General features: G+C 63.8%; 39 protein-coding genes, 3 tRNA genes and 1 pseudogene. 22 read left to right on the forward strand and 21 right to left on the reverse strand.

Features of this window, described 5'->3' with window-relative positions:
• Positions 1–778, reverse strand: a pseudogene (locus tag CIC12_RS18340) (transcription-repair coupling factor); the annotation flags it as partial.
• A gap of 120 nt (positions 779–898) precedes the next feature.
• On the opposite strand from CIC12_RS18340, the gene ispD reads away from it, so the two are divergent.
• Both ispD and ispF read left to right on the forward strand, forming a co-directional pair.
• Positions 899–1612 carry a 2-C-methyl-D-erythritol 4-phosphate cytidylyltransferase gene (ispD, locus tag CIC12_RS18345; RefSeq protein ID WP_168665660.1) on the forward strand — a complete coding sequence of 238 codons (714 nt, stop codon included), beginning with the start codon at positions 899–901 and terminating at the stop codon, positions 1610–1612.
• A 42-nt stretch (positions 1613–1654) separates the two neighbouring features.
• Positions 1655–2134 carry a 2-C-methyl-D-erythritol 2,4-cyclodiphosphate synthase gene (ispF, locus tag CIC12_RS18350; RefSeq protein WP_168665662.1) on the forward strand — a complete coding sequence of 160 codons (480 nt, stop codon included), beginning with the start codon at positions 1655–1657 and terminating at the stop codon, positions 2132–2134.
• A 113-nt stretch (positions 2135–2247) separates the two neighbouring features.
• Here ispF and CIC12_RS18355 read toward each other — a convergent pair whose 3' ends face one another.
• The 4 genes from CIC12_RS18355 to ompR form a co-directional block, all read right to left on the reverse strand.
• The gene (locus tag CIC12_RS18355) at positions 2248–2781 is read right to left on the reverse strand and encodes a carboxymuconolactone decarboxylase family protein (RefSeq protein ID WP_168665664.1); all 534 of its coding nucleotides are present in this window, start codon (positions 2779–2781) and stop codon (positions 2248–2250) included.
• A 71-nt stretch (positions 2782–2852) separates the two neighbouring features.
• Positions 2853–3401, reverse strand: a complete 549-nt coding sequence (locus CIC12_RS18360) for a peroxiredoxin (protein WP_168665666.1) — start codon at positions 3399–3401, stop codon at positions 2853–2855.
• A gap of 185 nt (positions 3402–3586) precedes the next feature.
• On the reverse strand, positions 3587–4936 hold the full coding sequence (locus tag CIC12_RS18365) for an ATP-binding protein (RefSeq protein ID WP_121318282.1): 1350 nt from the start codon (positions 4934–4936) through the stop codon (positions 3587–3589).
• 44 nt (positions 4937–4980) lie between these two features.
• Positions 4981–5715 carry an osmolarity response regulator transcription factor OmpR gene (gene ompR / locus CIC12_RS18370; protein ID WP_006048917.1) on the reverse strand — a complete coding sequence of 245 codons (735 nt, stop codon included), beginning with the start codon at positions 5713–5715 and terminating at the stop codon, positions 4981–4983.
• A gap of 229 nt (positions 5716–5944) precedes the next feature.
• Here ompR and CIC12_RS33210 point away from each other — a divergent pair, with 229 nt between their 5' ends.
• Together CIC12_RS33210 and CIC12_RS18380 are read left to right on the forward strand one after the other, a co-directional pair.
• Entirely contained in the window at positions 5945–6274 is a 330-nt protein-coding gene (locus tag CIC12_RS33210) for a hypothetical protein (protein WP_168665668.1), read from the forward strand.
• A gap of 765 nt (positions 6275–7039) precedes the next feature.
• Complete coding sequence (locus CIC12_RS18380; protein WP_168665669.1) at positions 7040–8269, forward strand: DUF1501 domain-containing protein; 1230 nt, start codon at positions 7040–7042, stop codon at positions 8267–8269.
• 117 nt (positions 8270–8386) lie between these two features.
• On the opposite strand, the gene CIC12_RS18385 is transcribed toward CIC12_RS18380, so the two are convergent.
• A complete protein-coding gene (locus CIC12_RS18385) occupies positions 8387–9211 on the reverse strand; it encodes a squalene/phytoene synthase family protein (protein ID WP_168665723.1) in 825 nt (274 codons plus the stop codon).
• A gap of 220 nt (positions 9212–9431) precedes the next feature.
• On the opposite strand from CIC12_RS18385, the gene CIC12_RS18390 reads away from it, so the two are divergent.
• Positions 9432–9518: transfer RNA gene (locus CIC12_RS18390), tRNA-Leu, on the forward strand.
• A gap of 114 nt (positions 9519–9632) precedes the next feature.
• Here CIC12_RS18390 and CIC12_RS18395 read toward each other — a convergent pair.
• Entirely contained in the window at positions 9633–9920 is a 288-nt protein-coding gene (locus CIC12_RS18395; RefSeq protein ID WP_168665671.1) for a hypothetical protein, read from the reverse strand.
• 369 nt (positions 9921–10289) lie between these two features.
• On the opposite strand from CIC12_RS18395, the gene CIC12_RS18400 reads away from it, so the two are divergent.
• Entirely contained in the window at positions 10290–11768 is a 1479-nt protein-coding gene (locus CIC12_RS18400) for a DUF3999 domain-containing protein (RefSeq protein WP_168665673.1), read from the forward strand.
• 144 nt (positions 11769–11912) lie between these two features.
• Here CIC12_RS18400 and CIC12_RS18405 read toward each other — a convergent pair whose 3' ends face one another.
• Complete coding sequence (locus CIC12_RS18405; RefSeq protein WP_168665675.1) at positions 11913–12365, reverse strand: MarR family winged helix-turn-helix transcriptional regulator; 453 nt, start codon at positions 12363–12365, stop codon at positions 11913–11915.
• A 63-nt stretch (positions 12366–12428) separates the two neighbouring features.
• Positions 12429–13574 (reverse strand): glycerate kinase, encoded by a 1146-nt coding sequence (locus CIC12_RS18410; RefSeq protein WP_168665677.1) that lies wholly within the window; start codon positions 13572–13574, stop codon positions 12429–12431.
• Positions 13575–14190: 616 nt separating this feature from the next.
• Here CIC12_RS18410 and tig point away from each other — a divergent pair.
• From tig to CIC12_RS18450, 8 genes are all read left to right on the forward strand, one after another.
• Positions 14191–15537: a trigger factor gene (gene tig / locus CIC12_RS18415; protein WP_168665679.1), complete on the forward strand. Its 1347-nt coding sequence runs from the start codon at positions 14191–14193 to the stop codon at positions 15535–15537.
• Between the two features lie 186 nt (positions 15538–15723).
• Positions 15724–16377, forward strand: coding sequence for an ATP-dependent Clp endopeptidase proteolytic subunit ClpP (clpP, locus tag CIC12_RS18420; RefSeq protein ID WP_007182010.1), 654 nt, complete (start codon positions 15724–15726; stop codon positions 16375–16377).
• Positions 16378–16556: 179 nt separating this feature from the next.
• Positions 16557–17828 carry an ATP-dependent Clp protease ATP-binding subunit ClpX gene (gene clpX / locus CIC12_RS18425; protein ID WP_121318261.1) on the forward strand — a complete coding sequence of 424 codons (1272 nt, stop codon included), beginning with the start codon at positions 16557–16559 and terminating at the stop codon, positions 17826–17828.
• Between the two features lie 200 nt (positions 17829–18028).
• Positions 18029–20449 (forward strand): endopeptidase La, encoded by a 2421-nt coding sequence (gene lon / locus CIC12_RS18430; RefSeq protein ID WP_168665681.1) that lies wholly within the window; start codon positions 18029–18031, stop codon positions 20447–20449.
• Between the two features lie 340 nt (positions 20450–20789).
• Positions 20790–21062 (forward strand): HU family DNA-binding protein, encoded by a 273-nt coding sequence (locus CIC12_RS18435; RefSeq protein WP_168665683.1) that lies wholly within the window; start codon positions 20790–20792, stop codon positions 21060–21062.
• Positions 21063–21118: 56 nt separating this feature from the next.
• Positions 21119–21194: transfer RNA gene (locus CIC12_RS18440), tRNA-Val, on the forward strand.
• A 47-nt stretch (positions 21195–21241) separates the two neighbouring features.
• Positions 21242–21318: transfer RNA gene (locus tag CIC12_RS18445), tRNA-Asp, on the forward strand.
• 86 nt (positions 21319–21404) lie between these two features.
• Positions 21405–23342: a SurA N-terminal domain-containing protein gene (locus CIC12_RS18450; protein WP_168665685.1), complete on the forward strand. Its 1938-nt coding sequence runs from the start codon at positions 21405–21407 to the stop codon at positions 23340–23342.
• Positions 23343–23452: 110 nt separating this feature from the next.
• Here the strand turns inward: CIC12_RS18450 and CIC12_RS18455 are convergent, their stop codons facing one another.
• Both CIC12_RS18455 and CIC12_RS18460 read right to left on the reverse strand, forming a co-directional pair.
• Complete coding sequence (locus tag CIC12_RS18455) at positions 23453–23791, reverse strand: hypothetical protein (protein WP_168665687.1); 339 nt, start codon at positions 23789–23791, stop codon at positions 23453–23455.
• A 117-nt stretch (positions 23792–23908) separates the two neighbouring features.
• Positions 23909–24613: an arylesterase gene (locus CIC12_RS18460; protein ID WP_168665689.1), complete on the reverse strand. Its 705-nt coding sequence runs from the start codon at positions 24611–24613 to the stop codon at positions 23909–23911.
• Here CIC12_RS18460 and CIC12_RS18465 point away from each other — a divergent pair.
• The gene (locus CIC12_RS18465; RefSeq protein ID WP_168665692.1) at positions 24612–25298 is read left to right on the forward strand and encodes an ABC transporter ATP-binding protein; all 687 of its coding nucleotides are present in this window, start codon (positions 24612–24614) and stop codon (positions 25296–25298) included. The two genes, CIC12_RS18460 and CIC12_RS18465, sit on opposite strands and share 2 nt — an antisense overlap.
• Before the next feature lie 239 nt (positions 25299–25537).
• Here CIC12_RS18465 and pgi read toward each other — a convergent pair whose 3' ends face one another.
• The 3 genes from pgi to CIC12_RS18480 form a co-directional block, all read right to left on the reverse strand.
• The gene (gene pgi / locus CIC12_RS18470) at positions 25538–27160 is read right to left on the reverse strand and encodes a glucose-6-phosphate isomerase (RefSeq protein ID WP_168665694.1); all 1623 of its coding nucleotides are present in this window, start codon (positions 27158–27160) and stop codon (positions 25538–25540) included.
• Between the two features lie 285 nt (positions 27161–27445).
• Positions 27446–29038, reverse strand: coding sequence for an NAD(P)H-hydrate dehydratase (locus tag CIC12_RS18475; RefSeq protein ID WP_168665696.1), 1593 nt, complete (start codon positions 29036–29038; stop codon positions 27446–27448).
• A gap of 146 nt (positions 29039–29184) precedes the next feature.
• Entirely contained in the window at positions 29185–30483 is a 1299-nt protein-coding gene (locus CIC12_RS18480) for an FAD-dependent oxidoreductase (protein WP_168665698.1), read from the reverse strand.
• A 293-nt stretch (positions 30484–30776) separates the two neighbouring features.
• On the opposite strand from CIC12_RS18480, the gene purL reads away from it, so the two are divergent.
• A complete protein-coding gene (purL, locus tag CIC12_RS18485; RefSeq protein WP_168665700.1) occupies positions 30777–34859 on the forward strand; it encodes a phosphoribosylformylglycinamidine synthase in 4083 nt (1360 codons plus the stop codon).
• Positions 34860–34991: 132 nt separating this feature from the next.
• Here the strand turns inward: purL and CIC12_RS18490 are convergent, their stop codons facing one another.
• From CIC12_RS18490 to CIC12_RS18510, 5 genes are all read right to left on the reverse strand, one after another.
• Positions 34992–35771, reverse strand: coding sequence for a peptidylprolyl isomerase (locus CIC12_RS18490; RefSeq protein ID WP_168665702.1), 780 nt, complete (start codon positions 35769–35771; stop codon positions 34992–34994).
• A 9-nt stretch (positions 35772–35780) separates the two neighbouring features.
• Positions 35781–36095 carry a BolA family protein gene (locus tag CIC12_RS18495; RefSeq protein ID WP_168665704.1) on the reverse strand — a complete coding sequence of 105 codons (315 nt, stop codon included), beginning with the start codon at positions 36093–36095 and terminating at the stop codon, positions 35781–35783.
• A 1-nt stretch (position 36096) separates the two neighbouring features.
• Complete coding sequence (locus CIC12_RS18500; RefSeq protein WP_168665706.1) at positions 36097–36627, reverse strand: septation protein A; 531 nt, start codon at positions 36625–36627, stop codon at positions 36097–36099.
• A gap of 264 nt (positions 36628–36891) precedes the next feature.
• Positions 36892–37314, reverse strand: coding sequence for a peptide-methionine (R)-S-oxide reductase MsrB (gene msrB, locus CIC12_RS18505; protein ID WP_121318235.1), 423 nt, complete (start codon positions 37312–37314; stop codon positions 36892–36894).
• Positions 37315–37387: 73 nt separating this feature from the next.
• Positions 37388–38944, reverse strand: coding sequence for a protein adenylyltransferase SelO (locus CIC12_RS18510; RefSeq protein WP_168665708.1), 1557 nt, complete (start codon positions 38942–38944; stop codon positions 37388–37390).
• A gap of 196 nt (positions 38945–39140) precedes the next feature.
• On the opposite strand from CIC12_RS18510, the gene CIC12_RS18515 reads away from it, so the two are divergent.
• The 3 genes from CIC12_RS18515 (at position 39141) to CIC12_RS18525 (ending at position 44591) form a co-directional block, all read left to right on the forward strand.
• On the forward strand, positions 39141–40820 hold the full coding sequence (locus CIC12_RS18515) for a 3-(methylthio)propionyl-CoA ligase (RefSeq protein ID WP_168665710.1): 1680 nt from the start codon (positions 39141–39143) through the stop codon (positions 40818–40820).
• Positions 40821–40978: 158 nt separating this feature from the next.
• Positions 40979–43069, forward strand: a complete 2091-nt coding sequence (locus CIC12_RS18520; RefSeq protein ID WP_168665712.1) for a 3-hydroxyacyl-CoA dehydrogenase NAD-binding domain-containing protein — start codon at positions 40979–40981, stop codon at positions 43067–43069.
• 343 nt (positions 43070–43412) lie between these two features.
• Positions 43413–44591 (forward strand): acetyl-CoA C-acyltransferase, encoded by a 1179-nt coding sequence (locus CIC12_RS18525; protein ID WP_168665714.1) that lies wholly within the window; start codon positions 43413–43415, stop codon positions 44589–44591.
• A gap of 125 nt (positions 44592–44716) precedes the next feature.
• On the opposite strand, the gene CIC12_RS18530 is transcribed toward CIC12_RS18525, so the two are convergent.
• Both CIC12_RS18530 and CIC12_RS18535 read right to left on the reverse strand, forming a co-directional pair.
• Complete coding sequence (locus tag CIC12_RS18530; protein WP_168665716.1) at positions 44717–45238, reverse strand: LEA type 2 family protein; 522 nt, start codon at positions 45236–45238, stop codon at positions 44717–44719.
• Between the two features lie 68 nt (positions 45239–45306).
• On the reverse strand, positions 45307–45852 hold the full coding sequence (locus CIC12_RS18535; protein WP_342030549.1) for a hypothetical protein: 546 nt from the start codon (positions 45850–45852) through the stop codon (positions 45307–45309).
• A gap of 220 nt (positions 45853–46072) precedes the next feature.
• On the opposite strand from CIC12_RS18535, the gene CIC12_RS18540 reads away from it, so the two are divergent.
• From CIC12_RS18540 to CIC12_RS18550, 3 genes are all read left to right on the forward strand, one after another.
• Entirely contained in the window at positions 46073–46561 is a 489-nt protein-coding gene (locus CIC12_RS18540) for a PaaI family thioesterase (RefSeq protein ID WP_121318223.1), read from the forward strand.
• A gap of 129 nt (positions 46562–46690) precedes the next feature.
• The gene (locus CIC12_RS18545) at positions 46691–47689 is read left to right on the forward strand and encodes an NADP-dependent oxidoreductase (RefSeq protein ID WP_168665718.1); all 999 of its coding nucleotides are present in this window, start codon (positions 46691–46693) and stop codon (positions 47687–47689) included.
• A 103-nt stretch (positions 47690–47792) separates the two neighbouring features.
• Positions 47793–48525 (forward strand): SDR family NAD(P)-dependent oxidoreductase (locus CIC12_RS18550; protein WP_168665720.1); only part of this gene is annotated, 733 nt, incomplete at its 3' end.

Genomic DNA, 48525 nt, shown 5'->3' on the forward strand with positions numbered 1-48525 from the left:
TGCCGATGTCCTTATAGATCGACGCGCGGCTCGGATCACCCTCGAAGGTCTCGCGCCAGCGGCTGCGGAAAGCGGTGCGAGCGGCTTCGTCGAACGGGAATTCGCGGCCTGGCAGCAAGCGCACGTCCTTGACCGGATAGAGGCTGCGCTGCGTGTCCGGATCGAACGCGCGGATCGAGTCGACCTGGTCGTCGAACAGGTCGATCCGGTAAGGCAGCGGCGAGCCCATGGGATACAGATCGAGCAGCGAGCCGCGTACGCAGTACTCGCCGGGCCGCACGACCTGGCTCACGTGCTCGTAGCCGGCGAGCGTCAGTTGCGCCTTGAGTTTCGCTTCGTCGAGACGCTCGCCCTGCGAGAAGGAGAACGTATAGGCCGCAAGGAACGACGCGGGCGGCATCCGGTATAGCGCCGTGGTGGCGGGCACCAGCAGGATGTCGCAACGCCCTTCGCCGAGATCGTGCAGTGTGGCGAGGCGCTCGGAGACGAGGTCCTGATGCGGCGAAAAGGTATCGTAAGGCAGCGTCTCCCAGTCGGGCAGCAGACGCACCCGCGCGTCGGGCGCGAAAAAGCCGATTTCCTGCGACAGACGCTGTGCATCGACAGCGCTTTCGCACACGACCGCCAGCAGTGGCACCTTCTCGCGCCAGGCGAGATGGTAGCGGGCGATCAGCAGCGCGTCGGAGGAGCCGTGCGTGCCGTCGAAGACGAAACGCTGGCCGGCCTTGACGAGCGCGACGGGGGAGGAGGACTGCGATGATGCGGCGATATCTGGCATAGAAGAGAGAAAGCGGCCTCGGGCTCACACGGACGGCCAAGTTTACGCGCCTCGGGGCGTGGATGCGAAGCACCTATTATAAAATCCGTCCTTTACTTTGACCTCGCGGCATCCGCACTCGTGACTTCCCGTCTATTTGCCCTGATTCCGTGCGCAGGCACCGGCAGCCGTTCCGGCGCCGCGATGCCCAAACAATATCGCACTGTCGCCGGTCGCGACATGTTGCATTACTCACTCGCCGCGTTCGACGCGTGCAGCGAATTTGCGCAAACTCTGGTCGTGATTGCGCCCGACGACCAGCACTTCGACGCCCGCCGCTTCGGCGGCTTGCGCTTCGCGGTGCGCCGCTCGGGCGGCGCGTCACGCCAGGCGTCGGTGCTGAACGGCCTGCATGCGCTCGCCGAGTTCGGCGCGCGCGACGACGACTGGGTGCTGGTGCACGATGCGGCGCGCCCCGGCATCACGCCGGCGCTGATCCGCACGCTGACCGGCTCGCTGAAAAACGACCCGGTGGGCGGCATCATGGCGTTGCCGGTGGCCGATACGTTAAAACGGATCGACGCCGCGTCCGCCGATGGCCGCATCGCCCGCACTGAAGCGCGCGACGGCTTGTGGCAGGCGCAGACGCCGCAGATGTTCCGCATCGGGATGTTGCGTGAAGCGATCCTGCGCGCGCAGGCCGACGGTCACGACCTCACCGACGAAGCAAGCGCGATCGAATGGTTCGGACATGCGCCGAAGCTCGTGCAAGGCAGCTTGCGAAACTTCAAGGTGACTTATCCGGAAGATTTCGATCTGGCCGAGGCGATTCTGAGCCGGCCTGCGGCTTCGTGATGAATTTCAATTTTAGCTGGCGGACTTGAGGACTTGACGCATATGGATTTGAGAATTGGGCAAGGGTACGATGTGCACGCGCTGGTGCCGGGGCGTCCATTGATTATCGGCGGCGTGACGATTCCTTATGAGCGTGGGCTGCTCGGCCATTCGGATGCCGACGTTCTGCTGCATGCAATCACCGACGCGCTGTTCGGCGCTGCCGCGCTGGGCGATATCGGCCGCCATTTCTCCGACAGCGACGCGAAGTTCGACGGCGCGGACAGCCGCGTGCTGTTGCGCGAATGCGTCGCGCGCGTGAAGGCGGCGGGATTTGCGATTGCCAACGTGGATAGCAGCGTGGTCGCTCAGGCGCCGAAGCTGGCGCCTCATATCGAAGGCATGCGCGTGAACATCGCCGCCGATCTCGGCCTGCCCATCGAGCGGGTCAATGTCAAGGCGAAGACCAACGAGAAGCTCGGCTATCTCGGCAGAGGCGAGGGGATTGAAGCGCAAGCCGTGGCGCTGCTGGTCAAGAGCTGAATCGGGTGAACGGCCTTCGCGCAGGCAGGCGGCCGGACGAACGAAGGCTACGCAGACCCTCCGGTTACATGATGCGCGGGTGGCCCATGGCCGCGCAGCGCGCGCTCAACCCGCTATTCGCCCTCTGCGCCCCCGGCGGCAATGCACTGCGCAGCCGCGTTGATCACCGCCGCAATTCGGCCTACGTCGCGCAATTGCGTGGAACTCATGCCCTCGGCGACCAGCGTATCGAAGTGCGACTTCACGCAAAAATGGCATTTGCCGATGATCGACGCCGCCAACGCGTACATCTCGAAACGCCGCTTGTCCACGCCGCCATGCGACGCGTAAGCGTTCATCCGTAACTGCGCCGGTTGCGATTTGATATCCGCGCTCTCCGTCATCTCGACGTACGGGTACCAGACGTTGTTCATGCCCATCAGCGCGGCGGCCGTCAGCGCGCCTTGGGTTTCTTCCGGCGACAACACGCCGGCATGGCGAATCGCGTCGACGATCACCGTGCTTCTGGCGGCAAATGCCGCCGCCAGCGCGACGCCGACCGCGTCGTTGCCTTCGAGCGACGAGCGGGCAATCGTCCCGTCGAGGTTCAGCCGGATGTCCTTCGCGTAGTCGGGCACGCGTGCCTTGATCGAAGCCAGGAATTCCATCGCATCTCCTATCGGATTGTCGATAAAAACCCGCTGCCTCTTCGAGGCTGGCGGGTTTTTGACGGCACGGCTTAAAGCGTTGCACCGCCGACTGCGCGATTGCAAGGACACAGTTCGTCCGTTTGCAGGCCGTCGAGAAGACGCAGCACTTCTTCCGGATTGCGGCCGACGTTCAGGTTGTTCACTGACACGTGCTGGATCGTATTGTCCGGATCGACGATGAACGTGGCGCGCAGCGCGACGCCGGCTTCCTTGTCGCGCACGCCGAGCTGGTCGATCAGTTCGCCCTTCACGTCGCCGAACGAATAGTGGTTCAGCTTGCTCAGGTCCTTGTGTTCGCGGCGCCATGCCAGTTTCACGAATTCGTTGTCGACGCTGCCACCCATCAACACTGCATCACGCTCTTCGAAATCGCCGGCGAATTTGCCGAACTCGACGATCTCCGTCGGACACACGAACGTGAAATCTTTCGGGTAAAAATAGATGATTTTCCACTTGCCCGGGAACGACTGCTCCGTGATTTCTTCGAACGCCGACGCGCCGTTTTCTTCATGGTGATTGAAGCCCGGCTTGGCGGCGGTGACGGTGAACGCTTCGATTTTATCGCCAACGGTTTTCATGCGAGTGCTCCTTCGTGGGTTGGAAAAAAACAGCATGTCGAGGCTAGCAACTCGTTGCAACGAGCGCGTTATACCGTCCCACTATATTTCTATAAAAATATGGGCCTAATAGTTTTTTCTACCGATCTGGATAGTTATTATTCAACGCGTCGACAGCGTTGCAGAGAAGACCGCGCCCGTTCCGTTCAGACGCCTTTGGCGAGCGGAAACTCGATCGTGACTTCGAGGCCGGGCCCGGGCGTGCGATTGCGTAAGCGCAGCGCACCGCGATAGCGGCCCACGAGGCGCTGAACGATCGCCATGCCGAGGCCCGTGCCGTTGGCCTGGGTGCGCGCCGAATTCACCCGGTAGAACGGCCGGGTGACAAGCGCCAACTGGTCTTCCGGAATGCCGGGGCCTTCGTCGACCACCGACAGTTCGACCCGCGAATGCGACACCCGCGTCTCCAGAATCACGTGCGGGACGCCGTCGCCGTCGCTCAGGCCGTATTTGCGCGCGTTCTCCAGCAGATTGCCGACCACGCGCCGCATGTCGGTTTCATCGGCCTCGATCACCGCCGAGGGCGCGAGCCGCGTGATCAGGCGCATGCTGTCCTCGCTCTGCATGCGCGCAGCCAGTTCGCTGGCGATCACGGACAGGTCGACCGGCTCCGGCACGCGCTGCACCGGGCGCGCGTAATCGAGGAAGCGGCCGATGATCATGTCCATCTGCTCGATGTCGTCGACCATCGCGTCTTTCGTGCTCTGGTCCGAGGGGCTCATTTCGGTTTCGAGCCGCAGCCGCGCGAGCGGCGTGCGCAGATCGTGTGAGATGCCCGCGAGCATCAGCGCGCGATCGGCTTCGAGCTGTTCGAGGTCCTGCACCATCTGGTTGAAACTGCGGTTGGTTTCGGCGGCCACGCCCATGCCGCGCTCGGGCAGCGGCTCAGGCGACTGACCCGAGCCGACTTTACGCGCGGCCATCGCGAGCCGGGCGAACGGCCGGTTCACCAGACTCGTGATGAAGGCCGCGCCGAACAGCGACAGCGCCAGCGCGAACACGCCCCAGCCGGCCCATTGCAGACCGGTCGCGTTGTCGAGCTGATCGCGGTCGAGCGCGACCCAGTAGTCGTCGTCGTCGATCTTGAAGCTGATCCACACGCCGTTGATGTCGTTCACGCTTTGCGCGATGACGGTGTCGTCGCCGAGGCGGCCCCGGATGTCGTGTTCGATCAGGCGGTTCAGCGATTCGTCGGGCTGGAGTTTGTATTTGTCGGTAGCTTCGCGCGGGTACACGCGCACCCCTTCATTGCTTTCCAGATCCTGCAGCAGCGCGCGCCGCAGATCGGGATCGGAATAGAGGAGTGCGGTGCGCGTGAGCTTGACGATCGCGACGAGCTGCAACGCCACGCGCTGTGCGCGCGGCTCGCGTTCGATCACGCGGAAGCTCTGGAACCACGCGGCGAGACTGACTGCGATCAACAGTGCGATCAACAGAAAGGTCCGCCAGAAAAGGCCGCCGAACGCGAGCGTCAGGAGGCGCCGGTCGATCCGCATGGGCCCTTCTTATCTGAAATCAGAGGCAGGAAACTGAAACAAATTCAGGCCGCACCGTCGGGAATGAAGACGTAGCCCAGACCCCAGACGGTCTGAATGAAACGCGGGCTGCCCGGATCGGGTTCGATCAGCTTGCGCAGACGTGAGATCTGCACGTCGAGGCTGCGGTCGAAGACTTCGTATTCACGGCCGCGCGCGAGTTCCATCAGCTTTTCACGCGACAGCGGCTGGCGCGGATGACGCGCGAACACCTTGAGCACCGAGAACTCGCCCGTGGTCAGGGGAATTTCCTGTCCGGCCTTGGTGAGCGTGCGGGTGGCGAGATTCAGCGCGAACTCGCCGAACTCGAACACTTCGGTCGTTTCGGACGGCGCGCCCGGCAATTCCGAGGGCGACTGGCGGCGCAGCACCGCGTGAATGCGCGCGACCAGTTCGCGCGGATTGAACGGCTTGGGCAGGTAGTCGTCAGCGCCCATTTCAAGGCCGACGATACGATCGACGTCTTCACCCTTGGCCGTCAGCATGATGATCGGCGTACGGTCGTTGCTGCCGCGCAGGCGGCGGCAGATCGACAGGCCGTCTTCGCCGGGCAGCATCAGATCGAGCACCAGCAGATCGAAGCGCTCACGCACCCAGAGCTTGTTCATCGACGGCGCATTCTCGGCGACGTAGACATTGAAGCCCTGTTCGCCGAGATAGCGGCGCAGCAGATCGCGCAGACGAGGATCGTCATCGACGACGAGGATTTTCGAAGGGTTTTTGGTTTCCATGGTCGGCATCTTAGCGCGATTAGAAAGTGGCGCGCGGTTGCATCGTTTACGGGGTTACAGTCAGTTACAAAATTTACCCGCACTGTGGCACGACGTAAAGCTCGGGCAGGTAGACTCCTTTACTCAATGCGGCTGTTCGGTGGATACTTCACTCGACCACAACTCTCGCACCCGGCTCGTTACCGGGGTCTGTATACGCATTTGAGGTAGCCGGTTGCCGCGCCACGAAGGGAACAACATGAAGGGAGGGGTTTGGCCGAATGTGCGCCTGAGCGTCATTGCACTGGCGGTTGCCGGTACGCTTGCAGGCTCACTGGGACCAACGCTCGCCCATGCCCAGCCTTCCGCCGACAGAGCTGCGAGTGAGCACGCGCCCCGGCCCGGCAACTCGCGGACCAGCCGCCGCAATAGCCCGAATGCCGATCGCCCCGCATCAGACATCATGTTGCGCACTGCAGTTCCCCCCGATCTTGATCAGCGTCGTCGCGATGGCCACATGACACCCGACGAACGGCGCCTGTTGCGCCAGCACATCGAAGATGCTGTGCGCGAACTCTACAAGCGGTAGCTTTTTGCGTGCCCGCTCGTGGCACTTAGGTCGCGCAGCTTCGCCGCGTGAAAAATTCTCGTCGTGCTTCCCATCGATCAATGCGCGTCTCCTCGGCTGTTGAACGCAGTGGAGCGATCTGCATGCGCCTGCGCGACAACGTTCTTTGTGTTCGTCAACCGGGATGACTGCTGAAGCTTCGCCGGGCGGGGAGTAGTCGCGAGCGCCGAGGATCAGCATGTCGAATGGCAGCGTGCACGTGCGCCGCATTACGAAACATTACGCGCAGCCTGTGTGTGGGAGCCGACGAACACACTGTGGATGCTGCTCTCAAATAGCCGTTTCACGCTGAGTGTCGGGGAAAGCCCGCCTGCATAGCTGAGCAGGCTATTGTGCCGGGATGCCGAGGCGGCTCGATGACACCCGCCCATTCGCAGCGCAAGCTCAAGTAGGGACTTCGCCCGTAGCGTCAGGCTCATCGGATTGTCGATACTCGAAGTTCGCGGGCGAACAAGGGGTCGTCCACGATGCAGAAACAGCCGTCGTTGGAACGCATATAGCGAGAACCGGTCAAGGTGGCGTACGCTTCGATGTCGCGAGCCTCGCTCGCGTCTTGCATCACTACGCCCATAGCGAAATCGGGGTTGCAGATTCAACCGTCGCTGCAGCGCATGGTCTTGCCGCTCACGCGAGTCGGCGCGATCCCGACCCGTTCGACCGCGCGTGCCTCGCTCGACACGTCGACGTTGACACGATCTGCGCCATACCGATAGAACGAGGGTAACAATGAAACGACGCAGCTTTCTGTCGATCGGCGCAGCCACCGGCGCGACGCTCTGGATGCCGCGTTCGTTCGGCGCGCAGGCGATGGCGGCTGGCATGTCCCCAAGCCGAGGGTACGACAACCTCCTGATTCTGATCGAGCTGAAAGGCGGCAACGATGGATTGAACACCGTGATTCCGTTTGCCGATCCCACCTATTACGCGCTGCGCAGAAATATCGGTATCAAGCGCGAGCAGGCGATTCAACTCGACGAGCATACCGCGCTGCATCCATCGTTGCGGCCGCTGCTTCCGCTTTGGCGCAGCCGGCAGTTGGCCATCGTGCAGGGCGTCGGCTATGCGCAGCCGAACGTCTCGCATTTCCGATCGACCGAAATCTGGGACACCGCGTCGCGCTCCGACCAGTATCTGCGCGACGGCTGGTTGACACGCGCCTTCGCGCAGACGCCGGTGCCCGCCGGCTTTGCCGCCGATGGCGTCGTGATCGGCAGCGCCGAAATGGGACCGCTCGCGCACGGCGCACGTGCGCTCTCTCTGGACAATCCGGCACAGTTCGTCGACATGACGTGGCCCACGACGCTGGCATCCCCGCAGACGCGTCTTCACAACAATGTCGGCAGCAGCATCCCGAACGCCGCCGATCGCGCCCGCCCCACGCAGCGTCATGCGCAATTGAAGACGGTGTTTCCCGGCGGCGCATTCGGTAGTTCGATCAGAGCGGCGATGCAAATGTTCGCCACTCGCGATGCGCCGAAGGACCTCCCTTTTGCGAACACCGCGCGCGGCTTGACCAGAAGCAGCCCGGGCGTCGCCGTCATCCGCCTGACGCTGAGTGGTTTCGATACGCACCAGAACCAACCGGTTCAGCAGACCGCGTTGCTCAGGCAACTGGGGGAAGGGGTGTCCGCGATGAAATCGGCGCTCGTCGAACTCGACCGCTGGGACAGCACGCTGGTGATGAGTTATGCCGAGTTCGGACGTCGTCCGCGAGAGAATGAGAGCAGGGGCACCGAGCACGGCACCGTCGCACCGCATTTCGTGATGGGCGGACGTGTGCGGGGCGGCTTGTACGGCATGCCGCCCACCCTCGCGCGGCTTGATGGCAACGGCAATATGCCGCTGGGCGTCGATTTTCGGCAACTCTATGCAACCGTCCTGGGACCCTGGTGGGGGCTCGATGCATCGGCGATTTTGCAGCAGCGGTTCGAGCCGTTGCCGCTATTGAACGTTTGATGGTGAATTGAGCGCGATGGCGATGCTTTCGATGACTGATCGCCTCAGCAGCCAGTTGCGCGAAGCGAAGCCAAAACAGCACCGGGCAGCGCACCGTGCTGCGTCGGCCCGTCGCTTCTATTTCGCACGCCACGCGATCCACAGTTTGCGGATCGGCGTCAACGCGATGCGTTGATGCAGAACGTGATAGCCGTCGCGTTCGATTTCATCCAGCAGGGCCGACGCCAGCGCCGCCAACGCAAGCAGCGTGCGCTGCGCGCGGCGCTCGTGCGCGGGCACCGCGGCGAGCGCCGTTTGCAGCGCGGTGCGCGCGCGGCCGGTTTCGAAACGCATCAGCTCGGTGAACGCGTCGGTGTATTTCCGGTTGATCAGATCGGCTGCGGTGACGTTGAAGCGCTGCATTTCGTCGATCGGAACATAGATGCGGCCGTGCCGCGCGTCATTGCCCGTTTCGGCGACCAACTGCGCGAGCGTGAGCGCCTCGCCGAGAGGCGCCGCCCAAGCCGGTGCCTGCGCGGCGTCCTTCGCCGTCGCGCGTGCCACCAGCGACGCAAAGGTGCCCCCGACGCTTTGCATATAGCGTTGCAGATTCGGATAGTCGAGGTAACGCGCCTGGTCGAGATCGATTTCGAAGCCGGCGAGCAACGCCTGCAGCGCCGGATATTCCCCTTTCACGTCGGGAAGATAGGCGGCCAGCGCCTTGGAAACCGGGTGCGAGGGCGAGCCCGAAGCCAGCGCGGCGATCTCTTTTTGCCACCATGCGAGCTTCGTGCGGCCGATGGTCGGATCGCTGGTTTCCTTGACCGTTTCCTCGAACTCGCGGCGCAATGCGAACAGCGCCGTCAGCAATGGCTGGCTTGCTGTGGGCGCCTGCCGAAGCGCATAGTAAGTGCTCGATCCGGGGGGCGCCGCTTTCTGCTGGCAATATTCGTCGAAATTCACGGGATGGGGCATGTGGGGAAGGGCAGGCGAAGAAGGGCACGGCGTGCCTGCGTCAAGCCGGAAATTCTAGCATCGGCGCCGCTTCCACAGACACTGGACAGATGCAGACAAGCGCGAATCAATCGGTTAGAATCTCGCGCTTACGCTTTCGGGCGCGTGTTCCTGGCGCGGCCGCGAGCAGGCAGGACATCGGGCAGGACGCTTGGCGGCGTGCCCGGCTGCGAGGGTGGCGAAATTGGTAGACGCACCAGGTTTAGGTCCTGACGCCCGCAAGGGTGTAGGGGTTCGAGTCCCCTCCCTCGCACCATTTATCTGTAGCGAAAAACCCCGTTAAGTCGTTGGACTGACGGGGTTTTTTGTTTTTGGCGTAACTCTGCTGTGTGTTGCTGTGTGTATCGGGCAAGGCCTGCCCGCCATCGCCTCAGGCGCCCGGCGTGTCCGATTGCGCCTGTGCGCCCGGCAGGTCCGCCTGCGCTGCGCCTTCGAGGAAACGGCGGGTCGATTCGAAAGCCTGCAGCATCTGCTCCGGCCACGGCGTTTGCAGCATGACCGCCTGATGGTTTTCGAATGCCGACGACAACAGTTTGACCAGTTCGGGCGAACGAAGATGACGCAGCAGTACGCTGACCGCGATCGCCGTCGCCTGGCTTGCGCCGGCAGTCTGGAGTTCCGAAGCGGTGAGGGCTGCGACCTGTTTGTTGATGTCCACTGAAACTTCCTTGGATGAAAAGTGGGAGGGTGAAGGCTCGTTGGCCGGTGCCGAATTTTGACATGGTTGGCGGGCTGTCGCGAATTCGGCGGGATGGCCGCACGGGTTGTGCGCGCGTTGTGCACCGTTTGTGCAGTATCCCGGCGTGGGTCACCGGTTCGCGGCCGGCGGACGTCGCCTCGACGCATGCGGGCGTCAGTTTAGGTATGCTCGATGGTCTGTGTACTAGCGCGATCATGTGGACGGCTAGCCGGACGTTCTGCCTGGCTGGCGGTGCGCTCCGACGGCAATCGTCGTCATCCTTTCGCTGTCTGACCTGCTGCCTCCATCCCCGTTTCACTCCTGAGCTGTAGTCCCGGAAACTGAACAATGACGCAAGCTTTGAGACTGACCGCCTGGTGCTTTGCAATCGCCGCTGCCTGGACGTCGCCGCCTGCAGCCGCAGCCGACCATTTCGCGCAGCGTTTTGCGCTCCAGCTCGAAGACGGCGCCGCGTACTACAGCGTGACGCTGCCGGCGACCGTCTATGCGGCGAGCCAGCGTAACGACCTCGGCGACGTGCGCGTATTCAACGACGCAGGCGAAGCAGTGCCGTACTCGCTCGACACGCCGCGCGAACCCGCGCGCCCCGCGCCGGCTCTGCGAGCCGTAAGCTGGTTTCCCGTGCTGCCAGCCGCGCCAGGCGGCAACGGTGCACCAGTCGGCGTAGCGATGGCTGCCGATGGATCGTTGCGCGCGACCTCGGCGCCGCCGCCGCGCGCGCAGCATGACGTAGATCTGATCGATACGGGACGCGCGCCGCGATCAGGGCAGATCGGCGCGCTGCGCGTGCATCTGCGCGACGACAACTACCAGGGCCGCGTGAGCATCGAGTCGAGCGACGATTTGCGTCACTGGCAACCCGCGGGCGATGCGCAACTCCTGAAGGTCCACTACAACGGCAGCCTGCTGAGTCAGGACCGCATCGAACTGGACGGCGCCCACGCGCGTTATCTGCGACTGCACTGGCTCGATGGCGTGCCGTATGTCGAGTCGATGGACGCCGAGGTGCACACGGGCGTCGCCGGACCGGCGCGACGGGGCGACGCGCAGCGCGAATGGCGCGAAGGCATCGTCGCTCACGCGGGTCCGGGAGCCGGCGACTATTTTTTCACGACGGGCGGCCCGTACCCGGTAGACCGTTTGCGCGTGAGCCTGCCGCAGCCCAATACGGTGGTGCCTGCCGTCGTGTACTCACGAGCGGGACTGGACGCGCCTTGGCGCGAGGTCTCCAGGGCGACGCTGTTCCGCTTGCATAACGGCGCGGTGGAGCAGAACAATCCATCGCTCGAGTTGAAGCCGGACACTGATCGTCAATGGCGGGTGGTGGTCGATACGCGCAGTGGCGCACTGGGCAGCGGCAGTTTGACCGTTGCTGTGGGCTGGCAGCCGGCGACGCTGAGTTTTGCCGCGCGCGGAGCCGCACCGTTCGTGTTGATGGTGGGGAGCGCGGCTGCATCATCGGCAGCGGTGGCGCGCGATGAGTTGCTGGCGGGCGCGGCGTCGACCGTGGCGAGCGCGCGTCTGGGTGATGTGCCGCTGCCAGCGGCGCAAGGCACGCGCGCAGGCTCCTCGGTGCTCAGCGATGCGCATGCGCCGCGCCGGTATCTGTCGTGGGTGGCTTTGGCACTGGCCGTGAGTTCACTCGGGATGATCGCGTGGTGGCTCGCGCGGATTGCGCAGTCACGCGTGCGGGAAGTGGCCGCTGATGTGGCCGCAGCGCCCGGCGTGACAAGCGCCGCGATGGACGATGCGGGAATCGGTGGCAATGCGAATATCGACGATGGGCCGGACCACGAGAAAAGCTGACTGGGCGAGCGGATGGGGTTGACCCGCCGCGTCGTCAAACGAACAGGGCTGTGTTGGCACCGCGGCGGATCAATCCGCGCGGAGCGAGCCGTATTCAAGGCAGACCAGCGCAGAGCCCTCGTGGTCCGTCCACGCTCCCACCGCTTATGCCACTCGCTCAATCATCGTCTCGATGATTTTGTCGAGCGCATTGCCGAAGGCGGCCTTTTCCCGCTCGTCGAGGCAATCGAACATATCGCCGTTCCACTTGCGCGCGATCGGCATGACCTTCCGGTACAGCGCGCGGCCCTCCGGTGTCAGCGACACCAGCACCACACGACCGTCTTCGGCACTTGGCCGGCGCTGCACGAGCCCTTGCCGGATCATCGCTTCGGCCGCGCGGCTCGCCTGACTTTTGTCGAGATTGGCATGCCTCGCCAGCTCCATGATGGAGAACGGTCCGAACGAACCCACCGATGCAATCACCCGCGCTTCCGGCAGGCTCACGCCGAGTTTCGCCTGATAACGCTCGCTGATGCCGCGCTCCGCGAGTTTGTTCAGCACGTGCAGACGATACGTGAGGAACTGTTCGAGGCCGGCCTTGGCGGAGTCCTTCATGTTGATCCCGTGGTGAGTGGAGCGGTCGCAGCGCAGTGATTGTTGCCGCAACCGTTCCGCCGGTCAACGCGAGCCGTATTTGAGGCGCGTCAGTTGTTCGGCCACGTCGGCGAGCAGGCGTGCTGCATCGCGAATCGCGACGTCGAGCGTGATCGGTCCGGGTGCCGGAGAAAAGCAACCGCTGAAGTAGTCGGCCAGACGAGGCAACGCAGCGGAGTCGACCCCTCCGGAGAGCAGCGTGGCAGGTACGCCGGCCGCTCGCGCATGACCGCACGCGATAAAGGGCGCTTTGCCGTGCAGCGTTTGCACGTCCGAACGGCCTTCGCCGGTAATCAGCCAGTTTGCGCCTTCGAGCGCCGCATCGAGGCTGATCTGCCGCGCGACCGTTTCCGCGCCCGGCTCGAACTGCGCGCCGAGCATATGCAGCGCGAAGCCGAGGCCGCCGGCCGCGCCCGCACCGGGCTGATCGCGCGCCCTGCGGCCGAGCGCGGCCTCGAGCAGGTCGGCAAAATGGGCGAGGGCGGAGTCGATCGACGCGACCTGGTCGGGCTTGACGCCTTTTTGCGGACCGAAGACCGCTGTCGCGCCGTGCTCGCCGGTGAGCGGGTTATCCACGTCCGACATGCCGACGAACTGCGTGTCTGCGAGCCGGGCGTCCAGTTGCGAGACGTCGAGACGCGCGACGCGCGCCAGCTGTTCGGGCGTGCCTTCGAGCTGGTTGCCTTGCGCGTCGAAGAGTTTGAGGCCGAGGCCGGCCAGCAGGCCGGCGCCGCCGTCGTTGGTACTGCTGCCGCCGAGCGCGACGAAAAAGCGCCGCACGCCGGCGTCGAGCAGCGCGCGAATGGCTTCGCCCATGCCGCGCGTGCTGCGTGCTTCGACTGGCACGCCCATTCCGACCGGATCGGTGATGCTGACGATTTCGGCCGTCTCGATGATCGCGCTGCCATCCGTGAGCAGGCCCGTCAGCGCTTCACGCAGGGGACCGGCCGCGCCGCGCACGCTCAGCTTGCGGCGTTCGCCGCCGCTCGTGAGCATGGCGTCGAGGGTGCCTTCGCCGCCGTCGGCCATCGGGCAGATGCGCACGCTGGCGTCGGGGCGAGCGCGCAGGATGCCGGTTGCGATCGCCTGCGCGACCTGCTCCGCGCTAAGCGAGCCTTTGAAGGAGTCGGGGGCAATGACGACGACGGGCGAGGACGGCGAATTCGGCATGGTGTCTCTGAGTGGTTGGAATCGTTGTGAAGGCGGGGCAATGACATGATGCGAATGCAGTCCCGAGCGCGTTCACTAGCTTATCAGCATGGGCTGGCCGGCTGAATATGTCGAAAGGCATAGTCGGGATCGTCTGCCGTGTCGCACCGGGTGTGCGATGGTTGCCGGTCGCCGCAGGCAGCCGGCACGCCACAACGCGTGGCGAATCGGAACCGTTTTCTGAAGGCGAAGCGAGAGCTTCGCAATCGACGCGGCCACCCGCTCGTCCCCGCAACCTTCGCGCAGCAGACAGCGCAGGCGTGAAGAAATATGCCTGCGCGCGTGCCCGGGACGACACAAGCGGCACGCCACCCGCACCGGAACCGTGCCAAAACAGCAGCGAAAGCGCCCGGAATGCCGATAAAAACCCGCGCTTTCATCGAATCCCGGCTGGGCGCGCAAATAGTTTGCTAAAATATTCGGCTCTTTGGACCCAACCGTGCTGCCGGCGGCCTGCAAGCCCGCGGCGCAGGCGCGCAATCGATGCTAAACGACGCAAACGCGACATCGCCGACATCGAAAAGCGGCACGGAGAAGATAACTGATTCGCTCGAATAATTTTAGGACGATTGAAGCCATGGCTAACGTTGTTGAGAACCTCGGCAAGCTCGAACGCCGCGTAACGATTTCCCTGCCGAAGGACGCCGTGCAGAAGGAAGTGGACTCGCGTATCCGTCAACTCGCGAAGAACGTGCGCATGCCGGGTTTCCGCCCGGGCAAGGTGCCGCTCAAGATGGTGACGCAACAGTATTCGGGCCAGGTGGAAGCCGAAGTGCTGAGCGACAAGGTCGGCAAGGAATTCTTCGACATCAGCCGCGCGGAGAACCTGCGCGTTGCCGGTCAGCCGAGCTTCGCGCCGAAGGCCGACGCAGTCGAAGGCGACTACGCGTTCGACGCGACCTTCGAGGTGTACCCGGAAGTGAAGCTGGGCGACGTCGCCACGGCTGAGATCGAGCGCACCACGACCACCATCAGCGAAGCGGAAATCGACCGCACGCTGGAAATCCTGCGCAAGCAGCGCGTGCACTTCCACGCGCGCGGCGAAGCCGGCGAGCATGGCGACGGCGGCGCGGATACGGCAGCGAAAGACGGTGATCGCGTGACGGTCGACTTCGTCGGCAAGATCGACGGTGAAGTGTTCCAGGGCGGCAGCGCGGAAGACTTCGCGTTCGTGCTGGGCGAAGGCCGCATGCTGCCGGAATTCGAAAAGGCGGCGCAAGGCCTGAAAGTCGGCGAGGCGAAGGAATTCGATCTGGCGTTCCCTGATGACTATCACGGCAAGGACGTGGCGGGCAAAACGGCGCAATTCACGATCACAATGAAGAAGATCGAGTGGGCGCATCTGCCGGAAATCGACGCAGACTTCGCGAAGTCGCTCGGTATCGAAGACGGCGACCAGGTCAAGATGCGCGCCGAGATCAAGGACAACCTCGAGCGCGAAGCGAAGCGCCGCACGCAAGCCATCGTCAAGAACCAGGTGATGGACGCGCTGCTGAAGATTTCGGAACTCGAGGTGCCGAACGCGCTGATCGAACAGGACCAGGAACGCCTCGTCGCGATGGCGCGCCAGGATCTGGAGCAACGCGGCGTGCCGAACGCCAAAGACGCGCCGATCCCGGCCGCCATGTTCAAGGAGCAGGCCGAGCGCCGGGTCAAGCTGGGCCTCGTGCTGGCCGAGCTGGTCAAGGCCAACGAACTGCAAGCCAAGCCGGAGCAGATTCGCGCCGAAGTCGACGAATTCGCGAAAAGCTACGAAGACCCGAAGGAAGTCGTCCGCTGGTATTATTCCAACCAGCAACGTCTTGCTGAAATGGAAGCGTACGTCGTTGAAGCCAACGTCGTCGAATTCGTGCTCAGCAAGGCCAAGGTGACGGACAAGGAAGTGAGCTTCGAAGAACTGGCAAGCGCGACGGCGCAAGCGTAAGCGTCGCTGCAACGGCGTGCCGGCTGTCGGAGTGACGGCCCGCACGCCGTTTTTTTGTGCTGTGAATGGGCATTGCGTTGTGTCCTGCAACGCGTTTGCGCCGATCGCGCACTTGAATACGGGCTCGTCGTACACCACCTGTCCAGCATCTGATATTTAGAATATTTCCAGACAAGGATCCATTGCATGACCTTTCGCGCTCAAATGCTGGACACGTTGACCTCCCAGTCGTCGCGGGATCTCGAAGCGCAGGCGCTCGGACTGGTGCCGATCGTCGTGGAAACGAGCGGCCGGGGCGAGCGCTCGTATGACATCTATTCGCGTCTGCTCAAAGAACGCATTGTGTTTCTGGTCGGCGAAGTGAACGATCAGACGGCGAATCTCGTCGTGGCACAGATGCTGTTTCTCGAGAGCGAGAATCCGGACAAAGACATCAGCTTCTACATCAACAGCCCGGGCGGCTCGGTGTCGGCCGGCATGGCGATCTACGACACGATGCAGTTCATCAAGCCGGACGTCTCCACGTTGTGCATGGGTCTCGCGGCGAGCATGGGTGCATTCCTGCTGGCGGCGGGCGCAAAGGGCAAGCGGTTTGCACTGCCCAATTCGCGCGTGATGATTCACCAACCGTTGGGCGGCGCGCGCGGTCAGGCGTCGGACATCGAAATCCAGGCGCGCGAAATCCTGTATTTGAAGGAGCGGCTGAACCATCTGCTCGCGCACCATACGGGGCAACCCGTCGAACGTATTGCGCGTGACACCGATCGTGACAACTTCATGTCCGGCGACGACGCGCAAGCTTACGGTCTGGTTGACCAGGTCGCACACAAGCGTCCTTGAACCGGTGCGGTTTTGCCCTTAATTGGGGCAAAACCGCCGTCAGATCGATTGTGAAATAATCAAGACCGTCCGAGCGCCTGCGGCAAGCGCCGTCACCTTGGCTCAAGTCCCCTGCGGCGCTGCGAGGTAGGGGGCAAACGGCGTATCATGTAATTGAGTGTCCGGAGGCTCACACATCTATGGCGGACAAGAAAAGTTCTAACAGCGAAAAGCTGTTGTATTGCTCGTTTTGCGGCAAGAGCCAGCATGAAGTCAAGAAACTGATTGCGGGTCCATCGGTATTCATCTGCGATGAATGTATCGACCTGTGCAACGAAATCATTCGCGACGAGGCTGCCGGCGCGGGCATCGAGGCGGGCTTGTCGAAGTCCGATCTGCCGAGTCCGCAGGAAATCCGTGAGATTCTCGACCAGTACGTGATCGGTCAGGAACGCGCGAAGAAGATTCTCGCGGTCGCGGTGTACAACCACTACAAGCGCCTCAAGCATCTCGACAAGAAGGACGAGATCGAGCTGTCCAAGAGCAACATCCTGCTGATCGGTCCGACCGGTTCCGGCAAGACGCTGCTCGCGCAGACGCTTGCGCGCCTTCTGAACGTCCCGTTCGTGATTGCCGATGCAACCACGCTGACGGAAGCCGGCTATGTCGGCGAGGACGTCGAGAACATCATCCAGAAGCTGCTGCAGAACTGCAATTACGAAGTCGACAAGGCTCAGCGCGGCATCGTTTATATCGACGAAATCGACAAGATCAGCCGCAAGTCCGACAACCCGTCGATCACCCGCGACGTGTCGGGCGAAGGCGTGCAGCAGGCTTTGCTGAAGCTGGTCGAAGGCACGATGGCGTCGGTGCCGCCACAGGGTGGCCGTAAGCATCCGAATCAGGACTTCATCCAGGTCGATACCACCAACATTCTGTTCATTTGCGGTGGCGCATTCGACGGGCTCGAGAAGGTCATTGTCGATCGTACCGAGAAGACCGGTATCGGTTTCGGCGCGAGCGTGAAGAGCAAACAGGATCGTGACGCCGGCGAAGTGCTACGCGAAGTGGAGCCGGAAGATCTGATCAAGTTCGGTCTGATTCCCGAGCTGATCGGGCGTCTGCCTGTCGTCGCCACGCTCGGCAAGCTCGATGAAGCGGCGCTGATGAAAATTCTCGTCGAACCGAAGAACGCCTTGGTGAAGCAGTACCACAAGCTGTTCAACATGGAACGCGTCGAGTTGGAAATCCGTCCGGGTGCGTTGCAGGCTGTGGCGCGTAAAGCCATTCGTCGCAAAACGGGTGCGCGTGGTCTGCGCTCTATCCTGGAACAGGCGTTGCTTGACGTGATGTACGACCTGCCGCAAATGAAAGGCGTTAGCAAGGTCATCATCGACGATAACGTGATTGACGGTGACGGCAAACCGCTACTGATCTACGAAGACGCGCCCAAGGTCGCGGGTTCGAACTGATCGGCTTTCGGGTTCTGTAAAAAAGCCGTTCATGGCGACGTGAACGGCTTTTTCGTTTATCGTGTGGTCAGGATGGTTGTTTTCACTATGGAGTCACTGAACCTTCGGAGTCACTGAACTTTTCCCACACGCGGAGGCTTGCAATATTTTCTGCTGGCCTCACCTATCGAACGAACTGATTCCACTCATGGGGAAATGAAATGTCAGGAACCCAACTCCTCCCGCCGGAACGCATTACGCTCCCGCTGCTCCCGCTGCGTGACGTAGTCGTTTTCCCGCACATGGTGATTCCGCTCTTCGTAGGCCGCCCGAAGTCGATCAAGGCTCTCGAAGCAGCGATGGAAGGCGGCAAGCACATCATGCTCGTCGCCCAGAAAACGGCTGCGAAAGATGAGCCGACCGAAAAGGACATGTACGAAGTAGGGTGTGTTGCCAACATCCTGCAAATGCTGAAGCTGCCCGATGGCACCGTGAAGGTGCTCGTCGAGGGCTTGCAGCGCGCGAAAACGCTTTCCATCGAAGAGCAGGAAACGCAGTTCTCGTGCGAAGTCATGCCGCTCGAACCCGACCACGCCGACAGCGCTGAAACTGAGGCATTGCGCCGCGCCATCGTGTCGCAGTTCGACCAGTATGTGAAGCTGAACAAGAAAATCCCGCCGGAGATCCTGACGTCGCTGTCGGGTATCGACGAAGCCGGGCGTCTGGCCGACACGATCGCGGCGCATCTGCCGCTCAAGCTCGACCAGAAGCAGCACATCCTCGAGATGTTCCCGGTGATCGAGCGACTCGAGCATCTGCTCGCGCAACTCGAAGCCGAGATCGATATCCTGCAGGTCGAAAAGCGCATCCGCGGGCGTGTGAAGCGCCAGATGGAGAAGAGCCAGCGCGAGTACTACCTGAACGAACAGGTCAAGGCGATTCAGAAGGAACTTGGTGAAGGCGAAGAAGGTGCGGACCTCGAAGAACTCGAGAAACGCATCACGGCTGCCCGCATGCCGAAGGAGGCGAAGAAGAAGGCCGACGCCGAGCTGAAGAAGCTCAAGCTGATGTCGCCGATGTCGGCGGAAGCGACGGTCGTGCGCAACTATATCGACACGCTGATCGGCTTGCCGTGGCGCAAGAAGAGCAAGGTCAACAATGACCTCTCGAATGCGGAGCGCGTGCTCGACGAAGACCACTTCGGTCTCGAGAAGGTGAAGGAACGCATTCTCGAGTATCTCGCGGTCCAGCAACGCGTCGACAAAGTGAAGGCGCCGATCCTGTGCCTCGTTGGGCCCCCGGGTGTCGGTAAGACGTCGCTGGGTCAGTCGATCGCTCGCGCCACGAATCGTAAGTTCGTGCGCATGGCGCTCGGCGGCGTGCGCGACGAAGCCGAGATTCGCGGCCACCGTCGTACGTACATCGGTTCGATGCCTGGCAAGATTCTGCAAAGCCTGACCAAGGTCGGCGTGCGCAATCCGCTCTTCCTGCTCGACGAAGTCGACAAGATGGGTCAGGATTTCCGCGGCGACCCGTCATCGGCGTTGCTCGAGGTGCTCGATCCGGAACAGAACCACACGTTCGCCGATCACTACGTCGAAGTCGACTTCGATCTGTCGGATGTGATGTTCGTCGCGACGTCGAACTCGCTGAACATTCCGCCGCCGCTGCTCGACCGGATGGAAGTGATCCGCTTGTCGGGTTACACGGAAGACGAGAAGGTGAGCATCGCGCAGCGTTATCTGTTGCCGAAGCAGAAGAAGAACAACGGCCTCAAGGATGGCGAGGTCGATGTGACGGAAACCGCGATCCGCGACATCATTCGTTACTACACGCGTGAAGCGGGCGTGCGTTCGCTCGAGCGTGAAATTTCGAAGATCTGCCGCAAGGTCGTGAAGATGCTTCTGCTGAAGAAGGCGGAAGGCGCGGTGAAGGTCGACGGCGGCAATCTCGACACTTTCCTCGGCGTGCGCAAGTACGACTTTGGTCTGGCTGCGAAGGAAAATCAGGTTGGCCAGGTCACGGGCCTCGCGTGGACGGAAGTGGGCGGCGATCTGCTGACCATCGAAGCCGCGGTGATGCCGGGCAAGGGCAATGTGATCCGCACGGGTTCGCTGGGTGACGTGATGAAGGAATCCGTCGAAGCGGCGCGCTCCGTTGTGCGCTCGCGTTCGCGTCGTCTGGGTGTCAAGGACGAAGCGTTCGAGAAGCAGGACATTCACATCCACGTGCCGGAAGGCGCGACGCCGAAGGACGGTCCTTCGGCCGGTATCGCGATGACGACCGCGCTGGTGTCGGTATTGACCGGTATTCCGGTACGTGCAGACGTCGCGATGACGGGCGAAATCACGTTGCGTGGCGAAGTCCTGCCGATTGGCGGTCTGAAGGAAAAGCTGCTGGCGGCGCATCGTGGTGGGATCAAGCTGGTGCTGATTCCGGAGGAAAACGTCAAGGACTTGACGGAGATTCCGGACAACGTGAAGAACGCAATCGAAATCGTGCCGGTCCGCTGGATCGACAAGGTGCTCGAGCTGGCGCTCGAACGTGTGCCGCAAGCTTTGCCTGAAGAAGATCCGAAACCTGCCGCGCCCGTTGCGGCGGAGCCGGGCAAAGACGCAGCATCAGAGGTCGTGAAGCACTAAAGCATTCGGAAGCGAAGCTGCGTGCTGAACAGAAACCCGCGGTCACGGCCGCGGGTTTTTTTTTTGTCCGCACGAATTTGCAATGCGCTCGCGGGTCAGGTTTTCCCACCTTGTGAACATCGCGCGAGACGCCTCGGGTGACAGATTGCCTGCGCGTTGACGGCAAATAATATTTGCCAATAAAAAGCCGCTTAAAAGCGCGTCGAATCAGGCTCAACCCCGCTTGACATAGGGGTTTCGGCCAATTCTAATGAGGCGGCCCGGCGTTGCCCGCCGGTCGCGTGATGCCAGGTGCTACAGAGCACCGTCACCATTGTCATAAACATTCTCGGGGGTTGGAATGAACAAGACGGAATTGATCGATCACATTGCACAGCAGGCCGACATTTCGAAAGCTGCAGCAGGCCGTGCACTCGATGCAGTGATCGGCGGCGTCAAAGCAACATTGAAGACAGGCGGTTCGGTAACTCTGGTCGGCTTCGGCACATTCGCGGTCGGCAAGCGCACCGCGCGTACGGGCCGCAATCCGCGCACCGGTGCGGCGATTAAAATCAAAGCGGCAAAAGTTCCTAAATTTAGGCCTGGCAAAGCCCTGAAGGATGCGCTAAACTGACGGGCTTGCTGCTTGAGAAGCAGGCGGCAATAACGAAGCACGCTGAATCACGAAACGGGTGCTTAGCTCAGTTGGTAGAGCGGCGCCCTTACAAGGCGTAGGTCGGGAGTTCGAGCCTCTCAGCACCCACCAGTTTCAGATTCGGCTCAAGTGTTTCAGTGCAGCAAAGCGCAGTATAAGGAGTGGTAGTTCAGTCGGTTAGAATACCGGCCTGTCACGCCGGGGGTCGCGGGTTCGAGTCCCGTCCACTCCGCCAGTATCCACGAAAGGCGAACTCCGGTTCGCCTTTTTTATTGCCCGCTGTTGTAAGATCGGGCGTTCTGTTTTTGGCACTCCTTTCGCATGCTCGATTTTTTCCGCAATCACAAACGCCTGATGATGGTCATGCTCATCCTCGTCATTGTGCCGGGGTTGGGTTTTGTGGGTATTCAGGGCTTCCGCGGCTTTTTTGACGAAAGTGCAAACGTCGCGAGCGTCAACGGTCACAAGATCACCCGCGCAGAATACGACGACGCGACGCGTCAGCAACTCGACCGCGCCCGTCAGATGCTCGGCGCGCAGTTCGACATGAAGTCGTTCGATACGCCGGAGCGCCGTCGCCAGATGCTTGACGGTCTGATCGAACAGCGCGTGCTGGCCGATGAAACGCAGCGCCTCCATCTGACCGCATCCGACGACGCGGTGCGCCGCGTGCTGCTCAACGATCCGGTGATTTCGTCGCTAAAGAACCCTGACGGCTCGATCGACGTCGACCGTTACAAGCAGTTGCTTGCGATGCAGGGCATGACGCCCGATCAATACGACGAACGCGTGCGCTACGGTCTCGCGATGCAGCAGTTGCCGGCGAGCATTCAAGGCAGCGCGTTCACGTCGAAGACGCTCGCGCAGCATCTGACCGAGCTTGCAGAACAGCAGCGTGAAGTGCAGGGCATCGCGTTCCATCCGCGTGACTATGCGGCGAAGGTGCAGCCCACCGACGCGCAATTGCAGGCCTACTACGACGCGCATCGCAACGACTTCGCGACGCCGGCCACTGCGACGATCCAGTACCTGGTGATGTCCCCGGCAAGCTTGGGCGCGTCCATCCAGCCGAGCGACGCCGATCTGAAGAAGTACTACGACGACAACGTGGCGCACTTCCGCACTGACGTCGAAGTGCGTGCGAGCCACATTCTGATCTCGGCGCCGAAAGACGCGAGCGCGGCAGACAAGGCCAAGGCCAAGCAGAAGGCCGAAGAGTTGCTTGCGCAGATCAAGGCGCACCCCGACCAGTTCGCGCAGATCGCGCAGGCGAATTCTCAGGATCCGGGCTCGGCGTCGAAGGGCGGTGATCTGGGTTACTTTGGTCGCGGCATGATCGCGGGCGGCCAGGCGTTCGACGACGCGGTGTTCGCGCTGAAGAAGGACGAAGTCAGCGGCATCGTGCTGACCGACTTCGGTTTTCACATCGTCAAGGTGACGGACGTGAAGCCGGCGGTCACGAAGCCGTTCGACGAAGTGAAAGATCAGATCGCGAAAGACCTGAAGACCCAGCTGGCAAGCAAGGCCTTCAGTGATGCTTCAGAAGGCTTCACATCGCTCGTGTATGAGAAGGCAAAGAGCCTGCAACCGGCCGCCGACAAGTACAAATTGCAACTGCAGACCGCGACGGTGACGCCTCAACCGGATCCGAAGGTGCCGCCTGACAGCCCGCTGAACAATCCGAAGTTCCTCACGGCGGTGTTCGCAAACGATGCGGCGGTCCAGCGTAACAACACGCAAGCCATCGATGTCGGCAGCAACACACTGATCGCCGCGCGCGTCACCGACTACAAGCCCGCGGCCGTGCCGGCGTTCGACGCAGTCAAGGATGCCGTGCGTCAGAAGGTGATCGCGGTGCAGTCGAACGAAGCTGCGCACAAGGACGGCGCGGCGAAACTGGCCGAGTTCGAGAAGTCGAAATCCACCGCTGGTTTCTCGTCGACGCTGAAGGTCTCGCGCAACGACGCGCAAGGCGTGCCGCCGGCCGCATTGAGCGCAATCTACAAGGCGGATGCGCAAAAATTGCCAGCCTACGTCGGTGTGGATCTCGGCGATGACGGCTATGCGATCTATCGCGTGAATGCGGTAGCGGCAGGTGCGCCGATCGATCCGCAGCGTTTGGCCGCCGCGCAGCAGCAGATTGCGCAGGTTGATGCACAGTCCGAAGCCGAGGCTTATGTCGAGGCACTGCGGGCCCGCTCGAAGGTGAAGTTCTACGGCTCGCTCGACAGCAGTAACGCCCCGCAGAGCGACGAGTAAGCCTGGAAAGTCATACAGCTTGCGCGCGGGAACACGGCGCGCAAATAGAAAAAGCCCCGCCATTGCGGGGCTTTTTCATTTGACGGGACGAGGCCCGTAGTAGCGGCGCGTTAGAGGCAACCGCTGATCGCACCCGTGGCTTGACCGCCCGCAGCGTTGCCGCGGAAGCCGACCCACGTACCCGGGCCGTTGTACGCCGGGCGTACCACGGCGGCTGCGCCGTTAGGCGGCTGTTGACCGGGAACATAGACGTCCATCGCCTGATCGTTCGCCAGCGTGTTTTGCGAAACGACCTGCTGCTGCGAGGCATCAGCCCATTTCTGCGCGATGCAACTGGCCACGGCCTTCGGCGGCTGCTGGCTTTGACCCACGGATTGAACGCCAGCAGGCGGTTGAGCGGCGCAGGCAGAGATTGCCACGGTCAAAGCGATTAACGGTAAGTATTTCACGTTATCTCCTCAGAGGCGCTCAGATTCGAGCTGGATTACACGGGATACGAAAGTGTCTGAGCGACCTTTACCGATCCGTGTTCCCAAAGTTCTAGAAACAAGTTGTTAGCCGGCTTTTCAGCGCGGCGAACTTGTGCGAAGAAGTGGCCTCACAGTGGGCCACACGTTGTCCAGTAGCACTGCCTGTGCCTGCTGCGTCGGATGAATCTGGTCCGCCTGGAACATCTCGGGCTTATCGGCGATGCCTGCGAGGAGAAAAGGCACCAGTGGCACGCGCAATTGTTTCGACAGTTCGCCATACAGTCCGTGGAACTTTTGCGTGTAGTCCGGGCCGTAGTTGGGCGGGACGTACATGCCCACCAGCACGACTTTCGCATGGCCCTGTTGAGCCTGTTCGATGATCGTGCGCAGGTTGTCCTCGGTGGTGGAGAGCGGCACGCCGCGCAACGCGTCGTTGGCGCCGAGTTCGACGATCACGATGCTCGGCTTCAGACGCTGCATCAGCGCCGGCAAGCGGGCCCGCCCGCCGCTCGTGGTGTCGCCGCTGATGCTTGCATTGGCGACGCTATAATCGATTCGCTCGTCGGTGAGACGCTGGCGCATCAGTGCAACCCAGCCGGTGTCGCGGGGCAAGCCGTACTCGGCGGAGATGCTGTCGCCGAGTACGACGATCACCGGTCTGGCCGGGTCCGGCGCGTTGGCGGCGTGAACCGGCAAGGGCATCGAAAACAGGGCGGCGGCCATGACGGCCGAGCCGAATGCCGTAGTCAGCGCCATAGCGCGCGGGGCGATGGCGAGCGCTTTCAACCTACGCTTCACCATGCTAAACAAAACTGATCCAGTCATTGAAGTGCGGGGTTTGTGCAAGAAAGTTAGGGATGCAACGGGCGAACTGACGATTCTCGACGACATCGATCTTGCTATCGCTGCGGGCAGCAGTGTGGCGATCGTCGGTGCATCCGGATCGGGCAAGTCTACGCTGCTCGGCTTGCTCGCGGGATTGGACAGCGCCAGTTCGGGCTCGGTTCGGCTGCTGGGCCGCGAGCTCACCGAATTGACCGAAGACGAACGGGCCGCGTTGCGTAGCGGCTCGGTCGGCTTCGTGTTCCAGTCGTTTCAACTGATGCCGCATTTGACGGCGCTCGAAAACGTCACGTTGCCGCTCGAACTGCAGGGCGGCATCGGCACACGCGAGGCCGCGACGCGCGCGCGTGGTTTGCTGGAACAGGTGGGACTCGGGCAGCGTACTGGCCATTATCCGAAGCTGCTGTCGGGCGGCGAGCAGCAGCGCGTCGCGTTGGCTCGCGCGTTCGTCACGCATCCGGCCATCCTGTTCGCGGATGAACCGACCGGCAGTCTCGACGCCGCGACCGGTCACGCGGTGATCGATCTGATGTTCGAGATGAACCGGGCGAACGGCGCCACGCTGATTCTGGTCACGCACGACGTCGAGCTCGCGCGCCGTTGCGATACGACCGTCACGATCGAAGCAGGGCGGCTTGCGTGAACGAGTACGCTCACCCGTGACAAGCCGCGAGCGGGGTTGACCCAGGCGCGAGCTTCGATAAGAAAGCAAAAGCGGGCCGCAATGGGCCCGCTTTTTTCATTCCTGCTTTGGCCGGCAGTCGAGCGGGATGGGGCAACATGCGGCCAACCTGAAGCAGCACCGAGTCGCGCTCTGCGAGCTACTTGCCGACTCGCGCATCGAACGAATCACCGACTCATCCGGGCGCGCACCGCTGCAACTTACCGCTTCAACGCGGCCCGCGCCCGCGCGATCAACGCTGAAGTCGACGAGTCATGCTTCTTTTCATCCACGCTCGCCGCGCTCAGATCGGCCTCGACCACCTTGCCGAGAATCTTGCCGAGCTCGACACCCCACTGATCGAACGGATTGATGTTCCACACCGACGCCTGCACCAGCACCTTGTGCTCGTACAGCGCGATCAACGCACCGAGCGAACGCGCGGTGAGCGCGTCGACGAGCAGCGTAGCGGTCGGCCGGTTGCCCGGAAACACCAGATGCGGCGCGAGTTCCGGCTTGTCCGGGCCGGCCACTTTCTTCGCTTCTTCGAGCGTGCGGCCGAGCATCAGCGCCTCGCTCTGCGCAAAGCAGTTCGCGAGCAGCTTCGGATGATGACTCGCGAGCGGATGCTCCGGCGTCAGCACCGCGATGAAGTCGATCGGGACGATGGTCGGCCCTTGATGCAGCATCTGGAAGAACGCATGCTGGCCGTTCGTACCGGGTTCGCCCCACGTCACGGCGGAAGTCGGATAGTCGACCATCGCGCCATCGAGCCGCGCGGACTTGCCGTTGCTCTCCATCTCCAGTTGCTGCAGATACGATGGCAGGAAATGCAGCGCTTCCGAATACGGCGCGACCAGATAGCTTTGCGAGCCGAAGAAGTTGCGATACCAGATGCCGATCATGCCGAGCAGCACTGGCAGGTTTTTCTCGAGCGGCGCATCGCGGAAATGCTGGTCCATCTCGTTCGCGCCGGCGAGCAGTTCGCCGAACTGCTGCGGGCCGACCGCGATCATGATCGACAGACCTACCGCCGACCACAGCGAATAACGCCCACCGACCCAGTCCCACATCTCGAACACGTTTTCTTTCGCGATACCGAACTTGACCACTTCCGCGGGGTTTGCCGACACGCCGACAAAGTGTTTCGCGAGCGCGCTTTCCGGGCAGCCTTTCTCGATGAACCAGTCGCGCAGCGAGCGCGCATTGGTCATGGTCTCGAGCGTCGTGAAGGTCTTGGAGACGATGATCGCGAGCGTCTCTTCGGGATCGATCTGCTGCATCGCGTTATACAGATCCGCGCCGTCGACGTTCGACACGAAGTGCGTGGTGATCTCAGGCGAAGCGAGATGATGCAGCGCGTGCACGACCATCTTCGGCCCGAGGTCCGAGCCGCCGATGCCGATGTTCACGACATAGCGAATCCGCTTGCCGGTGTAGCCCGTCCATGCGCCGCTGCGCACCTGGTCGGCGAACGCGGCCATCCTGGCGCGCTCGGCCTGAACTTCGGCGAAGAACGGCGCTTTTGGATCGGTGGCGCGCAACGCGGTGTGCAGTGCGGCGCGGCCTTCGGTCGGGTTGACCACGTCGCCCGCAAACATGGCGTCGCGACGTTTCTCGACGCCGGCTTCGCGGGCGAGTTGCACGAGCAGTTGCAGCGTATCGGTGGTGATGCGGTGTTTGGAGAAATCGGCCGCGAGACCGCCGCCCGCGAACGTGAAGCGTTCGGCTCGGGTCGGGGCAGGGTCGTTCTCGGGGGCGAACCAGTCGCGCATGTGTGCATCGCGAATCTTCTCGTAATGCGTTTGCAGCGAGGACCAGGAGGGGAGCGAGTTCTGGGTCATAGCGTCCGTCTAACCAAGGGGCACGAAGAAAGGCGCGCGCATGAAGCGCTGCCGAGGATGATGCAACGATGCTGTTAGAGCGATGCCACGCGCCCGGGTTCGTCCACGGCTGCCGGCGAAGCCCCGGCGAGCCGTCAAACAGCGCAGGCCCAGTTTGTCGAAGTTTCGCCGCCACCCGCGATCGACCCGACGCGCGGCGCAGTTAATCAGTATAGCGGCGTTGCGTGACAGGCGGCGTCGGTTTGGCATTGCCGCGCACGAGTTGGGGCCGCGGTGTTCGCGGGTTCACATGTCCGTAGGCGGATAGAACAGACGGTTGAGCAGCGTGCGCACCATCGGCGCGAGTTCGCCCGCCGTCAGGCCAGCCGGCCCGTGCCCTTGCGCGCTGAGCGTGTCGGCGGCGAGGCCGTGCAGGTAGACGCCCGCCAGCGCCGCTTCGTAGCGCGGCAGATGCTGCGCGAGCAGCGCGCCGATGATGCCGCCGAGCACGTCGCCGGTGCCGCCCGTCGCGAGCGCGGCGTTGCCGGTCGGATTGATCGCGAGGCGGCCATCCGGTGCGGCAATGATCGTGCCGGTGCCTTTCAGCACCACGACGCTAGCAAAGCGCGCGGCCAGCGCGCGCGCAGCGCCGAGCCGGTCGCGTTGCACACCTGGCGCATCGGTGCCGAGCAGGCGCGCCGCTTCCAGCGGATGCGGCGTGAGGATGCATGGGTCGCCCTGCACGCCGCGCGCGGTCACTTCGGCGGCGAGCGCAGGGTCTTTCGCGGTCAGGTTCAGCGCGTCCGCATCGAACAGCTTCGGTACGTCGAGCTGCAGCACGTCGTGCATCACTTGCGTCGCGCGCTCGCGATGCCCCATGCCGCAGCCGACGGCGAGCGCGTCCATCTTGTCGAGCGGCAGCTCGTCGAGCGCATGCAGCATCAGTTCGGGATGCGTCGGATCGTAGGGCGGAGCGCCTGTGCCGAGCAGCGCGACGTGCACCTTGCCCGCGCCGCTGTAGAGCGCGGCGCGCGCCGCGAGGATCGGTGCCCCGCACATGCCGGTGTCGCCGCCGATCACCGCGAGGCTGCCAAAGGTGCCCTTGTTGGTGGCGAAATCGCGCGGCGGCAGGAACGCGCCGAACAGCTCGGGCGCGTTCAGTTGCACGGCCGTGCGCTGGCCGCTGTCGACGCCGATCGGCGCCACTGTCACGGCGCCGGCAAGATCGCGGCCTTGCGCGGTGAACAGGCCCGGCTTCGCGGCGATGAAGGTAATCGTGTGGGTGGCGTGGACGGCGGTGCTGTCCCTGCCATCGCCGACGACCGTGCCGGTGTCGCTGTCGAGTCCGCTGGGGATGTCGAGCGCGAGCACGCCGCCTTTCCTCGGCCGGGCCGTCGCGCGTTGCGACAACTGCCGCGCGACGCTCGCGAACACTCCGTCGAGTGGCCGCGTGAGGCCGATGCCGAACATGCCGTCCACGAGCCAGCGATAGCCGTTGAGCGAAGCGGGCGGCGCCGGCGCGATCGGCACACCCGCGGCGCGAGCCGTGTCGAGCGCCCAGCGGGCGTCTTCCGGCTTCACTTCGACCGGCATGCATACCTCGACCGCGATGCCGGCCTCGTGCAGCGCGGCCGCGAGAACCAGCGTGTCGCCGCCGTTGTTGCCAGGGCCCGCGATCAGCCATACGCGCTGCTTCGATTTTTCGATCGACGTGTCACGGGTGATCTGCTCGTGCAGGAAGCTCGCGGCCGACTGGCCGGCGCGCGCCATCAGCGTGTGCGGCGGCAGGCCCGCCGCGGCCTGCGCTTCGGCGATCCGCAGATCGGTCAGCGTCAGCAGGGGCAGCGCGCGCTGGTGCGGGGTGAGGAGCGGCGGCGGCGTGTTTTCGGCGTCTGTCATGGCGAGCCCCGGCGGTGCTTGCGCCGCCAGGCGGGAAAACTTGGGAATCGCTATGTTAGTGCCGATACGCGCGCCGCGCGCGGCTCTGCCTGCAATAAGCGGCCCGCTCGCGAGTGGGCCGCTTATTGCAGACCGAGGGAAGGGATTTATTGGAAGCGGTCGGCGCGCAGCGCGGCAAGGGTGTCGGCGGGCAGCTCCGGCGTCTGACCCGACAGCAGGTCGGCGACCAGTTTGCCCGCTCCGCACGCAAGTCCCCAGCCCGACGGACCGTGGCCGACATTGAGGAACAGACGCGGGTGCAGCGCGTTGCCGATCACCGGCAAGCCATCCGGTGAAAGGAGCTTGACGCCTTCCCAGGGCAGCGCCGCCGAAATGCGCGCGGCGCCGGGAATCCAGTCGTGGGTCGCCTGGCCGAGCAGCGCCAGCGCTTCCGTGGTCACGGCTTCGCCGAGCGGCTTGTCGATCTGTCCGGCGCCTTGCAGCACCGCACCCCCGGCGATGCGCAGCCGGTGGTTCATGCGGCTGATGCCGATCCGCTTGACCGCATCGACGATCGCCACATGCGGCGCGCATTCCTCGTGCGCGATCGGTGCCACCAGCGTGTGCAGCCGCAGCGGATGCAATGGCAGCCGCAGCCCGAGGCGCTCGAGCAGCGCGAGGCTGCCGTAACCGGCGGCCACTACGACCGCGTCGGCATGAATCACATCGACTTCGCGCGAACGCGCAGCCACACCCGCACGCGGCGCCAGTTCCACCGCGGCGCGCTGGCCGTCGAGGCGGATCGCCGAGACTTCGCAGCCGTGCATGAACTGCACGCCGCCTTGCGCGTCGAGGGTCTGCTTGAGGAGCTTGGTGAACAGCGGGCTGTTGGCGGTGCGCTCCTGATCGAACAGCACGCCGCCGGCGAATTCAGGTTCCGTGCGCACCGAATGCTCGTAGGCGGCGCATTCGTCCGGCGTCAGCACGTGGTGCGGCACCTCGTACTGGCGCAGCAGCTCGAGCGCGGGCTGGCTCTGCTGCCATTCGTGCTCGCTGCGCACCAGATAAAGCAGACCGCTCGCCTGTTCGAATTCGAGCCCGAAGCGCGCTTCGACGTCCGCAAGCGCGTCGCGCGACGCTTCGATCAACGGCCGCAGCCGCCCAAACTGACGGGCGAACGCCTCCGGCTCCTGCAGTGCGCCGAGCTGCCTGACGAACTGACGCGCCGCGCCGTTGAAGCCGATCTTGTTGATGACGCCGTTTTTCGCATTCTGACGGCTCGCGAGAAAAGTCGGGCCGAACCAGACGTCGAGCGGGGTCGGCAGAACGGTGCCGCCTTGCCCATAGGTTGCGCCCTGCGCGACCGTGGCGTGGCGCTCGACGACACACACGCGGTGGCCGGCCGCGCGCAGATGATAAGCGGTGGCGACGCCCGCTATCCCGCCGCCAATGACGATGACATCCATGTTTTGATTCGAATTGCCGAAGGGGACGCCGAGGCGGCGCATTCCCGTTGAGCGTGGCATGCGGCGCGGCCCGGCATGGCTCGGGCGGCTCGCGCCGATCTGGTGAAAGGGCGAATGATAGCAGTCAAAGCGCCGCTGCGGCCACGCGCAGCGCATCCCGCGCGCGGACCGAAAGCGCACCGCGAGGCCCGCTGGAAGCCCGCTCCCGGGGTATAATCCTGGACTTCCTTTCCGCCTCACGTCGCCTGCATGCGCGGCTTCTCGGCATCATTGAGCGACGCAACGTCAAGTCCATGGCCCACTTCTCGTGTTTCCCCGGCGCTTCGGCCCTTTCCGATTTCCGTCAAACCCGACTGCTCGAAACGCTCACGCGCATCGACCCGAATATCACCGGCGTGCGCGGGCAATATCTGCATTTCGTCAATGCCCAGACCCCGCTGTCCGCTGAAGACAGCGCGAAGGTCGAGGCGCTGATGCACTACGGCGATCCGCTTGAAGAAAGCAAGGAGCGCGGCGCCGTGGAAACCTTCCTCGTGGTGCCGCGTTTCGGCACGGTGTCGCCGTGGGCCAGCAAGGCCACCGACATCGCCCACCTGTGCGGCCTCACGCAGGTGCGCCGCATCGAGCGCGGCGTCGAGTACACGGTCGCGCTGAAAACCGGCCTGCTGGGCGGCAAGAAAGCGCTTTCCGACGAAGCCCGTGCGGCCGTCGCCGCGGCGCTGCACGACCGCATGACCGAGAGCGTGTCGCCCTCGCGCGACCACGCGTTGCACCTGTTCGACGAGCTGCCGGCCAAGCCGCTGCAAACCGTCGACGTGCTCGGCCACGGTCGCGGCGCGCTGGAAGCGGCGAACACGGAACTGGGTCTCGCGCTCGCCGACGACGAAATCGATTATCTCGTCGACGCGTTCACGAAGCTCGGCCGCAATCCGACCGACGTCGAACTGATGATGTTCGCGCAGGCCAACAGCGAACACTGTCGCCACAAGATTTTTAACGCGGACTGGACCATCGACGGCGAGAAGCAGGACATCTCGCTGTTCAACATGATCCGCAACACCGAAAAGCTGAACCCGCAGGGCACGATCGTCGCGTATTCGGACAACTCGGCGATCATGGCAGGCGGCATGGCCGAGCGCTGGTTCCCGCGCACGCCGGCCGACCTCGGCGCGAACGAATTGCCGGAGCACTACCGCCGCAGCGTCGAACTTACGCACACGCTGATGAAGGTGGAGACGCACAACCACCCGACCGCGATCTCGCCGTTCCCGGGCGCCGCGACCGGCGCGGGCGGCGAAATCCGCGACGAAGGCGCGACCGGCCGCGGCGCGCGTCCGAAGGCGGGTCTGGCCGGCTTCACGGTGTCGAACCTCGCTTTGCCGGACGGCGTCGAGGCTTGGGAAAACGCACGCGACGCCGCGCAGCCGCTCGCGCACCGCAATCCGGACGACCAGCACGAAGCGTATGGCCGCCCCGATCGCATCGCGTCGCCATTGCAGATCATGATCGACGGCCCGCTCGGCGGTGCCGCGTTCAACAACGAATTCGGCCGGCCGAACCTCGGCGGTTATTTCCGCGCGTATGAACAGAACGTCGCGGGTCTGGTGCGCGGCTATCACAAGCCCATCATGATCGCCGGCGGCATCGGCAATATCTCGGACCAGCACACGCACAAGCACGATCTGCCGGAAGGGTCGCTGCTGATCCAGATCGGCGGCCCGGGCATGCGCATCGGCATGGGCGGCGGTGCCGCCAGCTCGATGGCGACCGGTACCAACACCGCTGAACTCGACTTCGATTCCGTGCAGCGCGGCAACCCGGAAATCGAACGACGTGCGCAGGAAGTGATTAACGCGTGCTGGCAGCTGGGCGACAAAAACCCGATTCTGAGCATTCACGACGTCGGCGCGGGCGGCTTGTCGAACGCGTTTCCGGAAGTGGTGGACGGCGCGGGCAAGGGCGCGCTGTTCGAGCTGCGCAAAATCCAGCTGGAAGAAAGCGGTTTGTCGCCGCGCGAAATCTGGTCGAACGAAGCGCAAGAACGTTACGTGCTGGCGATCGCGCCAGCCGATCTGCCAGCCTTCGAAGCAATGTGCCAGCGCGAGCGCTGCCCGTTCGCGGTGATCGGCACGGCCACCGCCGAGCGTCAGCTAAAGCTGATCGACTCCGAACTGAACGACGCCGCGCATCAGCCGGTCGACATGCCGATGGAAGTGCTGCTCGGCAAGGCGCCGCGCATGCATCGCGACGTCAGGCGCGTCGAGCAGAAGCTCGAACCGGTCGATGTCACCGGTATCGCGTTGCCGGACGTGGCGGCGAGCGTGCTGCGTCATCCGACGGTCGCGAGCAAGTCGTTCCTGATCACGATCGGCGACCGCTCGGTGGGCGGCACCACCGCGCGCGACCAGATGGTCGGCCCGTGGCAGGTGCCGGTGGCCGACGTCGCGATCACGACGATGGACTACGCGGGCTTTAGCGGCGAAGCGATGACCATGGCCGAGCGCACGCCGCTCGCCGTTATCGACGCGCCGGCGTCGGGCCGCATGGCGGTCGGCGAGGCGATCACCAACATCGTGGCGGCGCCGATCGCCTCGCTCGACAAGCTGAAGTTGTCGGCGAACTGGATGGCCGCGTGCGGCGCGCCGGGCGAAGACGCGGCGCTCTACGACACGGTCAAGGCGATCGGCATGGAACTGTGCCCGGCGCTCGGCATCAGCATTCCGGTCGGCAAGGATTCGCTGTCGATGCGCACGAAGTGGGAAGACCGCGGCGTCGCGAAGGAAGTGGTCGCGCCGGTCTCGCTGATCATCTCGGCGTTCGCACCGGTCGCAGACGTGCGCAAGCACCTCACGCCGCAACTGCGCCGCATCAGTGACGCAGGCGACTCCGTGCTGATCGCGATCGACCTCGGCCGCGGCAAGCATCGTCTGGGCGGCAGCATTCTCGCGCAAGTGACGCAGCAGGTCGGCGACACGGTGCCGGACGTTGACGATCCGGAAGACCTGAAGCGCTTCTTCAACGCGATCCAGGCGCTGAACAGCGACGGCAAACTGCTCGCTTACCACGACCGTTCGGACGGCGGCCTGTGGGCGACGGTCTGCGAAATGGCATTTGCGGGTCACGTCGGCGTGTCGCTGAATGTCGACATGCTCGTGCTCGACCCGCACCACGAATCCGACTACGGCGACGCGAAGGACTGGGCGAAGCAAACCAGCGGCCGTCGTGAAGACCGCACGATTCGCGCGCTCTTCAACGAAGAACTCGGTGGCGTGATTCAGGTGCGCACGGCGGACCGCGACGCGGTGCTCGGCGCGTTGCGCGAGCACGGCCTGTCGGCGTGCTCGCATGTGATCGGCAAGGTGAACGAGCGCGACGCGATCGAAATCTACCGCGACGCGAAGAAGATCTACGAAGCACCGCGCACCGAGCTGCATCGCACGTGGAGCGAAGTGAGCTGGCGCATCGCGCGTCTGCGTGACAACCCGGCTTGCGCCGATGCCGAATACGACGCGCTGCTCGACGCCGCCGATCCGGGCATCACGCCGGTGCTGAGCTTCGATCCGGCTGAAGATGTGGCCGCGCCTTTCGTCGGCAAGCGTGCGCGTCCGCGTATCGCGATCCTGCGCGAGCAGGGCGTCAACTCGCACCTCGAAACGGCCTATGCGTTCGACCGCGCCGGTTTCGACGCGCACGACGTGCACATGAGCGATCTGCTCGCGGGCCGCGCGAACCTCGCGGACTTCGCGGGGGCGGTCGCGTGCGGCGGCTTCTCGTACGGCGATACGCTCGGCGCCGGCGAAGGCTGGGCGAAGGCGATCCGCTTCAACGCGCAACTGGCTGACATGTTCGCCGCATTCTTCGGCCGTGAAAACACGTTCGCGCTCGGCATCTGCAACGGCTGCCAGATGATGAGCAGCCTCGCGTCGATGATCCCCGGTGCCCAAGCGTGGCCGAAGTTCACGCGCAACAAGTCGGAAAAATTCGAAGCGCGCTTCTCGCTAGTCGAAGTGCAGGCTTCGCCGTCGATCTTCTTCGCGGGCATGGAAGGCTCGCGCATTCCGGTCGCGGTCGCGCACGGCGAAGGTTATGCGGACTTCTCGCAGCAGGGCGATGCGTCGAAGGTGGCGGTGGCGATGCGCTACGTCGATCACCGGGGTCAGCCGACCGAGCAGTATCCGTTCAATCCGAACGGTTCGCCGGACGGCATCACGTCGGTCACGACGGCAGATGGCCGCTTCACCGTGCTGATGCCGCACACTGAACGCGTGCATCGTGCAGTGCAAATGAGCTGGCATCCGGAAGGCTGGGGCGAGAATGGCACGGACGCGAGCCCATGGCTGCGCGTGTTCCAGAACGCGCGTCGCTGGCTGGGATGATCGGGGGCAGGGCTGCCGCTTCGGGCGGCGGCCTTGTAGTGGTCTTGGCTCCGCAGCAAACGAAAAAGCCGCCCTCGGGCGGCTTTTCTGCTTTCAAACTTCAAACGAAGAAGCGGTCGGTCAACAACCCGCTTACTGAATCTTCGCGTTCTTGCGCAGACCTTCTTCGAACGCTTGCAGCTTTTCCTGCTGGATCTGCTGGACGATCTGCGCACGCACCTGCTCCAGCGGCGGCGGCGTGACAGCGCGCACGTCGTCGACACGGATGATGTGCCAGCCGAATTGCGTGCGCACCGGCGTGTCGGTCATCTGGCCTTTCTGCAAATGCGTGGCCGCTGCCGCGAATTCGGGCACGTAGGCCTTCGGATCCGACCAGTCCAGGTCGCCGCCGTTCTTGCCCGATCCCGGGTCCTTCGAGTATTGCTTCGCGAGTTCTTCGAAGCTCGCGCCGGCCTTGATCTTCGCGATCAGGTCCTTCGCCTGCTGCTCGTTGTCGACGAGGATGTGGTGCAGGTGATATTCCTTGCCGCCCGCATCCTTGATCAGCGCGTTATAGCGCGCGGTGACTTCGGCGTCGGTCGGCTGGTTGTTCTTCACGAAGTCTTCGATCAGCGCGCGCAGCACGACAGTCTGTTGCGCGACGGCGATTTGCGCCTTGATGTCCGGACGATTCGGCAGGCCGCGGCGCAGCGCTTCCTGCATCAGGATTTCGCGGTTCACCAGTTCTTCACGCACGGCCATTTGCAGCTGCGGCGTGTTTTGCTGGCCTTGATGAACCAGTTGGTCGATCAGCGCATCGGCGCGCGCTTTCGGAATCGGCGTGCCGTTGACGACGGCGATGTTCTGTGCAAATGCAGGTGCGGCTGCACATGCAGCCAGCAATACCCAAAGGCGGGTTTTCTTCAAGGTCATCGGAAGTTCCTAGCGGGGCAACAAAGCAAATTCTTCGGGCGTATACGCCGTGATGGCAAGGGCATGAATGCCGCGCTGCATGGCATCGGCCAGCGCATCATACACCATGCGATGCCGCGCCACGCGGGCCTTGCCGGCAAATGCGGCGGCCACGATCGTGACACTGAAATGACCGCCGGCGGAGGCGCCGGCGTGGCCTGCGTGCTGCGCGCTGTCGTCGGTGATGCGGATCAATTCGACCGGCGCGAGCGCGGCTGTGAGGCGCGCTTCGATCAGCGCGGCGCGCTCGGCGGTGGTGGCGTGCATGAACACATCGCTCGTCATGTCATTCTTCCTTCATGTACTTCGACAGCCACAGACTCTGTCCGACGATGAACACCAGCAGGCAGCCGGTGGCGCCGAACAGCTTGAAATTGACCCATTGATCGGTCGTGTAGTGATACGCGACGAACAGGTTGACGAGTCCGAGCAGCACGAAAAACACCGCCCAGATGAGGTTCAGCTTGCCCCAGATCGCGTGCGGCAGCGTGATCTGCTTGCCCATCATCGCTTCGATGAGGTTCTTGTTGAAGCCCAGTTGCGAGACGATCAGCGCGACGGAAAACGCCCAGTACAGCACGGTCGGCTTCCACTTGATGAAGGTGTCGTTGTGCAGCACGAGCGTGGCGCCGCCGAATACGGTGACGACGCCGAGGCTCACCCACAGCATCGGGTCGACCTTGCGGTGGCGGAAGGCCACCCACGCGATCTGCACCAGCGTGGCAACGATCGCCACTGCCGTCGCCGTGAAAATGCCCCAGATCTTGAAGGCGACGAAGAACAGGATGATCGGGAACAGATCGAACAGGAATTTCATTATCTGGTCGGCAATACCGAGAGAGTGAGTCGATGGTGAGGGCGCGGCGAAGCGCCCGATGGTGGGTAAGCGGCCGGAAAGCCGCCACGCCAACCTGCCATGGGCATCATGGCAAGCGGGCTAACGGGACGGCTTCTGCCCAGCCCGTTAGCAGCAGACCCGCAGCGCCAAGGGAGGCCGACGCCGCTCAACGGCCTCGCCCAGCCGGCTCGAATCGTGCCGGCCACGCCGGCCGGCAACGCACCAGACTCCGCGCCGCCGCGCTTACTTGGGCTCGAATTGTAACGCAGCCGAATTGATGCAGTAGCGCAAGCCCGTCGGCGCGGGGCCGTCTTCGAACACATGGCCCAGATGCGCGCCGCAGTTCTTGCATTGCACCTCGATGCGCAGCATGCCGTGCGAGCGGTCGGTCTTCTCGGCGATCACCTCGCCGTTGATCGGCTTGAAATAGCTCGGCCAGCCGCAGCCGGCGTCGAACTTGGTGTCCGATTCGAACAGCGGCGTGCCGCAGCACACGCAATCGTAGATGCCGCGGTCCCAGTGATCGTGATAGCGGCCCGTGAAGGGACGCTCGGTGGCCGCGTGGCGCGTCACCTGATATTCGATATCGGAGAGCTGCTGGCGCCACTCTGCGTCGTCTTTCTGCACGGCGGGGACGTCGGTGTTGAGGTCGTCGGGCTGGTTCATGGTCGGGTTCCTGTCTCGGGCTTGTTTTAGCGATGCACGGTGAAGGCGAACGGGTTGGGTCCGGTCTGGCGCGTCACGATGAGCAGCTCACTTCCAGCGCGCTCGCCCAGTCCGGCGGCAAGCCCGCATACGCTTCGTGCTCGGGCTGTTCGTCGAACGGGTGGCGCAGCACCGCCGCCAGACGCTCCACTTCGGAAAAGTCTTTTTCTTTCGCGTGGCGGATCGCCGTTTCCGCCAGGTGATTGCGAAGTACGAATTTGGGGTTCACACGGTTCATTGCAATGGCGCGCGCGGCGTCGTCGCGTGTTTCATGGGACAGCCGCGCGCGATAGTCGTTCGCCCACGCGTCGAACGCGGCGCGACCGAGAAACAGGTCGCGCACCGGCGCGTCGCCGCGCGTGTCGTGTTTCGACACGCGCGCGAGATGCCGGAACGTCAGCGTGAAATCGGCGCGGTTCGCGTGCATGACTTCGAACAGACGATTGACCAGCGCGTCGTCGCCGTCGCGCTCGATGTCGAGGCCGAGCTTCGCGCGCATGCGCCGCTCGAGCGCCGGTGCGAAGCGGTCCTTGAAACCGCCGAGCACGCGCTGCGCGTCTTCGATCGCCTTGTCGCCGCGCACGCTTTCGTCATGCTGTTCGCCGAGCAGAGGCAGCAATCCTTGTGCAAGGCAGAACAGGTTCCAGTAGGCGATCTGCGGCTGCATTCTGTACGCGTAACGACCTTGCGTATCGGAATGATTGCAGATGTAGCCGGCGTCGAAGCCGTCCATGAAACCGAACGGGCCGTAGTCGATCGTCAGGCCGAGGATCGACATGTTGTCGGTGTTCATCACGCCGTGGCAGAAGCCGACCGCCTGCCACTCGACCATCAGGTCGGCGGTGGAGAGCACCGCTTCGTTGAGCAGCGCGAGATAGGGATCGTCGGCGTCGCGGCAATGCGGATAGAAACGCTCGATCACGTGATCGGCGAGCGCGCGCAGCGCGTCGGTGCGATCGTTCGAATAGAAATGCTCGAAGTGGCCGAAGCGCACGAAGCTCGGCGCGACGCGCGTGAGCACCGCGGCGGTTTCGACGGTCTCGCGCCGCACCGGCTGATCGGAGCCGATCACGCACAGCGCGCGCGTGGTCGGAATGCCGAGGTGATGCATCGCTTCCGAACACAGATATTCGCGGATCGACGAACGCAACACCGCACGGCCGTCGCCCATGCGTGAGTAGGGCGTGCGTCCCGCGCCCTTCAATTGCAATTCGAAGCGCTGACCGTCGTGTTCGACCTCGCCGAGACCCAGCGCGCGGCCGTCACCGAGCTGGCCCGCCCACACGCCGAACTGATGGCCCGAATACACCGATGCATAAGGCAGCGCATCGGCCGGCCACTCACGTGTGACGTTGCCGGAGAACAGCTCGACGAAGCCCGGATCGTTCTGAAGGTCCGGCGTGAGACCGAGCAGCGCGGCGGTCTCGGCGGAGAAGCCGACCATGTACGGCGCGTTGAGCGGCGCGGCGGGCAGGCGCGTCAGAAACGTGCTGCCGAGCCGCGCGAACGCGCTGTCGGGGGAGTTGAGAAGAACGTTGGAAAAAGCCGTTAAGGCTTCCGATAACCCTGCAATGCTTGGGGAAAACGACATATTGAGCGCCTCTGGATTAACCGATATTGTAAGTCCGCGCCCGCGGAGCTGCTGGCCGGCCGTTGAACGATGCCGCACCCATCTTTCGCCGGTCGTGCGGATTTCGCCGGCGGCGCATGGAGAAGCGCGCCATGGCGCCCCAACGGCTCCCGGACCCCATCCGATCGAAACAGACAAGCCGAGGAGACCACGCTTTATGACGACGCCGCTGCTGGGCCAGATGATGGATGTGCCGCTCACTGTGTCCTCGCTGCTCGCGCATGCCGCGCGGCATTTCGGCAGCACGGAGATCGTCTCGCGGCGCATCGAAGGCGATCTGCACCGCTACACCTATCGCGATTGCGAGCAGCGCGCGAAGCAGCTCGCGCAGGCGCTGATCGCGCTGGGCGTCGAACCCGGCGAGCGCGTCGCGACCCTCGCGTGGAATGGCTACCGGCATCTGGAAGCGTATTACGGCACGACCGGCTTCGGCGCGGTGTGCCACACGATCAACCCGCGCCTGTTCCCCGATCAGATCGCCTACATCATCAATCACGCCGACGATGCCTACGTGCTGTTCGACACGACGTTCGCGCCGCTCGTCGACGTGCTCGCGCCGCAATGCCCGAAAGTGCGCGGCTGGATCGCGCTCGCCGACACGGCGCATCTGCCGGCCATGCAAACGCCCGCGCTCAGCTACGAAACGCTGGTGGGCGCGCAGGACGGCGACTACGAATGGCCGGCTATCGACGAGCGTCAGGCCTCCTACCTTTGCTATACGTCCGGCACCACCGGCAACCCGAAAGGCGCGCTGTATTCGCACCGCTCGACGGTGCTGCATGCGTTCGGCGCGTCGTTGCCCGATGCGATGGGCCTGTCCGCTCGCGACGCGGTGCTGCCGGTTGTGCCGATGTTCCATGTGAACGCCTGGGGCATTCCGCACGCCGCGCCGTTGACCGGCGCGAAGCTGGTATTCCCCGGCAAGGACCTCGACGGCAAGTCGCTTTATGAACTCATGGAGAGCGAGCGCGTCACCTATTCGGCGGGCGTACCGACCGTGTGGCTCGGCTTGCTGAACTACATGCGCGAGGCGGGGGTGAAGTTCTCGTCGCTGCAACGCACGGTGATCGGCGGCTCCGCGTGTCCGCCCGCGATGCTCCGCACGTTCGAAGACGACTACGGCGTGCAGGTGATCCATGCGTGGGGCATGACCGAAATGTCGCCGCTCGGCACCCTCTCGAAACTGACGTGGGAGCAAAGCCAGCGGCCGCTCGCCGAGCAGCGCGCGTTGCTCGAAAAGCAGGGCCACGTGATGTATGGCGTGGACATGAAGATCGTCGGCGAAGACGGGCGCGAATTGCCGTGGGACGGCGTCGCGTTCGGCGACCTGCACGTGCGCGGGCCGTGGGTGATCGACCGTTATTTCCGCAAGGACGACTCGCCGCTCGCAGACGGCTGGTTTCCAACCGGCGACGTCGCCACCATCGACCGCGACAGCTTCCTGCACATCACCGACCGCTCGAAGGACGTCATCAAGTCCGGCGGCGAATGGATCAGTTCGATCGACCTCGAGAACGTCGCGATTGCGCATCCTGCGGTGGCGGAAGCGGCGTGCATCGCGTGCGCGCATCCACGCTGGACCGAGCGTCCGCTGCTGGTGGTCGTCAAGCGCGCGGGTTTCGAAGTGACGCGCGAGGCGTTGCTTGCATTCTACGAAGGCAAGGTCGCCAAATGGTGGATTCCGGACGATGTCGCATTCGTCGACGAATTGCCGCACACCGCCACCGGCAAGCTGCAAAAGCTGAAGCTGCGCGACATTTTCCGCGACCACGTGCTGCCGTCCGCGCTCGCCGACGAAGCGAACTGCCCGCTTACCAGGGGAAACCCCGCAGCATGATAAATTGAACGATCGTGCTTTTATGTGTATCCTGCCTGCAGACCCGGAAGCAATCGGTTGAAAGAAGGACAATGAGCCGGACATCGAGGCGGCTCGCAAAACGCACAGGCGGCGCGCAAGGCGCCGCCTCATTGCATGGATCGCATGGAGGCAGGCAGATGGCAGTGGACTACACAACTCATGACGGCGTGGCCGTCATCACGCTGAACAATCCTCCCGTGAATGGCCTCGGCCTCTCGACGCGAGCAGGCATCGCCGACGGCGTCGAGCGGGCGCAGAACGATCCGGCCATCAAGGCCATTGTGCTGACCGGCGCGGGCAAGGCCTTCTCGGGCGGCGCCGACATCACCGAATTCAATACCCCGAAGGCCACCCAGGAGCCGACGCTCGCCACGGTCATCCGGATCGTCGAAGGCAGCGCGAAGCCGGTGGTCGCGGCCATTCACAGCGTGGCGATGGGCGGCGGGCTGGAACTGGCGCTCGGCGCGCATTACCGCATCGCCGCGCCCGGCGCGCAGATTGCGCTGCCGGAGGTGAAGCTCGGCATTCTGCCGGGTGCGGGGGGCACGCAGCGTCTGCCGCGCGCGATCGGCCTCGAAGCGTCGTTGAACATGATCGTGTCCGGCGCGCCGGTGTTGTCGGAGAAGCTGGCCGACTCTGGACTGTTCGACGAAGTCGTCGCGAGCCAGGAAGATCTGCCCGCCGCGGCCCTCGCCTTCGCGCGCAAGGTCGGCGCGAAGACAGGTCCGCATCCGAAGGTGCGTGATCGCAACATCGAGCATCCGAACGCGGCCGGTTTCATCCAGTTCGCGCGCAATAGCGTCGCGGCGATCGCGAAGAACTTCCCGGCGCCGCACAAATGCATCGACGCGGTGGAAGCGGGCGTGCAGAACGGTTTCGACAAGGGCCTCGCATTTGAGCGCGAATGCTTCGTCGCGCTGGTCCAGACGCCGGAAAGCCACGCGTTGCGTCATGCGTTCTTCGGCGAACGCGCGGCCAGCAAGATTCCCGACGTGCCGGCCGACACGCCGGTGCGCGACATCGGCAAGGTTGGCGTGATCGGCGCGGGCACGATGGGCGGTGGCATCGCGATGAACTTCATCAACGCGGGCATTCCGGTCACGCTGCTGGAAACGAAGCAGGAAGCGCTCGACCGTGGCCTCGCGACGATCCGCAAGAACTACGAAGCCTCCGTGAAGAAGGGCAAGCTCAAGCCCGAGGCGCTCGAACAGCGCATGGCGCTGATCACACCCACGCTGTCCTACGACGACCTGAAGCACGCGGATCTGATCGTCGAGGCCGTGTTCGAAGAGCTCGGCGTGAAAGAGCAGGTGTTCCGGCGCCTCGACGAAGTCGCCAAGCCCGGCGCGATCCTCGCGTCGAACACGTCGACGCTCGACGTCGACAAGATTGCCGCGTTCACGAAGCGTCCGCAGGACGTGGTCGGCATGCACTTCTTCAGCCCAGCCAACGTGATGAAGCTGCTCGAAGTGGTGCGCGGCAAGGAGACCGCAAAAGACGTGCTTGCCACCGTGATGAAGCTCGCGAAGAAAATCAGGAAGACGGCGGTGGTGTCGGGCGTGTGCGACGGCTTCATCGGTAACCGGATGATCGAGCAATACATCCGTCAGGCGCTCTTCATGCTTGAAGAAGGCGCGCTGCCCGCGCAGGTGGATAAGGCCATCGAGAAGTTCGGCTTCGCGATGGGCCCGTTCCGCATGAGCGATCTGGCCGGCAACGACATCGGCTGGGCGATCCGCAAGCGCCGCTATCAGGAACATCCTGACATGCATTACTCGAAGATCGCCGACCGGCTGTGCGAAATGGGGCGCTTCGGCCAGAAGACCGGCGGCGGCTGGTACGACTACAAGGCGGGCGATCGCACTGCGTATCCGTCGAAGGTGGTCGACGAGATGATCGGCGCGTTCTCGAAGGAAACCCATGCCGAGCGCCGCAAGATCAGCGACGAGGAAATCGTCGAGCGACTCGTGTTCGCGCTCGTCAACGAAGGCGCGAAGATTCTTGAAGAAGGCATCGCGTCGAAGGCGTCGGATATCGACATGGTCTATCTGACCGGCTATGGTTTCCCGCTTCATCGCGGCGGCCCGATGCTGTATGCGGACACGGTTGGGCTCTACAACGTGGAGCGTGCGATTCGCCGTTATGCGGCGCGGCCGAATGGCGACGCGTGGCGACTCGCACCGGGCATCGCGAAGCTGGCGGCCGAGGGGCGCGGGTTCAACGGCTGAGCGGATTGAGCGAGCCTTCGAGGCTGCTTGAATCAAACGACCGAGGTGGCGCGGTGCTGCACGTGTGGCGCGATGCGCACGGAAAGCGTCAGCGCGCCACCGTCGACATCTTGAAGTAAGACCAACTTGCACGGGACCAGAGTAGGTAAGCAAGCATGGGACCGAGTAGACGCTGAAGCGTCTACTCCGGATCGACACGCTAAAGCACCAACTCTGGGCGACCGCAAAAACTTGCATGGGACCAGAGTAAGAGCTAAAGCGCCAACTCTGGTCGACCGCAAAAACTTGCATGGGACCAGAGTAAGCGCTAAAGCGCCAACTCTGGTCGACACAGGAGACAAGCATGACTGATGCCGTAATCGTATCGACCGCCCGCACAGGCCTCGCCAAATCATGGCGCGGCGGCTTCAACATGACGCACGGCGCGACGCTCGGCGGCCACGTGACGCAGGCCGCCGTCGACCGCGCAAAGCTCGACCCGGCGCGCGTCGAAGACGTGATCATGGGCTGCGCGAATCCGGAAGGCGCGACGGGTGGCAACATCGCTCGCCAGATCGCGCTGCGCGCCGGTTTGCCGGTCAGTGTGCCGGGCATGACGGTGAACCGCTTCTGTTCGTCTGGATTGCAAACTATTGCGCTCGCCGCGCAGCGCGTGATCGCCGGTGAAGGCGACGTGTTCGTCGCGGGCGGGGTCGAGTCGATCTCGTGCGTGCAGAACGAGATGAATCGCCACATGATGGCCGAAGGCTGGTTGAGCAGGAACAAGCCGGAAATCTACTGGTCGATGCTGCAGACCGCCGAGAACGTCGCGAAACGCTATTCGATCTCGAAGGAACGTCAGGACGAATACGGCGTGCGCTCCCAACAACGCGCCGCAGCCGCGCTCGAAGCCGGCAAGTTCAAGGATGAAATCGTACCGATGACGGTGCTTGCCGGCGTCGCCGACAAGGCAAGCGGCCGTCTCTTCACGAAAGAAGTGACCGTCAGCGGTGACGAAGGCATTCGCGCCGACACGACGCTCGACGGCGTATCGAAGATTCGCACCGCGATGCCGGGCGGCGTGATCACCGCCGGCAATGCGAGCCAGTTTTCCGACGGCGCGTCCGCTTGCGTCGTGATGAACGCTAAGGTTGCGGAGCGCGAAGGCCTCCAGCCGCTCGGCATTTTCCGCGGCTTCGCGGTAGCCGGTTGCGAGCCGGACGAAATGGGCATCGGTCCGGTGTTTGCTGTGCCGAAGCTGCTCAAGCAGGCGGGTCTGAAGGTCGAGGACATCGACCTGTGGGAATTGAACGAAGCGTTCGCGGTACAGGTGCTGTATTGCGCGGACAAGCTCGGCATTGCGCAGGACCGTCTGAACGTGAACGGCGGCGCGATTGCGGTCGGCCATCCGTACGGCGTATCGGGCGCACGGCTGACGGGTCATGCGTTGATCGAAGGCAAGCGGCGCGGCGCGAAGCTGGTCGTCGTGACGATGTGTATCGGCGGCGGGCAGGGCGCGGCGGGGCTGTTCGAAGTGGTGTGATGCTGCGGGGGGCGCGGTTGTTGATGATGACGGCACGGACGTCACCCTTGCGCCCCCCCGGCTGGTTCAGCCGCGCTTGCTATCCGCGCTTCTTCGAAGCCGCTTGCCTAGGCCGATTGCCAGCATCATCGCGAAGCCGCGCCAAGCGATGCCAGACTCAACGTCCCCTGACTAATGAATCGTGTCGTACCGGTCAAGCCACCCGCGAGCTTGCCGCGCAGGATGTACGGAATCTGCCCCGAGTCGGCGGCTCCGGCGAATGCGAAGGCCTGGCGAACCGCGGCGAAAGCCGGCACGGTCAGCGGCACGGTGACGACGGTTTCGCCGAAGCGCGGCACCGTGCCGCCCTGGTCGCTGACGCCGCTCGCGAACGACTTGCCGTTCACCTCGAGATCGAGCGACACGCCGCTGAAGCTGACCGTCGAGTCGTTGGGATTCTGCACGCGCAGTTTGACGTTGAAGCGCATCTCCAGCCCCTGGCCGTCGAGCGGTTCGATACCGGCCACGCTGACGCGCAACGGATCGGCGCCGAACAGACCCGCGCAGCCATTGAGCGTCAGCGCGACGATCATGAGAAGGGCGATGATCGCGGATAAGCCGCGAAGGATGGAGAGACGGCCGGACAGCGGCGCGCGCAGGACAGGCATGACCGGCACCTCGAACGAAGCGGTTGGTGATGCATTGTACCGGGCAGCGTCGCGCGAGCAGAGGCGATTCAGGCGGTGCGCCGCCAGCGTGTTCGGATGAGTCCGGCCAGATGCCGCGCGGCCAGTGGCAGCCAGCCGTGAGCGCCTGTCGTGGCACGCGGGGACAGCACGATGAACGCGGCAGAGCCTGCGCGGCTCGCACCGGGTGCGCGCAGGGCGCTGATCGACACCATACCGCGCTGCGGCGTCACAAACCGCTCGCCTTCGTGCAAGGTGATCGACACGAGTGGGACGGCATCGCCCAGCCAGGCAAGCGAACGATCGCGCAAGCCGAGTTGCAAACCGCCTTCGATGGCCACGATCGAACTACCGGCGTGCAGGTCATGCACGGCGACCTGACCGGCCAGGAGAGACGATGCAGGGGTTCCACGCAAACCGGCGCGAGATTCACGAGCATGCATGACAGAGTCCTTTAAACCGTTTTCATGCCACGGATCTCGCTCAGGCCGACGAAGCGGTGCGCAGGTCAGGCAGATTGGCGGGACGGCTGGCGGCGCATGCGCCAAAGCGATAGCGGGTATCATTTCCCGCTGCGCCTCGCGCATGTCGCGCATGTCGCGCGTGCGTGCGAACGCATACGTCATGCGTCAAACGCAAGACAGACAGTGCGACGAACGTCAGGCTGCGGCCCGACACTTCGAGTCGAATTGAACCGGGTCGAAGCGAACGAGGTGTGGCCGCCATCCATCATGTTGTGACGTCAAGACTCGCCGATGCATCACCGATGTCTCTCACTCACCCCGCACTCCGCTGACTACGAAACCTGAATACGCAATGACCGATTCATCCTCATCACCGAAAGCAGGCAACGCGACGTTGCCTGAAAGCCCGTTTGTCGACCGTCTCGGCGCGCAGTTGTTGTCCGCTGCCGATGGCGTCAGCGAAGTCGTGCTGCCGTTGCAGCCCGATCACATGAACACGTGGGATGTCGCGCACGGCGGCGTCACGATGACGCTTGCCGACGTCGCGCTCGCGATGGCCGCGCGCAGTCTCGCCGGCGACGGTGTCGGCGTGGTCACCGTCGAGATGAAGGTCAACTTCATGCAGCCGGGGCGGGGCGAGTTGCGCGCGACCGGCCGCGTGCTGCACCGCTCGACCACGATGGCCTATTGCGAAGGCGAGATCCGCGACAGCGAAGGCCACTTCGTCGCCAAGGCGCTCGGCACCTTCAAATACATGCGGCGCCTCGCGGTCGGCCGCGGCGTGACGCAACAGCGGTTGCGCAGCGACCCGTCGGCGAAACCCGGCCCGAGCGACGGTTGAGCCCTTGCCACGCGGCGCGCGTGCCGGGCGGGTCGCCCGCCTGTCGCGGCTTGCGCACGCGCAGTGCAAGCCATGCGTGCCGTTCCAACTATTCGCCGATCCAATCGGTCACTCAAGGAGACAACCGTCATGTCCCAGATCAACCGTCAACTCGTGCTGGCTTCGCGTCCGCAAGGCGCGGTCACGCCCGACAATTTCAAGCTCGTCGAAACGCCGCTCGCGCCGCTGGCCGACGGCGAATTGCGCGTGCGCAATCACTTCCTGTCGCTCGACCCATACATGCGCGGCCGCATGAACGACAGCAAGTCGTACGCGGCGCCGCAACCGTTGAACGAAGTGATGATCGGCGGCACGGTTGGGGAAGTGGTGGAGTCGAAGAACCCGAAGTTCGCGGTCGGCGACAAGGTGGTCGCGATGTTCGGCTGGCAGGAGTACGGCACGTCGAACGGCGCCGGTGTACAGAAGGTCGATGACACGCACGTGCCGCTGTCGGCCTATCTCGGTCCGGTCGGCATGCCCGGCGTCACCGCGTGGTACGGGCTGAACCGGATCATCGCGCCCAAAGCGGGCGAGACGGTGGTGGTCAGCGCGGCGAGCGGCGCGGTGGGCAGCGTGGTGGGGCAGTTGGCAAAGGCGGCCGGTGCGCGCGCGGTCGGCATCGCGGGCGGCGCCGACAAATGCCGCTACGTGACCGACACGCTCGGCTTCGATGCCTGCGTCGATTACAAGGCCGGCAACCTGTATCAGGAGCTCAAGGCCGTGACACCCGATGGCGTGGACGGCTACTTCGAAAATGTCGGCGGAGAAGTGCTCGACGCGACGCTCGCGCGCATGAACGCGTTCGGGCGCATCGCGCTGTGCGGGTTCATCGCGGGCTATGACGGCCAGCCGATGCCGCTCAAGCATCCGTCGTTGATGCTCACGCAGCGGCTGCTCGTGCAGGGTTTTATCGTCAGCGAGCATATGGACGTGTGGCCGGAAGCGCTCAAGCAGCTCGGCACACTGGTCGCGCAGAAGAAGCTGCACTATCGCGAGACCATCGCGCAGGGGCTCGACGCGGCGCCTGAGGCATTCATCGGCCTGCTCAAAGGCCGCAACTTCGGCAAGCAGCTCGTCAAACTGATCTGAGCGCGGCAGCCCAAGAGCCGTCACTCACGCATCGAGAGGCCGCGCGGATCACACCGCGCATGAGCCAGAAGTTACCGCGCAGTCCTCACCCAGGAGTCAGACGATGTTCGAATTCGGCGGCAAGGTGGCAGTGATCACGGGGGCGGGCAGCGGCTTCGGCCGCGCATTCGCGCAGAAGGGCGCGGCGCTCGGCATGAAGCTCGTGCTCGCCGACGTGAATCCCGACGCGCTCGCGCAAACCGTCGAAGCGTTGCGCGGCAACGGTGCCGACGCGATCGGCGTGCCGACCGACGTGTCCGATGCAGCCCAGGTCGAAGCGCTCGCCCAAGCGGCGCTCGCCGCGTTCGACAAGGTGCACGTGCTCTTCAACAACGCAGGCGTGGGCTCGGGCGGCTTCCTGTGGGAGAGCACGGCGAACGACTGGTCGTGGGTGTTCGGTGTCAACGTGATGGGCGTCGCGCACGGCGTGCGAGTCTTTACGCCGATCATGCTGGCGCAGAACGAGCCCGCGCATATCGTTAATACGGCGTCGGTGGCGGGCTTGCTGTCGCCGCCGGCGATGGGCATCTACAACGCGTCGAAGCATGCGGTGGTCTCGCTGACCGAGACGCTTCATCACGACCTGCAACTGGCGCAGGCGCCAGCGACGCACGAAGAGAATGCGGATACGGCGAGTGGTCTCGTCGGCTGCTCGCTGCTGTGTCCGGCCTTCGTGCCGACCGGCATCGCCGATGCGGAGCGCGCGCGTCCCGAGCCACTGCGCAATGCCGGCCGCCCGACGCACTCGCAGATCGCCGCCGGCAAGCAACTGCAGCGCGCGGTGCAGTCGGGCAAGC

The organism is Paraburkholderia sp. SG-MS1 (assembly GCF_012275575.1).
Taxonomy (GTDB): domain Bacteria; phylum Pseudomonadota; class Gammaproteobacteria; order Burkholderiales; family Burkholderiaceae; genus Paraburkholderia.

What these genes read in the sequence shown, in the direction of transcription:
- ispF (WP_168665662.1), top strand. Translation starts at nt 1,655, where the DNA reads ATGGATTTGAGAATTGGGCAAGGGTACGATGTGCACGCGCTGGTGCCG.
- CIC12_RS18355 (WP_168665664.1), bottom strand. Translation starts at nt 2,781, where the DNA reads ATGGAATTCCTGGCTTCGATCAAGGCACGCGTGCCCGACTACGCGAAG.
- CIC12_RS18360 (WP_168665666.1), bottom strand. Translation starts at nt 3,401, where the DNA reads ATGAAAACCGTTGGCGATAAAATCGAAGCGTTCACCGTCACCGCCGCC.
- CIC12_RS18365 (WP_121318282.1), bottom strand. Translation starts at nt 4,936, where the DNA reads ATGCGGATCGACCGGCGCCTCCTGACGCTCGCGTTCGGCGGCCTTTTC.
- ompR (WP_006048917.1), bottom strand. Translation starts at nt 5,715, where the DNA reads ATGCCGACCATGGAAACCAAAAACCCTTCGAAAATCCTCGTCGTCGAT.
- CIC12_RS33210 (WP_168665668.1), top strand. Translation starts at nt 5,945, where the DNA reads ATGAAGGGAGGGGTTTGGCCGAATGTGCGCCTGAGCGTCATTGCACTG.
- CIC12_RS18380 (WP_168665669.1), top strand. Translation starts at nt 7,040, where the DNA reads ATGAAACGACGCAGCTTTCTGTCGATCGGCGCAGCCACCGGCGCGACG.
- CIC12_RS18400 (WP_168665673.1), top strand. Translation starts at nt 10,290, where the DNA reads ATGACGCAAGCTTTGAGACTGACCGCCTGGTGCTTTGCAATCGCCGCT.
- CIC12_RS18405 (WP_168665675.1), bottom strand. Translation starts at nt 12,365, where the DNA reads ATGAAGGACTCCGCCAAGGCCGGCCTCGAACAGTTCCTCACGTATCGT.
- CIC12_RS18410 (WP_168665677.1), bottom strand. Translation starts at nt 13,574, where the DNA reads ATGCCGAATTCGCCGTCCTCGCCCGTCGTCGTCATTGCCCCCGACTCC.
- tig (WP_168665679.1), top strand. Translation starts at nt 14,191, where the DNA reads ATGGCTAACGTTGTTGAGAACCTCGGCAAGCTCGAACGCCGCGTAACG.
- clpP (WP_007182010.1), top strand. Translation starts at nt 15,724, where the DNA reads ATGACCTTTCGCGCTCAAATGCTGGACACGTTGACCTCCCAGTCGTCG.
- clpX (WP_121318261.1), top strand. Translation starts at nt 16,557, where the DNA reads ATGGCGGACAAGAAAAGTTCTAACAGCGAAAAGCTGTTGTATTGCTCG.
- lon (WP_168665681.1), top strand. Translation starts at nt 18,029, where the DNA reads ATGTCAGGAACCCAACTCCTCCCGCCGGAACGCATTACGCTCCCGCTG.
- CIC12_RS18435 (WP_168665683.1), top strand. Translation starts at nt 20,790, where the DNA reads ATGAACAAGACGGAATTGATCGATCACATTGCACAGCAGGCCGACATT.
- CIC12_RS18450 (WP_168665685.1), top strand. Translation starts at nt 21,405, where the DNA reads ATGCTCGATTTTTTCCGCAATCACAAACGCCTGATGATGGTCATGCTC.
- CIC12_RS18465 (WP_168665692.1), top strand. Translation starts at nt 24,612, where the DNA reads ATGCTAAACAAAACTGATCCAGTCATTGAAGTGCGGGGTTTGTGCAAG.
- CIC12_RS18460 (WP_168665689.1), bottom strand. Translation starts at nt 24,613, where the DNA reads ATGGTGAAGCGTAGGTTGAAAGCGCTCGCCATCGCCCCGCGCGCTATG.
- pgi (WP_168665694.1), bottom strand. Translation starts at nt 27,160, where the DNA reads ATGACCCAGAACTCGCTCCCCTCCTGGTCCTCGCTGCAAACGCATTAC.
- CIC12_RS18475 (WP_168665696.1), bottom strand. Translation starts at nt 29,038, where the DNA reads ATGACAGACGCCGAAAACACGCCGCCGCCGCTCCTCACCCCGCACCAG.
- CIC12_RS18480 (WP_168665698.1), bottom strand. Translation starts at nt 30,483, where the DNA reads ATGGATGTCATCGTCATTGGCGGCGGGATAGCGGGCGTCGCCACCGCT.
- purL (WP_168665700.1), top strand. Translation starts at nt 30,777, where the DNA reads ATGGCCCACTTCTCGTGTTTCCCCGGCGCTTCGGCCCTTTCCGATTTC.
- CIC12_RS18490 (WP_168665702.1), bottom strand. Translation starts at nt 35,771, where the DNA reads ATGACCTTGAAGAAAACCCGCCTTTGGGTATTGCTGGCTGCATGTGCA.
- CIC12_RS18495 (WP_168665704.1), bottom strand. Translation starts at nt 36,095, where the DNA reads ATGACGAGCGATGTGTTCATGCACGCCACCACCGCCGAGCGCGCCGCG.
- CIC12_RS18500 (WP_168665706.1), bottom strand. Translation starts at nt 36,627, where the DNA reads ATGAAATTCCTGTTCGATCTGTTCCCGATCATCCTGTTCTTCGTCGCC.
- msrB (WP_121318235.1), bottom strand. Translation starts at nt 37,314, where the DNA reads ATGAACCAGCCCGACGACCTCAACACCGACGTCCCCGCCGTGCAGAAA.
- CIC12_RS18510 (WP_168665708.1), bottom strand. Translation starts at nt 38,944, where the DNA reads ATGTCGTTTTCCCCAAGCATTGCAGGGTTATCGGAAGCCTTAACGGCT.
- CIC12_RS18515 (WP_168665710.1), top strand. Translation starts at nt 39,141, where the DNA reads ATGACGACGCCGCTGCTGGGCCAGATGATGGATGTGCCGCTCACTGTG.
- CIC12_RS18520 (WP_168665712.1), top strand. Translation starts at nt 40,979, where the DNA reads ATGGCAGTGGACTACACAACTCATGACGGCGTGGCCGTCATCACGCTG.
- CIC12_RS18525 (WP_168665714.1), top strand. Translation starts at nt 43,413, where the DNA reads ATGACTGATGCCGTAATCGTATCGACCGCCCGCACAGGCCTCGCCAAA.
- CIC12_RS18530 (WP_168665716.1), bottom strand. Translation starts at nt 45,238, where the DNA reads ATGCCTGTCCTGCGCGCGCCGCTGTCCGGCCGTCTCTCCATCCTTCGC.
- CIC12_RS18535 (WP_342030549.1), bottom strand. Translation starts at nt 45,852, where the DNA reads ATGCGCGACATGCGCGAGGCGCAGCGGGAAATGATACCCGCTATCGCT.
- CIC12_RS18540 (WP_121318223.1), top strand. Translation starts at nt 46,073, where the DNA reads ATGACCGATTCATCCTCATCACCGAAAGCAGGCAACGCGACGTTGCCT.
- CIC12_RS18545 (WP_168665718.1), top strand. Translation starts at nt 46,691, where the DNA reads ATGTCCCAGATCAACCGTCAACTCGTGCTGGCTTCGCGTCCGCAAGGC.